Raw genomic sequence first — 57,671 nt, forward strand, 5'->3', positions numbered from 1 at the left:
TGGTTTACCTTGTAATGGTTTCATTATACGACAGTTTTGTGCATCCATTTGTAGTATTGTTTGCGATTCCGCTTTCGTTTATTGGCGCCATGTTAGCTTTAGCTTTAACAAATAATACATTGAATATTTTCACCATTTTGGGAATCATCATGCTAATTGGTCTGGTGTGTAAAAATGCTATTATGTTGGTGGATTATACGAACCAAAGACGTAAAGCTGGAGAAAGTATCAGAACAGCATTAATTCAAGCGAATCATGCAAGGTTACGTCCAATTTTAATGACCACGATTGCGATGGTATTTGGTATGTTCCCAATTGCATTAGCTTCTGGTGCTGGGGCAGAATGGAAAAACGGTTTGGCTTGGGTAATTATTGGTGGATTAATTTCATCATTATTCTTAACCTTAATTGTAGTTCCAGTAATCTATGAAATTATGGAAAAAATAATCGCTAAGTTCTCTAAAGGAGAAAAAACAGATTATGAAGCCGAAATGGTTGCCGATTATGAACACAAAGAATTAAGTGAAGACGGTTTTAACCCAAAACATACTTTATAAAAACAAAAAAGTCCCGATTTAATCGGGACTTTTTTTATACTTTAATTTGAATTAGTTTTTAACTAAAACATCTTTTGACCATTTTTTTACTTCAGCAATTCTACTATCAGAAAAATCAACTTCGCTTAATGAAGCATCACTCCAAAAAAACCATTTTCCAGTTTTAGCTCCGTTTACATATTCTCCAATAGATTGTTTTGAACCATCCTCGTTATAAGCCATCCATTTTCCATGTAATTTTCCATCCAAGTAATAACCTTCTTGTTTTACTTGTCCGTTATCATAATAATATGTTGCTTTCACCATTTGGTCAACCACTTCAAATTTTGGTTTTACTTCTTGTGCAAATGACAAACTCGAAACCAATAAAACTACTGCAATAACTACTTTTTTCATACTCTTTTCTTTTTTTAGGTTAACATTACAGTAACAAATATAAAATTTATTTTACAATAAAAAAACTTTTGCTTAACAATTTGGTAACATTAGATAAAAACTTAACATTGAAAAAGCCAATACGTAATGTATTGGCTTTAAATGAGGTATAAAAAATATTGAAATTACTTCACTAAACTATCTAATAATTCCGTTAATGATGCAGATGAAGGACGTGCAGCATCAGCTTTGATTACTTTCCCATCAGGTCCAATTAAAATAAATCTTGGAATTGAATTAATTCCAAAAGCTTTGATAAAATCTGAAGTCCAGTTTTTATCAGCAAATAATTGAATTCCACCCAATTCTTTAGAAACTACCATTTTTTTCCATTTCTCATAATCCTTTTCTGTATCAACAGAAATACTCACAAACTCGATATTCTTTCCGTGATATTTTGCTTCTACTTTCTTTAAATGAGGAATCTCAGCCAAACAAGGCCCACACCAAGTAGCCCAAACATCAATATATACATATTTTCCTCTTAAATCTTCTAACTTGGTTTTTCCTCCTTTGTGATTTTCATAATCAAATGATGGAGAAACAATGCCTTCCATTTTCTTAGCTGCTAGTTTTTGATTGTAATAATCTAACAAAAATTTTTCTTCTTGATCAAATGAAGGACGTAGCATTTTTACTAAAGTTTCATCAAAACCTTTCCCATCAATCATGCTAATATCATTCGCTTTCTTTTTAGCTAATGCCTCTTTAAAAGTAACTTCGTCAGCATCAAATAAAGCTTCTAACTCCATCTCAAACTTTTCATCAGATAATGCTTTTTTAGCTAAGTAGTTGTTTTCATTAGCACCATTTCCTTTGTAAACAATAGTCTCATCAAAATCTTTAGTATCTAATATTAACTTTAAATCGTAACCATTTTTCAAAAACATAGTAGTTCCTTCGTTACCATCGTTTAAACGATATAATCCTCCATCTTTTGAAGCTTCAAAAGTGGTTTGAAACTCACCTTTTTTATTAATCCCAACTTTTTGTTTGAAAGATCTTCCTGAAGAAATAGTAATCGTGTCCGAAAATCTATTCGCAATTTTTACGTTTAAAGAAACCGTATTAGTAGTATTTTGAGCAAATCCTGAAAGAATTGCGGCAAAAAACAAAATGAATGCTTTTTTCATGTTTTAAAAGTGTTATTTATTGAATCAAATCTATTAAAATTAAACGAATAAAATTAATATTTGTTACTACATTTGCAAAAAATTTCAAGAAATGTACAGAAGTCATAACTGTGGCGAATTAAACGCTTCACACATCAATACAGAAGTTACCCTTGCAGGTTGGGTTCAAAAATCGAGAGATAAAGGATTTATGATTTGGGTTGATTTACGTGACCGTTATGGTATCACGCAATTAATCTTTGACGAACAAAGAACCGACAAAGCAGTGATTGAAAAAGCAAAATCTTTAGGAAGAGAATTTGTTATTCAAATTAAAGGAACTGTAATTGAGCGCGTTTCTAAAAACCCAAATATGGCAACTGGTGATGTTGAAATTTTAGTTACTGAATTAACTATTTTAAACGAAGCTCAATTGCCTCCATTTACTATCGAAGACGAAACCGATGGTGGTGAAGATATTCGTATGAAATATCGTTACTTAGATATCAGAAGAAATCCGGTTAAAAACAACTTATTATTCCGTCATAAAGTATCAATGGAAGTTAGAAAATATCTTTCTGACCAAGGTTTTTGTGATGTGGAAACACCTTATTTAATTAAATCTACTCCAGAAGGTGCGCGTGATTTCGTAGTTCCAAGTAGAATGAATGAAGGTCAGTTTTATGCTTTACCACAATCGCCACAAACGTTTAAACAGTTATTGATGGTAGGTGGAATGGATAAATATTTCCAAATTGTGAAATGTTTCCGTGACGAAGATTTACGTGCCGACCGTCAACCAGAATTTACACAAATCGACTGCGAAATGGCATTCGTGGAGCAAGAAGATATTTTAGATATGTTCGAAGGCTTAACACGTCATTTACTTAAAGAAATCAAAGGAGTTGAAGTAGCTAAATTCCCAAGAATTACTTACGATTACGCAATGAAAACCTACGGTAATGACAAACCAGATATTCGTTTTGAAATGAAATTTGGAGAGTTAAACGCTGTAGCCCAACATAAAGATTTCCCAGTATTCAATTCAGCTGAATTAGTAGTCGGAATCGCTGCGCCAGGTTGCGCAAACTATACAAGAAAAGAAATTGATGCTTTAATTGATTGGGTAAAACGCCCTCAAGTTGGAGCATTAGGTATGGTATATGTAAAATGTGAAGAAGATGGAACTTTCAAATCGTCTGTAGATAAATTTTACGACCAAGAAGATTTGAAAAAATGGGCTGAAATTACCAATGCTAAACCAGGTGATTTAATTTTAGTATTATCAGGAAAAGCAGATAAGACAAGAACACAATTATCAGCTCTTCGTATGGAAGTGGCTACTCGTTTAGGTTTGAGAAAATCAGACGAATTTGCGCCATTATGGGTAGTAGATTTCCCATTATTAGAATGGGACGAAGAAAGCGGAAGATACCACGCAATGCACCACCCTTTTACATCGCCAAAACCAGAAGATATGGCATTAATTGAAACCGAACCTGGAAAAGTTCGCGCTAATGCTTATGATATGGTATTAAATGGAAACGAAATTGGTGGAGGTTCTATTCGTATTCATGACAGAGAATTACAAAGTAGAATGTTTGATTTGTTAGGATTTAGCAAAGAAGAAGCTTTAGCTCAGTTCGGATTTTTAATGAATGCCTTTGAATTTGGAGCTCCACCACACGGAGGTTTAGCTTTTGGATTGGATAGATTGGTTTCTATTTTAGGCGGACAAGAAACGATTCGTGATTTTATTGCTTTCCCTAAAAACAACTCAGGAAGAGATGTAATGATTGATGCGCCTTCAACTATTGATGAAGCACAATTACAAGAATTACATATTAAATTAAGATAAAGATGAAATCGCCATTAACAACAAGTTTGCGCAAGCAAACACCTATGATTAAAAAGGCGATACCATATGTTACCGCTAATAAATAAAATTTAAACATATGAAAAAGATTCTAATTGGCCTTATCGCAATCATTGCTTGCCTAATTTCTTTTGGATATTTCCAAAAAAACAACGGCTTAAATGGCGATAAATGGATTGGAATTGGAATTTTATTAGTTGCTTTCGTTTTAATGCCATTGTTTTTATATTCGAGATTTAAGAACAAAGAAACGAGAGAAAGAATGCTAAACTTAAGTTCAAAGAAAAAAGAAGACACTGATAATCAGTAATTTTGAAATATTTTTAACTTTTTCTTGTTCGTGTCGGAAATAAGTATATCTTTGACTATTATTAATTTTTTTATATTACAAAAATGCGCACAGGCAAAGTTAAATTCTTCAATGAATCAAAAGGTTACGGTTTTATTACAGATGATGAAACAGGAAAAGACATTTTCGTACACGCAAGCGGAATGAGAGTTGAATCTCTTAATGAAGGTGATGCAGTTAGCTACGAAGAAGAAGAAGGAAGAAAAGGTAAAGTAGCTGCTCAAGTAGTAGTTATCGAAGACTAATATATATTATTTTTTGATTACCTAGAAAGAACAAAGTCCCGATTAATCGGGACTTTTTTTATGCAAATAGGTGAAAGAAATACTTCAATAAAAAAAGGACTACATTTTTGTAGTCCTTTTTCATTCTCAACTAACCTTCTATTTAAACAAATATTTCATTCCAAATAAAACATTCCCTTTTGGCATAGGAACCATTCCTGCTTCTACATATTCTGTATTGAAAATATTATTAGCATATACCGAAAATTCTAAGGCTTTTAATTGATACGAAGCGCTTACATCCCAAATATTATAACTAACTCCTGAGGTTCTTTCTACGTATCGATATCCGATTGAATTGCTGAAATTTTTGAACCATTCCATTGCATAATTCCCAACAAACTGATGTTTCATCGAATTGATAGAATATCTTGAATATGCAGCACTACTTTGCTTAACATCATCTTCGATAAAAGTATAACCCATTTTAATTTTTTGTGGCAAAGTATTCAATGTAAAACGATATTCCACTTGTGTCTCAAAACCTTTAGTGTTTACATCCTGAATATTTTGAGGCGTATAAACAACGTCCGTTTCAGTTGGTCTAACGTAATCTATCAAATCATTTGAATCTCTGTTAAAGGCAGCAAAAGTAAAATCAAATCTAGAAGTTAACCATTTGATTCCTATTTCTTCTGAAAGTGCTTCTTCTGGTTGTAAATTTTCGTTACCAATAGCTTGTGGACCTATGTAATACAAATCAGTATATGTTGGAACTCTGTAGGTATATCCAATGTTTCCATACACTCTAAAATCGGAAGAAATTTGATAACCTAAGTCTAATCCTGGAAATGCTTTGCTATCAAAATCAGAAAAATAAGATACCGCAACTCCTGGTGTTATATCAAATTTATTGTCCAAAAACTGAAAACGATGTTCTAAAAACACAGAAGCCATTTCTCTTGAATTATCGCCCAACCTATTACTTGAAATGTAATATTTAGCCATTTCTACACCAAAACCGGTGATTCCAACTTTTGATTCATAAGAACCATTTAATTCAGCAGCAAACTTATTGGTAATATGTAAATTTCTATAAATAGAAGGATTACTTCTGATATAGTGATATTCATCTTGATTTCTTCTCCAATATACTCTTGGTTTCCAAGTAAAATTTCCATTTTTAATAACCGTTGAAAGTCCAACTAAACTCGCTTGTGTTTCTTCATATTGCTCTGTAGCCGATGGAATTCCGTAAAAACCATTTGCACCAAATTTTCTCTCTGAATAAGAAGTAAGTAAATTAATTGGTAATTTATTTTTGTTGAATTGACTTTTCAACACGTAATTGGTATTATCAAAATCAGTATTATGGCGATAACCTTCTGAGAAATTTTTAGAAAAATGTACAATATGACTACTTTCTTTTAAACTAACTGTACCTGTTGCTTCAGCAATAAATTGACCAAAAGAACCTCCTTGCACTTTAGCAATTAAAGAGTTTTCTTCAACATCTTTGGTTACAATGTTAACAGCTCCCGTAAAAGCATTTTGTCCAAAAATACGTGCGGCAGGTCCTTTAATTACTTCAATTCTTTTAATCACTTCAATTGGTAACGCTAAATTTAAAGTATGATGTCCAGTTTGTGGATCATCAACTTTAATACCGTCAATAAGCAATAATGTTTGATCAAAACCACCACCTCTAATGTATAAATCAGCTTGCATTCCGTTTACACCTTGACGTCTTACGTCAATTCCAGCAACCTGTTGTAAAGCATCTGCAACGTTGGTAACGCCAAGTTTTTTGATGTCTTCAGCAGTAACAATTTGAATAGTTCTTGAGTTTTCTTTAAAAGGTAAATCAATTCGAGAAGAAGTAACTACAACTTCTTTAAGAGAATCAGTTTTTAATTCTGTTTCTTGTGCATTTCCAAGTAAAGCACTTAAAAGCAAGGCAGATAAAAAGTATTTATTTTTCATTTGAAGTTTATTTTAAAACGGTGCAAAAGTCGTAACTTTCCGGACGATTAAAATAGTCCAGTTTTAAAATGAAAGATAGTCCGGTAAATTTATTATTGAAAGAGCTTATTCACTTTGATAAATCAAGTGCTACTTCCGTATATATTCAAATTTCGCAGCAAATTATAAATGCAATTCAAAGAAGGTATCTAAAAGAAGGAATGGCTTTACCGGGAACCCGAGTATTCAGCCAATTACTTAAAATTCATAGAAATACAGCTGTTGCGGTTTATGAAGAATTAGCTTCGCAAGGTTGGGTTGAAATTATTCCAAACAAAGGGACTTTTATCTTGGTCCCAAAACCAAAAACAGCTACTATCAAAGCTCGTACAAATAGAATAAACGATGCTTATAGTTATCCTAAAACGACAGGATTTCCTTTTCAAACATCCTTTCACTTGGTATCAACACAAGAATTTTCTGAAGCAAAATACATTTTAAACGACGGTCAACCCGATTTAAGATTACACCCTATTCACGAATTTTCAAAATGGTACGGCACATCAATGAAACGAAAATCGTTGATTTCAAAATGGAACAATACATCGAAAAACAGCTATTCTACATTTGAAAATCAATTATGCAACTTTTTGAATGCGACAAGAGGATTTCATATTAAACCTACAAACTTAATCAGTACACGAAGTACTGAAATGAGTTTGTATATTATTTCGCAACTTCTAATTCGCAAGAAAGATGTGGTATTGGTTGGTAATTTGAGTAACTATAATGCCAACATGATTTTTCAGGAAGCTGGAGCAAATATCAAAACCATTCCAATTGACGAAAATGGATTAGATATCAATTACATTGAAAAACATTTTACAAAAGGGAAGATTCGTTGTGTTTATGTGTGTTCCAATCGCGATTATCCCACAACAAATACTTTGTCTGCTGAGCGAAGATTACAACTTTTACAACTTGCCAAGAAGCATCAATTTGCCATAATTGAAGATGATTTTGATTACGATTTTCAACTCGAAGGTTCCGCTATGTTACCCATGGCAAGTTCAGACGGAAACGGAATGGTAATTTATCTTGGAAAGTTAGGACAATCATTATTTCCTAGCTTTCAAACCGGATTTGTGGTAGCTCCAGAAAATTTGATTTCGGAAGCCAAAAACTATTTGCAAATGTTAGACAAACAAGGCGATTTAATTCAAGAACAAGTACTTTCTGAATTAATTTATGAAGGGGAAATTCATCGTTTACTGAAAAAGAATTCAATAATTTACAAACAAAGAAGAGATTATACTTGCGAATGTTTCAAGCGTTATTTCAAAGAAGCAATCCAATTTAAAAAACCTTCAGGTGGATTAGCACTTTGGACTGAATTTAATCCTTCCATATCGTTAATTCAACTTGCTGAAGAAGTAGCTAAAATAGATGTACTTCTTCCGAAAACGATTCTTTATCAAGATAAAAACACTTGTGCTATCCGTTTTGGTTTTGGACATTTGAATGAAGAAGAAATTGAAATTGTGATAAGTAAATTAAAATTAGCATACGATACAATCACAAAGTCATAAAACAAAAAAAGTCCTGCAAATTGCAGGACTTTTTACTATAAATCTATTGTCTTAGTCAGCTAAAACAATAATCTTGTTTTCATTCATTTCGATGGTACCTGAATTAATAGGTAACCAATACGTTTGCTCATTTACTTTATTGAATTTAGAAACAAATTCTTTTTCAATTTTAATGTTTTGAGCATTGATTTTCACATTTCCTTTTGCTAATAAAGAAACAATAGGTGCGTGATTATTTAGCATTTGAAACTCACCGTTAATCCCAGGAACTGCTACCGAAGTAACTTCTCCTTTAAACAATGTAGCTTCTGGTGATACTATTTCTAAAATCATTTTTTTATGCTTTAGGCTTTAAGCTTTAGGCTTTAAGCTATTAAAAATTATGCCTCTGCTAACATTTTTTGTCCAGCTTCGATAGCTTCTTCGATAGTACCTTTAAGGTTGAACGCTGCTTCTGGTAAGTGATCTAATTCACCATCCATAATCATGTTAAATCCTTTGATAGTTTCTTTGATATCAACCAATACTCCAGGAATACCTGTAAATTGCTCCGCTACGTGGAAAGGTTGAGATAAGAAACGTTGTACACGACGTGCACGAGATACTGATAATTTATCTTCTTCAGATAACTCTTCCATACCTAAGATGGCGATGATATCTTGTAATTGTTTGTATTTTTGAAGAATCTCTTTTACTCTTTGAGCACAGTCATAATGTTCAGCACCTAAGATTTCTGGAGTTAAGATACGAGAAGTAGAATCTAATGGATCTACCGCTGGATAAATACCTAACTCAGCAATTTTACGAGACAATACAGTTGTTGCATCTAAGTGAGCAAACGTTGTTGCTGGTGCTGGGTCAGTTAAGTCATCCGCAGGTACGTAAACCGCTTGTACAGAAGTAATAGATCCTTTTTTAGTTGAAGTAATACGCTCTTGCATTGCACCCATTTCAGTTGCTAATGTAGGTTGGTAACCTACTGCAGATGGCATACGACCTAATAAAGCCGATACTTCAGAACCTGCTTGTGTAAAACGGAAGATATTATCAACGAAGAATAATACATCTTTACCTTGGTCAGATCCAGCTCCATCACGGAAATATTCAGCGATAGATAATCCTGAAAGTGCTACACGAGCACGAGCTCCAGGTGGCTCATTCATTTGTCCGAAAACGAAAGTAGCTTTAGACTCTCTCATTCCTGGCATATCTACTTTAGACAAATCCCATCCTCCATTTTCCATAGAGTGCATGAAATCGTCACCATATTTAATAATTCCTGACTCTAACATCTCACGAAGTAAGTCATTTCCTTCACGTGTTCTTTCACCTACTCCTGCGAATACTGAAAGTCCACCGTGACCTTTTGCAATATTGTTAATCAACTCCTGAATTAATACTGTTTTACCTACTCCAGCACCACCAAACAATCCAATTTTTCCTCCTTTTGCATAAGGCTCAATAAGGTCGATTACTTTAATACCTGTAAATAAAACTTCAGAAGAAGTTGATAAGTCTTCAAATTTTGGAGCTGTTCTGTGGATTGGTAAACCATTTGCACCAGCTTTAGGTAAATCTCCTAAACCGTCGATTGCATCACCAATTACATTAAATAAACGACCAAAAACGTCTGCTCCAATTGGCATTTGAATTGGTGCACCAGTAGCAACTACTTCAACACCTCTTGCTAAACCATCTGTAGAGTCCATAGAAATGGTACGAACAGTGTTTTCACCAATGTGAGATTGAACTTCAAGTACTAATAAAGTACCATCTTTTTTAGTGATTTCTAATGAATCGTAAATTTTAGGTAATTCGTTATTTGAGTCATTAAAAACGACGTCAACAACTGGCCCGATAATTTGTGCAACTTTTCCTGTGATTCTAGACATTGCTTATGTATTTATTTAATAGCTAATTAATGTTGAAAAAATGATGTATTTTTCCGAGTGCAAAGATAGTTTTTTCTAAAACAATTTTGCAATTTATTTTTTGAATTATTTACAATAAAAAAGCGAAATCTTCCAATTTCGCTTTTAAAATGTTATTCTACAGTAACGGATTTTGCTAAATTCCTAGGTTGATCGACATTACAACCTCTCAGAACTGCAATATGATACGATAATAATTGTAACGGAATTGTAGTTAATAACGGTGTAAACGGTTCGTTTGTTTCTGGAATTTCAATTACGTGGTCAGCTAAAGCTTTTACTTGCGTATCTCCTTTAGTAACTACGGCAATAATTTTTCCGCTTCTTGATTTTATTTCTTGAATATTACTTACCACTTTATCATAATGTCCTTTGTTAGGAGCAATTACAATTACTGGCATGTGTTCGTCAATCAATGCGATTGGTCCGTGCTTCATTTCTGCGGCCGGATACCCTTCTGCATGTATATATGAAATTTCTTTTAATTTTAATGCACCTTCTAAAGCTACTGGGAAGTTATATCCTCTTCCTAAATATAAACAATTAGTTGCATCTTTGTAAATTTCGGCAATTTGTTTTGCTACATCATTTGTTAATAAAGCTTCTTGAACTTTTTCTGGCATTAATTCCAATTCCAACAAATAACGTTGGTACTCAGAATTATTCATTGTTCCTTTTGCTTTTGCTAAACGAAGTGCAATTAACGTAAGAATAGTAATTTGCGTTGTAAATGCTTTTGTGGAAGCTACTCCGATTTCTGGACCTGCATGAGTATAAGCACCTGCATGAGTTTCACGAGAAATAGATGAACCAACCACATTACAAACTCCAAATACAAACGCTCCATTTTCTTTAGCTAATTTGATTGCAGCTAAGGTGTCTGCTGTTTCACCTGATTGTGAAATTGCGATAACTACATCATCTTTATTAATGATTGGATTTCTGTATCTGAATTCAGATGCGTATTCTACTTCTACAGGAATTCTTGAAAATTCTTCAATAATATATTCTGCAACTAATCCTGCATGCCATGAAGTTCCACAAGCAACTATAAGGATACGTTTTGCATTTAAGAACTTTTCTAAATTATCTTCAACACCTGACATTTGAATAATTCCTTTGTTAGCCAAAAGTCTTCCTCTATAAGTATCTTTGATTACGCTTGGCTGTTCGTAGATTTCTTTCATCATGAAATGATCATAACCTCCTTTTTCAATTTGCTCCAAGTTTAATTGAAGTTCTTGAATGTAAGGATCAACCATTGAATCATCTTTAATTTTTCTAACTTTTAATGGCTTGTGTAAACGAACAATTGCCATTTCTTCATCTTCTAAATAAATAGCATTTGAAGTATATTCAATAAAAGGAGTTGCATCAGATGCGATAAAAAACTCATCTTCACCAATTCCAATTGCTAACGGACTTCCTAAACGAGCAACAATAATCTCGTCTGGATTTTCAACATCAATTACTGCAATCGCGTAAGCACCTATAACTTGATTTAATGCAATTTGAACTGCTTTTCCAAGTTTACAATTTTCTTTTTTCTTAACTTCTTCAATCAAGTTGATTAATACTTCTGTATCTGTATCAGACTTGAATATATATCCTCTTTTGATTAATTCTTGTTTTAATGGCTCATAATTTTCGATGATTCCATTATGAATAATCACTAATTTTCCAGAATTTGAAAAATGTGGATGTGAATTTATATCATTAGGAACTCCATGAGTTGCCCAACGTGTGTGACCCATTCCTATTTTACCAATAGTTGTTTTCTCGCTTTCAGCTTTTGCCTCTAAGTCAGAAACTTTTCCTTTGGTTTTTGATAATTTTAAATCTTTTCCGTCATATAAAACAATACCAGCACTATCGTAACCTCTGTATTCCAAACGATGTAATCCTTTAATAATAACCGGATAAGCATCTCTATGACCAATATAACCTACAATTCCACACATATACTATTCGTTATTAGGTTTAGTGAAATAAATACTTAATTTAAGTTTTTTAGCTTCATCTTCTGGAGCTACATTATTTCCATATAAAACAGTTCCTAATGGATTTAAGATTGACGCCAAAGGAATGTCGCTAATTTGTACACCATTAGCAGAAATCGGAGCTTTAAGTTTTGCACTTGAAACCAGATTTATTGACTCAGTTACAGAAACACCTATTTTGATATTGTCTTGATACTCGCCATTACTATCTGCTTTCAAAATTCTTTTTATGTGCTCTGTTAATCTTATCGTGTATTTGATTCCTTTTTTAGGGCTAGTAGTTTCTCTTTGTATCATCCCTCCAAAAACAACTTTACTGTTTTTTAGGTTAGCACTTGATGAACTATCAAATGTGTAATCAACTAATACTAAATTATTAGTAGCATCGTAAATATAAATTCTTTCCGGCTCACTAGTCTTCGGTACATTTGTCATAGCCGTTTTATCAACATAAAATGTTAGACGAGCATCATTAACTAACCAATTTTTTGTTGCTACATTATTTCTTAATGTTTCAAGTTCTGTTGGAGCAAACAAATCAATAAATGCAACAGAGCCATTTCCTCCTTTAACATATAATCTATCGCTTCCTAGAACTTCATTAGAACCAGCTAATCCAGCATCATATTCCGTTGAATTATTGTATTCTAACAAATTAATACTGTTATTTCTTAAAGTTGTAGAAGCATTGTAACCCATTTTTAAAGAAAAGGTCCTTCTAGTCCTAGTTGGAGTAGGATTTTCAACACTAATGGCTTCCGAGGCCGCTTTGTATAAAATTTTTAATTCTGCTTTAGAAAAATCCAATACTGCCAATGCTCCTTGATCAGGATTAATTTCCTCCACTTCAAACAACAATCCTCTAAAATAATTCTTAAAAGCATTATTACTAAACAAATTAGCAGTTGAAGCTGCATCTAAAATTTTTTGTTGAAAGAAACTATTTTTCAAATCCAACCACATTCCTGGTGTTTTTCTCTCTTTAATAACTCTCAAAGTCACATTGTTTTGATCTGACAAAACAGCTCCATTACTATCTACATATAATCCAGCACCATTTGTTTTGTAAATATAAAGCTCCTTTTTACTAAAATAAAACTCATTGTTTTGAGCAATATTAGAACTATTATTAAGAAGCTCGGAACCTTTGAATGGATCTATTTTTGTTGCTTTATCATCATTAAAATATCTTTGAGAAGATTGTAAATTATCCGCTGGATCAAGATCTCTTAAATAATAACCATTCTCTAAAACTTTCAATCTAAACTTTCCTGTTTCTGCATTACCATAGATAGAATCTAATTCATAAACACGTTCCCCACTTGTTTCAGTTGATTTAAGTTCGGTAAAATAAGGCACGTACAAATAAACCGAATCAATTATTGGGTTAAAACCAAAAGAAGGATTTTCCGAACCTAATTCTACTTGTGTAACAAAATGAGCTTTTGTCGTTCCAAAAAAATCATTTTTATAAATCCCTAAAGCATTTAAAGGTAAATTATTAGTCTGCACTACTCCTGTTGCTTTTGAATAAGCTACAAGTGAAGCTTCATCATATACTAAATCAAAATGATCATCGCCGATTACTTCTGAATCTAAGGAATTAAAATCCTTATCGCACGAAATTAGTAGAACAAACAGAAATAATAGAGAGGATATTTTTAAAAAACTTTTTTTCATAATGGCAGAACCCTTTTATAATACGTGATTTTTAATAAACGAAGTATACACTTCTTTAATTGTGTCTTTAGAGGCGAAAGGTAAAAAAGGTTTGTTTGAACTTTCTATAAATTTTGTTAAAGTTGGAGACAAGACTTCAGAGCCTACCACAACTGCATCAGAATGCATAATTGAAACCTTCATTAAGTTTTCATATGTAGGTGATGCTAAATCTAAAACTGCTTCTTTACCAATGTTATCAAACAATACTTTATTGATAAATTCTTTATCTAATTCACCTTCAAATCCTTGCTCATAAACCGAAGAAATGATTTTTGTTTCAGCAAAAATACCTTCATCTTTATAATAATGTTTTAAGTAAACTGGCAACATCGCTGCCATCCAACCGTGAACATGAATTACATCTGGAACCCAATTTAATTTCTTAACTGTTTCTACTACTCCTTTTGCGAAGAAAATAGCTCTTTCGTCATTATCTGGATATAAAACACCTTCTTCGTCTGAAAAAGTTGCTTTTCTTTTGAAATATTCGTCGTTATCGATAAAATATACTTGAATTCGCTCTTTAGGAATTGAAGCTACTTTAATAATTAGAGGCATATCCATATCATTCACCACCAAATTCATTCCTGATAAACGGATAACTTCATGCAATTGATGTCTTCTCTCGTTAATATTACCATATCTAGGCATAAAAATTCGTATTTGTCCTCCCAAATCATTAATCATTTTTGGCATTTCATACGATTGTAACGATACTTCGTTTTCAGCTAAATAAGGCACCACTTCAGATGATACATACAATATCCTCTTGTCTTCCATAATGTATTCTAGTTAATTATTGTTTTAAAAAACCTTGCAAAATTACAAAATTTTATGGATTTATCCACTAAAATAGTAAGTTTGCACCTGAAATAACAAAGTAGAAAATGCTCATTTTTAATAAAAAGTCCGATTTAAGTGCTTTTTTAAGCCCATTAATCAAACAAAATAAATCCATTGGATTTGTTCCTACAATGGGAGCGCTGCATCAAGGACACTTGTCGTTACTGAAAAATTCGCTTTCTGAAAACGATGTAACAGTGATGAGTATTTTTGTAAATCCTACCCAATTTAACAACGCCGAAGATTTAGATAAATACCCAAGAACTTTAGAACGCGATGTGCAAATCATGCAAGATTTAAGCAATAACATCATCGTTTATGCGCCTGAAGTGGCCGATATCTACGAAGGAAATACTATTTCTGAAAGTTTTAATTACGATGGTTTAGAAAATCAAATGGAAGGCAAACACCGTCCAGGACATTTTGACGGTGTGGGAACCATTGTAAAACGTCTTTTCGAAATTGTTCAACCAAACAAAGCATACTTCGGAGAAAAAGATTTTCAACAACTTCAAATTGTAAAGAAATTAGTTTCAAAATACAACATTCCGGTTGACGTTATTGGTTGCCCAATTCACAGAGAAGCAAACGGATTAGCAATGAGTTCTAGAAACGAACGTCTTTCAGAAACTGCAAGAGAAAAAGCAGCTATTATTTATCAAATACTGAATTCGGCAAAAGAAATTTTTCAAACGAATTCAGCCGAACAAACGATAAAATTTGTAGAAAACGAATTCAAAAAACTTCCAGAATTTGAATTAGAATATTTTGAAATCGCCGATGAAGCAACACTTTTACCTGTTTCTGAAAAAGAATTCGACAAAAAATATCGCGGATTTATCGCCATTTTCATTGAGAATATCAGATTAATTGATAATATTTCACTAAATTAATTACCTTTGCATCATGCAAATTCAAGTAGTAAAATCAAAAATTCATAGAGTAACCGTAACAGGTGCCGATTTGAATTATATAGGAAGTATCACCATCGACGAAGCTCTTTTGGAGGCTTCTAATATTATTGAAGGTGAAAAAGTACAAATCGTTAACATTAATAATGGAGAGCGATTAGAAACGTATGCCATCAAAGGACCTAGAAACACAGGTGAAATCACTTTGAACGGACCTGCAGCTCGTAAAGTACACCGAGGAGATATTATCATTATTATTTCTTACGGAATTATGGACTTTGAAGAAGCTAAAAAGTTCAAACCTACTTTAGTTTTCCCTAACGAGAAAGATAATTCTTTAACCTAGTTTGAAAGCTAGTATTCGAAAATTTTTAAGCCTTACTATCCCACTTTTTATTGGGTTAGGCATTATTTATTATCAATACACCACACTTACAACAGAAGAATTAGAAAAAATTAAAATCAGTTTTATAAAAGCTGATTATTTTTATATTTTTCTATCACTTTTTATTGCCCTTTTTGGATTTTGGTCAAGAGCCTATCGCTGGAAATTTGCTTTACAACACTTAGGTTATCAAACTAAATTTCGCAATGATTTAATGACAGTTTGTGTATCTTATTTGGTTAATTTAACCATTCCGCGTTCTGGTGAAGTATCAAGAGCAATGCTGTTGAAAAAATACGAAGACGTACCATTTGACAAAGGTTTTGGAACCATAGTTGCCGAACGAATTGTCGATATGTTGATTTTTTTACTTTTTGTCACCATTGGATTTATATCACAATTTGAGACTATTTACCAATACCTAGTAAATAATGGAGTGAAATTTGAGACTTTAATTTGGGCTGGAATTTTAGTATTTGTTGTATTTGTCATTTTTGTTTTGGTTTGGATTTATGCCGAGTGGAAAATCATTTTAAAACTAAAACAAAAACTTTCGGGATTAATTGAAGGCATGCAAAGTATCTTAAAAATGAAAGACAAATGGAAATACATTTTTCATTCATTCTTTATTTGGTTTTCTTACTTAGTTATGTTTTATGTAACCATTTTTGCCTTACCTGAGACAGCTGATATTAGTTTTGACGTTGTAGTTATGGGATTTATTTTTGGCACACTAGCTGTTGGATTTACGAATGGTGGCTTAGGCGCTTATCCTTTGGCTGTAGCTTCAATTTTAAGCTTATACGGTATTTCCGAAGGAATTGGAACCGCCTTTGGTTATTTAATCTGGGTTTCACAAACACTTTTAACCATTTTCTTGGGATTATTATCTTATTTGCTTTTACCTATTTTAAATAAAAAATAAATTAGTAAATTGCTAATCTATTTTAACCAAACTATTTAAAATGAAAACCAAACTTTTCCTTTTTGCTTTACTGTTATCGTCATGCATATTTGCACAACGCACGCCAGAAACTATCGAATCTAAAAAATTAGGCAAACGAACTTTTACGGTCGTAACACCTCCATCATATGCTACTAGTCCAGAAAAAAGTTATCCAACTTTATTAGTTTTAGACGGCGAATATTTGCTAGATCCTTTTGAAGGAATTTTAAAATATGGTGCTTATTGGGACGATTTACCTGAAATGATTATCATCGCTGTAAATCAAAATTATGGAGAAACAAGGTTTGCAGATAGCGAATTTGACGAAGCAGGATTCCCATCAGGTTCAGGAGCAAATTTCTTCGAATTCATAGGGCAAGAATTGTATCCATACATAGACAAAACGTATCGCACCATTCCTTTCCGAATGATTGCTGGACATGACACAACTGCTGGTTTCTTAAATTTTTATTTATACAAAGACAACCCAATTTTCAACGCATATATTTCGTTAGCTCCAGAAATGGCTCCAGAAATGGAAAAACGTATAGCAGAACGTTTGTCAAAAATAACCAAACCAGTTTTCTATTATCAAGCAACTGGCGAAGGTGATTTAAAAGAAATCAACGAGAAAGCAGCAGAATTAGATACAAATATTAAAGCCATTCCAAATGCTACTTTTAAATATCAAAACGACACATTCAAAGGTGCTTCGCATTATTCTTTAGTAGCAAAAGCAATCCCAAGTGCTATTTATTTTATTTTTGATGGCTACCAACCCATCTCAATGGTTGAGTTTCAAGATAAAATTTTAAAATTAGATGCAGGTTATACTGATTATTTGGTAGCGAAATACGACGAATTAGAAAAACGTTTTGGTTTTAAAATGAAACCAAGATTATCAGATTTTAAAGCTATCGAAGCGGCAATAATGAAAAATAAAGGCTATAATGACTTATTAACTTTAAGTGATTATGCTAACAAACATTATCCAAAAACTACTTTAGGAACGTATCACGAGGCTTTATATTACGAAAAAACTGGTAATTACAAAAGAGCTATTAAGACGTATCAAAAGTCATTTACACAAGAAGCTATTCGTGAAATCACTAAAGATTTCATGTTGAACCGTGCAGAAGCTTTAAAAGGAAAACCAGACAAACCAACCGAAGAAGTTCCAGCAGAAACTCCTACAGAAGAACCAACTGAAAAAAAGGAATAAAACAAAATGAGTAAAGTAAAAACGGCTTTCTTTTGCCAAAATTGTGGTACCCAATATTCAAAATGGCAAGGACAATGTAACGCTTGTAAAGAATGGAATACCATTGTAGAAGAATTGGTTCAAAAAGAAGAAAAAGTAGCTTGGAAAACCACCAGTGCTACTTCAAAAGCCGCAACTAAACCTTTACTAATTAAAGAAATAGATACCGCACAAGAAATCCGATTGAACACAACAGATAACGAGTTGAATCGGGTTTTGGGTGGCGGATTGGTTCCGGGTTCCTTAACTTTATTAGGTGGCGAACCAGGAATTGGAAAAAGTACGTTGCTCTTGCAAATTGCTTTAAAATTACCTTACAAAACGCTTTATGTTTCGGGTGAAGAAAGCCAAAAACAGATAAAAATGCGTGCTGAACGCATTACTTCTAATGGCGATAATTGCTACATTTTAACCGAAACCAAAACCCAAAATATCTTCCGTCAAATATTAGAAATTGAACCCGATATTGTCATTATCGATTCAATTCAAACTTTACATACCGATTATATCGAATCGTCTGCGGGAAGTATTTCTCAAATTAGAGAATGTACGGCGGAGTTGATTAAATATGCCAAAGAATCGAATGTGCCGGTTTTATTAATCGGACACATTACGAAAGACGGAACCATCGCCGGACCAAAGATTTTGGAACACATGGTGGATACCGTTTTACAATTTGAAGGCGATAGAAATCACGTGTATCGAATTTTACGTTCGTTGAAAAACCGTTTTGGTTCTACTGCCGAATTAGGTATTTACGAAATGCAAGGTTCTGGCTTACGCGAAGTAGATAATCCATCTGAAATTTTGATTTCGCATAAAGACGAACAACTTTCAGGAACGGCAATTGCTACTACTTTAGAAGGCATGCGTCCGCTGATGCTAGAAATTCAAGCTTTAGTTAGTACAGCAGTTTATGGAACGCCACAACGAAGCACCACAGGTTACAACGCCAAACGACTAAACATGATTTTAGCCGTTTTAGAAAAACGTGCTGGCTTTCGATTAGGCACCAAAGACGTTTTCTTAAATGTAACGGGAGGAATTTCTGTAGAAGACACCGCAATTGATTTAGCCGTTGTTGCCGCTATTTTATCCTCAAACGAAGACATTGCCATTGCTGAAGGTTTTTGCTTTGCTGGAGAAGTAGGCCTTTCAGGAGAAATTAGACCGGTTAACCGCATTGAACAACGCATTCAAGAAGCAGAAAAATTAGGTTTCACCACCATTTTCGTTTCCAAACACAATAAAATTTCCTTGAAAAACACGGGAATCAAAATTGTTTTAGTTGCGAAGATTGAAGATGTGGTGAGTGAGTTGTTTGGGTAGATATAATATTCAAAAGTTAAATTTACACATCATAGTCGATAGCGCGGATTTATAAACCGTGCACACAATCTACTTCAAAAAACAAATTCACTTTATTTATAATACGTCGATAGCGCGGAATTGCATTCCGTGCCCACTATCCACTTCAAAACAAATCTAACAAAACAATTTCCAATTCATTTTCTAAACCAGCATAATTTCTGGCTGAGCTAAAATAATAATCTTCGGGTAGCGTAACTATTTTATCTTTCACAGGATTATTGTGAATATATTCTATCTTTTGTTTTATAAAGGAATTGCTATAAATATGTTCGGCATGATAACCATCTTGCCAAACTTTATATTCTTGTTCCCGTTTCAAATGTTCACAAGCTTTTTGAAAATATGCCAACAACCATTCTCTTCTGCTTTCAGGTCCATCGATTATGGTTTGAATAATTTTTTTGGAAGTAAATTTTTTGAAATCTCTTATCACATCCGACAAAACAAAACCATTTGTTGCTTTGCAAAATAAATGAATGTGACTGCTCATGATACAATACGCATAAATTTCTAATCCTTTGTTTTGTTGACAATGCTTTAAAGAATCGGTAATGATATATTTTTGATTTAATCGTGTGAAAACATCTACCCAACCTACAGTTGTTATGGTAATAAAGTAAGCGTCATCAGTTGTGGTGGCTTTGTATTTTGTTGACATGGCGTGTAATTTATATTCAAATATAAAAAAACTTCGTCAATTATAATGTTGTGTTTTTTATTTACTTTGTGGGCACGGAATGCAATTCAGCGCTATCGTTGAGGTGAGATATCCGAGCGGTCAGGTTCAAGACAAGAAAAAACTAAAGAAATTAAAAGAAAAACGAGATTTGAATGATTTGTTTAGGAGTTAAAAATATCTTTAATAATTTGAAGTACATCTATTTTTCCTATAAATCCCATAATTGCTAAATATACAAAACCAAAACCAGCAATGTATCCTTTCAAATCGGTACTCTTTAAAGGAGATGGCTTTTTATAAGTATCATATATAAAATAGACACCTATAAAGAGAAAGCATAAAGCGATTAAAAAATTCATAAGAGATAAATCAATGTTGCTAATTATAATCAAGTTAATAACAAATCTAACAAAAATTTAAATTTTCTCCAATAACTCAACACCTTACTCACCGAGAAATCATTAAAAATATTGAGGAATAACTTGATCAGAAAATATAGGTTTTCCAATTCTAGACACTCCTTTTTTCAATTTCAAATAATCTGTGGCAAGTTGCCAAATATATTCATAACCTTTATCACCAATTTCATTTTTTCTTTTTTCAATTTTAGTTGCATCACTTGAAACTAAGTCAGCAATTATTGGATGAACTAATGTCCACATTCCTGAGTTATTTTTTCCTGGAATTAAATCAGATTGTAACTGGGAGATTTCTGCAAATGTATTAACGCAAACTAATCTATCTTGAATTTTAAAATTATATTTATTTTGAATTTTGTCTTCAAATACCAGCATGACAATACAATCAATATCTTCATTATAAGCTGCAATTAACAATGGATTTGTTTTTACAACTATTGCACCTTGACTATCTCCATATTTTACATGCTCAGAAATAACTTCAATATGGGTTGAAAAACCCCATTTCTTGAATTTATATTTGATTTCTTGAATAGGGCTAAATATTTCTGGAATTAGAAACTTTAATTTTTTTAAATCGATATCAATTCCAATTGAATCAGACGCGAAAGAAGTATTATCGTGATATTTCATAGTATTTTAAAAATAATTGGAAAAGGTAATTATAAATTTCTACTTAAACTAAATCCCCTCCAACAACTCCAATGCCTTATTCACTGATTTCACATTATCAAAAGTCAGTAATAAACGTAAGCCGTTTTTGGTTTCTTTTTCTTTTATTTTACAAACATTGCCGTTGCGTTGGGCAAATTGTAGCACTTTCATGAAACGGTTACTTTGGTAAAAATCACTTTGTTGGTCGCCAATGAAATAACCAATCATTTTGCCTTGTTTCATCATCAAACGTTCAATTCCCATTGCGGTTGCTTTCCATTTGATACGCACGCTATTTAGTAAGGCAACAGCTGGTTTTGGCAACGCACCAAATCGGTCAATTAATTTTTGTTCAAATTGTTGTAAGGTGGCTTCGTCTTTAATTTGGCTCAACTCATTGTATAAATTCAAACGTTCGGTGATGTTGTTGATGTACTCATCTGGGAACAGCAATTCAAAATCAGTATCAATTTGAATGTCTTTGACAAACTCTTTGGTTTCGATGTCGTTTTCTTCCTGGTACAAGTCTTTGAATTCGTTTTCTTTCAACTCGTCAATGGCTTCGTTCATGATTTTTTGGTAGGTATCAAAACCAATTTCGTTGATAAAACCACTTTGTTCACCACCTAATAAATCTCCAGCACCACGAATTTCCAAATCCTTCATCGCAATATTGAAACCGCTTCCTAATTCGCTAAATTGTTCCAAAGCCGTAATACGTTTTTGCGCTTCACCCGTCATCATCGAATACGGTGGCGTAATGAAATAACAAAACGCTTTTTTATTACTTCTTCCCACACGACCACGCATTTGGTGTAAGTCTGATAATCCAAAATTATTGGCATTATTGATAAAAATCGTGTTCGCATTTGGTACATCTAAACCACTTTCGATAATAGTGGTTGCGACCAAAACGTCAAATTCGCCTTCCATGAAAGCTAACATCAATTCTTCCAATTTTTTCCCATCCATTTGACCGTGACCGATTCCTACTTTTGCTCCTGGCACCAAGCGTTGAATCATTCCGGCAACTTCTTTGATGTTTTCAATTCGGTTATTGATGAAAAACACTTGCCCACCACGCTGAATTTCATACGATATGGCATCACGAATGGCTTCTTCGTTAAAACGAATCACGTGCGTTTCAATCGGATAACGATTTGGCGGAGGCGTTGTAATTACCGATAAATCGCGCGCTGCCATCAACGAAAACTGCAACGTTCTCGGAATCGGCGTTGCGGTTAACGTCAAGGTATCAACATTCGTAGCAATCGTTTTCAATTTATCTTTTACGTTTACTCCGAATTTTTGTTCTTCGTCAATAATCAACAAGCCTAAATCTTTAAAAACGACATTTTTATTTACCAATTGATGTGTTCCAATCAAAATATCGACTTTTCCTTCTTGTAATTTTTGAAGTGTATCGGCTTTTTGTTTCGCCGTTCTAAATCGGTTCACATAACTTACGGTAACTGGCATATCTTTTAAACGTTCTGAAAACGTGCGGTAATGTTGATACGCTAAAATGGTTGTTGGGACTAAAACCGCGACTTGTTTTCCATTGTCCACCGCTTTAAATGCCGCACGAATAGCTACTTCTGTCTTTCCGAAACCAACATCACCACAAACCAATCTGTCCATCGGACGCTCGTTTTCCATGTCAGCTTTTACATCAGCTGTAGCCGTAATTTGGTCGGGCGTATCTTCGTAAATGAACGAACTTTCTAATTCTTTTTGCAAATAACTATCGGGTGCAAACTGAAAACCTTTGTCTAATCTTCGCTTTGCATACAACTGAATTAAGTTGAACGCAATGTGTTTTACTCGTGCTTTTGTCTTTTGTTTTAAGGTTTTCCAGGCATTGCTTCCTAATTTGTAAATCTTAGGTGGAGCACCATCTTTCCCATTGTATTTTGAGATTTTATGTAGCGAATGAATGCTCACATACACAATATCGTTATCGGCATAGACCAATTTTATTGCTTCTTGCGTTTTGCCTTCGACCTGAATTTTTTGCAAGCCACCAAACTTTCCAATTCCGTGATCGATGTGCGTTACATAATCACCCACCGACAAAGAAGTCAATTCTTTTAACGTAATGGTTTGCTTTTTCGAATAACCATTTTTGATGGAAAACTTATGGTAACGCTCAAAAATTTGATGGTCGGTATAACATGCAATTTGATTTTCTTCATCGATAAAACCTTCAAACAAAGGCAACACCATGGTTTTATATTGCTTGCGAATGCTTTCGTGATTGGCTTCATCAATATCTTCAAAAATATCATGAAAACGACTCGCCTGATTTTCATTAGAACAACACAAATAATTTTTGTATCCGTTGAAATGATTTTCGCTCAAATTGTTCAACAACAAATCGAATTGTTTATTGAACGAAGGCTGTGGCTGAATATGAAATTCGACTTTTTTATCGGTTTTAAAAACAGCGTTAGCATGCAATTCGATTACCGAAAAATCCAGAGCACGTTTTAAAAATTGCTTTTGATTTAGGAATAATTCTTCGGGTGGCGCGTGCTGAATATCCTTAGATAATTTTTCGAAAGCTTCATTGGCTTTATCGAATAATTTATCCAATTGTTGTCCTAATAATTCTGTATTTTGAATCACTAAAACCGTTTTCTCGTTGATATAATCCAAAAAACTTTCGTGGTTTTCTTGCAGTAATTTATTTTCAACATTTGGAATGATTGAAATCTTTTTCAGTTTTTCAATTGACAATTGCGTTTCGACATCAAAACTTCGGATGCTATCAATTTCGTTTCCAAAAAATTCAATTCGGTACGGATTATCATTGGAAAAAGAAAACACATCGATGATTCCACCACGAACGGAAAATTCGCCTGGTTCGGTAACAAAATCAACACGTTTGAAATTGTATTCAAACAAGGTTTCGTTAATGAAGTCGATGGAAAGTTTGTCTTCCACGGACAATTTTAACGTGTTTTTCTCTAATTCTTTTCGGGTAACTACTTTTTCAAAAATGGCTTCGGCATACGAAACAATTATCGCTGGTTTTTTTCGCGAATTGATTCGGTTTAAAACCTCAGCACGAAGCAGCACATTTGCGTTGTCGGTTTCTTCAATTTGATAAGGTCTTCGGTACGAACTTGGGTAAAAAAGTACGTCTTCGGCATTAATTAATTGCTCCAAATCGTTTAAATAATACGCCGCTTCTTCTTTATTACTGAATAAAATCAGGAAAGGAAGTTCGGATTTTTTAAACAGTGAATGTGCCACAAAAGACAACGACGACCCAACCAAACCAGTCATTTGAGACTTTTGGCGCGCTGCGAATGTACTTTCTAAAACGGCAATCTTTGGTGACTTATCGTAAATGGATATAATGTCGGTCTTGCTCAAAACTTACTCTATTTTTTTATCTGAAAACTCCATTTTCTTTCGCATTTCATCTGGATTTGCGTTTCGTGTTGTATCCAAAGCTTGCAACATTAATTCTTCTCCAATTTCTTTTGGGATGGCTTTTTTAATGATGATTTCATCCCATTGTTTGTATAATCCTTTAATTTCTTCATTAATTTCTGGAATCAATTTAGCAATTCTTTGTTCTGGAATTACTCTTAAATTCATGAAAGTTTCAAGCGATTTTAATTTGGTATTTAAAGTCGTAATTCTACTTAAAATTTGAGGCTTATTGTATTCCAAAGGAATTGTAATCGCCAAAGTATCTGCTTTTGAAGACAAATTCTTAGTTTTCATTTGAAAAGCCGACAAAGTAGATTGTGGTTTTTGAAGCATCTCAATTTCAAACTGGCGCCATTCGTTCCATTTATTCAAAGTAACATTTACTTCTGGTCTTGCAGTAGGAAAATTGAATTGCCACATTTTCGAAATGTTCTTAAAAACAGCTTCGTTTTTTTGAGCTACTTTTTGGGCTTCTAATTGATGATTTTCACTTTCACATGAAATTAATGTCAAAACTAAAAGCGATAAACTATATAAGAAAACTTTCATTCGGATAAATTAAAAAGCAAAGGTACAAATGTTTACTTAACGTAGTTACTTTTCTAATAATATCTTAACACTGGTTTTACATCTAAAATGTTAATCCATTAAGAAAAGTCTTTGAAAGAATGTTAATTTATTAAATATATAAATTAAGCAGGTTATTTGTAAAAATATCACAAAAAATCATCTGAAAAATTACTTCTAAATGTTATATTTGTTACCACTTTTACACAACCAAATGGATACGAAAATTTTAATAATTGGTGCTTGTGGTCAAATTGGCACCGAACTTACAGCAAAACTTAGAGCAACTTACGGCGTAAATAATGTAGTAGCTTCTGATATTAGAAAATTAGAAAATGATGTGGTAAACAACGGTGTTTTTGAAGTTGTTAATGCTTTAGATTACAACCAAATTGAGCATTTACTTGAAAAATATCAAATTACTGATGTGTATTTGATGGCGGCTTTACTTTCGGCTACGGCTGAAAAAAACCCAGCCTTTGCATGGGATTTGAATATGAATTCATTATTTCATGTTTTGAATTTAGCCAAAGCAGGAAAAATTAAAAAGATTTTTTGGCCTTCGAGTATTGCGGTTTTCGGACCAACAACTCCAAGACAAAACACACCACAATATACCGTTATGGAACCTTCAACAGTTTACGGAATTTCGAAACAAACCGGGGAAAGATGGTGTGAGTATTATCACAAACAATATGGTGTAGATGTAAGAAGTATTCGCTATCCTGGTTTAATTAGTTGGAGCACCGAAGCTGGTGGAGGAACCACAGATTATGCAGTAGATATTTATCACAAAGCGATTACCGATGGAAAATTCACGAGTTTCTTATCTGAAAATTCAGAATTACCAATGATGTACATGGATGATGCAATTAAAGCTACCATTGGAATTATGCAAGCTCCAGCAGAACAAGTTAAAATTCGTTCTGCTTATAATTTAGCAGCGATGAGTTTTACACCTAAACAAATTGGTGAAGAAATTAAAAAACACTATCCAAACTTCGAATTAAGCTACGAACCTGATTTCCGTCAGAAAATCGCTGATAGCTGGCCTGCAAGTATTGATGACAGTTCAGCTAGAGAAGATTGGGGTTGGAAAAACGATTTTGATTTAGAAAACATGACCGTAGATATGTTCAAAAACTTAAACGAACATACCTATAAAAAATAAAAAAACGTCCCGAAATATCGGGACGTTTTCCATTAAAACAAAAAACAAACTTACTCCTGAACGATAGGAGCTCTCAATGATTCTAACACAGCAACAACTTCTCCGATTAAAACAGGGTCTGTAACTCCGTTTAATCCAGCAGCTGCTCCTACGTATCCTATAAATTTATCATATTCAGCATCATTTGATTTTTTCCCCATACGAGGATTTTGAGCTGGATCATGAGCTGTAACCATATCTAATCCTGTGTAAACATTTGTTGCCCCTCCACCAGTATTTGCTGAAAAGAAATCGGTCAAATTATCACTTAATATAGCAACATTAGTTGCGTTACCACTTAAAGCTTCTGAAATTACTGGTGCAAAATGCTCACCTAAATTACCTTCAGCTCCAACCACAATGTCAGAAACGATTAAAGTAATTGTAGAATCTACCACAGAACGATAGCTCAATCTCCCTTGTTCAATCATTTGACCCGGATTGTTTGGATCAGCAACCATAGTAGTTCCTCCTAATTTTGCATATAAAGATGCTGGCTCAGCTGCTTTGTCATCGTCACTACAAGAAGTAACAAACGCTCCCGATGCAATAAATAAAGCCAATAAGGCTAGTTTTGAAAAATTTTTCATAGTAATAGTATTTAGAAATTAATTAAAAATTCGTTGAATTCCTCTAGAAAACTTATAGCTAAAGCTATCTTCATTCATTACTGGGCAAGCCGTTTTGTTTTCTAACTCTTTTGGTAATGTAAAACGTTCTGCCTTGTAATTTCCCATGGCTATTAATTTGTCATAAATAGTTTTCGAATCGGCTATTTTTATATCGTGAAAGAAAACCAAAACTCCAGTTTCTCTATTTAATCTATCGGTTTTTACACCTGGAATGGATTTTAAATTTCGATGGATTTCTTTCGCTTTTAGTGAATCTATTGGTTCTTTGAAATCTATTCGACTAATTTGTAGCGATGCATTATCAATTACTAAAGGTTTAGCCGTGGCGATATGAACCACTAAAACCACAAAAAGTATCAGGAAAATTCCGAAGATGCTTCCCAAAGCAATTTTGACTTTTTTATTAATCTTCATTTTATTTGAGATATTTGTTTAGTTGATTTACGTAAACAATTTCTCCTTGGTTTTCTGGAAATGAAAAAAAAGCGAATTTTAACATTTAGACATAAAAAATCCCAAGATAATTTGTCTTGGGATTGAATTTTATTTCGGTTTATTCTTATTTCTTTTCAGAAAGTATTTTGTCTTCTATTACTGATTTTATTTTTACTACTTCATCTACATTGTCATTTGGAACTGTCATGGAAAGCACATAATGTTTAATTTTCCATTGTCCGTTTTCTTGCACTAAAACACCAGAACCGCGACAAATTTTCATTTGTGTACTCAATAATTCGTCAAACCAAACCATTTTTCCGTTTTCGCTAAAATAGATATTACGTTCTATTGCTTTAAAGTTCCAAGCTTTTCCTTTATCGAAATACGGTTTTGCAAAAGCTTGAAATTGCTTTTTATTCCAATTTTCAGTTGCGTCCGTTCCAATAAAAATAGATTCGTCAGACATGGCTCCAAAATACGCTTCATAGTCTGCAGCCGCAGCTGCTTTGTGCCAATTGTCTAAAACGGTAGTGATGTTTTGTTTCTCTGATTGGAGTTTTTCCTCACAAGGTTTACAGGAAAATCCTAGAGTTGCTAGGACTAGTATTGATAGTTTTTTCATATTAAAAAGTATTAATTACAACTGTTTTTACATTTACAAATTCTTTGATGCCGTCTTCGGCTAATTCTCTTCCGTAACCTGATTTTTTTATACCACCGAAAGGTAATCTTGGATCGGATTTTACCATTTCGTTGACGAAAACGGCACCTTCATTAAATGATGGGATTTTAGTCTTGATAAAATCAATGTCTTGAGTAAAGATAGAAACTCCCAAACCAAATTCCGATTGATTACTTAATTCAATTGCTTCTTCAATGTTTTTGAAAGTAATGATTGCTGCTACAGGTCCAAAGGTTTCTTCATTGAAAACAGGCATTTCTGTTGTTACGTTTGTTAAAATTGTGGGTTCATAAAACGCTTCTTTTCGGGTTCCTCCAATGATTAATTTGGCTCCCATTTGAATGGATTTTTGAACTTGAGCTTCTAATTCTTCGGCTAAATCAACTCGCGCTAACGAACCGATTTGAGTTTCTTTATCTAACGGATTTCCAGTTTTTAAATTTTGAATAGCAACTTTGAATTTAGCGACAAACTCTTCTGCGATATTTTCATGAACTAAAAAGCGTTTCGCAGCAATACAACTTTGACCTGCATTTTGCATTCGGGCATTGACGGCTGTTGCTACTGCTTTTTCAAGATTGGCATCTTCTAAAATGATGAAGGCGTTGCTTCCGCCTAATTCTAGCACACATTTTTTTAAGTGTTTTCCAGCTTCGGTAGCGACTGCGATTCCAGCTTGTTCACTTCCTGTCAAGGAAACCGCTTTTATGATTGGATTTGCAATGATGTTTGCGACTTCGCTACTTGGAATTGGTAAATCTTGATAACAACCTTTTGGAAAACCAGCTTGCTCAAATATTTCTTGAATTAATTTGGCTGACTTTGGAACATTACTCGCATGTTTTACCACAACAGTATTCCCTGCTATAATTGTTGGAACCGCGAATCGGAATACTTGCCAAAACGGAAAATTCCAAGGCATTACGCCTAAAATAACTCCTAAAGGTTCGTAGGTGACAAAACTTTCAGAAGCTTCGGTTTTTATGTTTTTTGTAGTTAAAAATGATTCGGCATTTTCGTAATAGTAATTACACAAAAGAGCACATTTTTCAACCTCAGCGATAGATTGTGAAATAGGTTTGTGCATTTCAGTAGTGATACAAGTTGCATATGCTTCTTTGTTTTCTAAAAGTATTTTAGCTAATTGTGGCAGAAAAGAAATTCGATTTTGAATACTTAAATTACGCCAAGAAAGCTGTGTGTTTTCTGAAACTTTTAAAAGATTTTGCATGCTGAAAGGTTTTTGTAAAAATACTAATTTTAATTGAAAACGAGGTTCGTGTTAGGGATTACCTCACCCAGTTTTAGTTGAGTTCGGTGAATTTCATTTGTAGTGGAAATCCTTTATTTGTAAAATTGCCAAATTTTATAAATAAAGATTGTAACGGAAAGCCCGACCCTTGTGGTAACGCCCAAATTAAAAAAGGAAATGATATCTTTGTAAGGTATTTTACAACTTAAATAAAATGGAAGATTGTTTTGAAACCTTAATTTCGAGTTATTTGGATTCGAAAGTGGGAATTGTGGAACATTTTGTATCGGAAGAATTAGCGCAACATTTGATAAACAGATTGTTTGAATTAAAAGAACAAAATTTATTAAAAGCCGCTGGAATAGGAAATGCCGCAAAATTGACTCAAAATTCGGCGATAAGAAGTGATACTATTTATTGGTTAGACCGAGCGAACAATAATGAATATGAAAATGCATTTTTAGATCAAGTAGATGCTTTTGTGTCGTATTTGAACCGAAGTTGTTATACTGGAATTACAGGTTATGAATTTCATTTTGCGTTGTTTGATAAAGGCAGTTTTTATAGAAAACATTTAGATCAATTTCAAGATAATTCGAGCCGACAGTTTTCGATGATTACCTATTTGAACGAAAATTGGCAACCAGAAGATGGTGGCGAATTGTGCATTTATGATGGTGATATGGCTCAAAAAATAGCGCCAACAAACAGAAAAACGGTTTTTTTTAAGAGCAATGAATTGGTTCATGAGGTATTAGAAAGTCACAAACCTCGATTGAGCGTTACGGGTTGGTTGAGAAGAGATTAAAAATTAAAAAAGAGGTTATCAAAAACATGACAACCTCTTTTTTAAATTAAAAGACTTCAAATTATTTATAATAAGGACTTTCGTAATTTAGGAGTTTAGAAAAATAGTCTTTTATAAAAGCATGTTGTTGATTGTGACTCATTTTTTCTGCTGATTTCGTTTCAATTTTAATTTTATCAAAACGATGATCTTCGCGAATCATATTGGATAATTCTGTTTTAGCAGCTGTAGGACCGTAAAGCAAAACAACATCATACTCTTTGATAATATCCATTAATTCTTTGTAATATATTTTTAAGGACTGATTCTCCTTATTATGCATACTATTTTCACTGTGTAACAATTTACTCTGATGTACAGGTTCTGTAAATTTAGAAGCTATAGTATTTACTTCATAATCTTCACTTGAATACTCCATTAAGTGAGCTGTAGAATGATCCATCCAAATGCCAACTCTTTTTGCAACTTTCATCATGGTACTTAATTTTACTAATTAGGCAACTATTTGCTGTATTAAAGTTACAAAAAATATCTAAGTTAGGCAAGAATTAAAATGTAATTCGTGAAATGAAAAAAAAGAGGTATAAAAACAAAAAAGCCAGTCGAATGACTGACTTTCTCGATGAAAAAAACTACTTAACAACCAACTTTTTTGTAATTCCTTCTGAGGTTTTAACTAAATAAACTCCTGTTTGTAATTTTGATGTATTTATGCTTAGTGCTTCTTTTTCCGTAAGGATTAATTTTCCAGTTACATCATACACTTCAATATCTGCCACTCTATTGAAATAAACGATTTCCGAATTTGAAGCTGGATTTGGGAAAATTACAAATGTTTTAGGCTCAGCATTAAAATCAGGATTTGATAATGTATTTTCATCCACTTCATAAATAGTAATAGTTCCACTAATTTCATTGGCTACTAAAACATAACCTTTAGCTGTTGCGCTATTTGCTGGAGCGATATAAGTAATTCCTTCTGGACCATGATCGCCTGAATAAGCTGAAGTACTTCTTGAATTTTTATAATCTACAAAAACTGGGTTATTTGGATTGGTAATATTATAAACTATTACACCGCCCACTCGTTCTAAAGAAACAAAAGCAAAAGTTTCAGTTGCAATCTGCGCGATAGTTACGCCTTCTGGCTCTGGTCCTTTTGCACGACTTCTTCCTTTTGGCGTATTGTTTTCGTGATCTGCATTAAAAAGGGTTGGTAAATTTGCTGCTGTGTAACGTTCAAAATCATCTCCACTATCAAAAACTATCTGTTTGGTTGAAGTATTGAAAATAGAAAACGAACGTGTTCCTACACAATGAATAGTTTCAAATTGAGCATCTACATCGGTATTTCCGTTAAGATTAGTTACTCTGAATCTTCCCAAATTATGATTTTGTTTTAAAACTGAAGCATTTGGGAAGATTGTAGCATCTAAACCAAAAGCTCCTGAACCAACAGCAACTCTTTCGGTAAAAGCGCTATATTCTTTTTCATCCCCTTCGTTTGCAGTAACTAAATAAGTGGTTCCACCAACGGTATAACTTGCAACACCATCTGGAATAAAGTAGGCTTGAATAGGCCAATTAGCAATTAAAACCTGACCATTGTTATCAGAAACATCAAATCCGTTTCCAGGCAGACTGATGTCTTTTGTTCCCAATGCCCAAATGTCTGAAATAGTATTGTTTGTTAGGTTAATTTCAACAATGGCATTATTTTCTTGTAAGGTTACCCAAGCTTTTTGAGAATCAGTACTTATGGTAATATATTCTGGTTCGAAATCTTGAGATAAAGTACTTGTAGATTTTAATTTTCTAACTCCCGAAGCAATTAAAGTAGCTTCTTGGGCGTTATAAGCCGTGAATAACAACGTTGTTACATTTGATTGAGATAACGATGCAATTCCACCAGAAATATCAATAATACTTACCGAACCTTCAGGATCAATTGAATAATCAAGATTTGGCTGTCCTTCGTTTGCTGTCATTACTTTTGTACCGTCTGGAGAAAAAGTAATCATATCGGGAAGTGCTCCTACGGTTACTTGTTTTAAAAATGTTCCATTCGTATCGAAAAACACAACCGAACCGTTCAATGTTTCATCTGCATTTGGTGAAGCTACTGCTACAATTCCGTTTTTAACTGCAACGCTTGTTACTCCTCCATAGGGATTGATATTTACAGAATTAATTACAGAAGGACTTGTTGGATTAGAAAAATCGATAATATCTAAATATCCTGCTACTGCGCTTGTGGTAAACAAACGTTGCGAAGCAACATCGTGTACAACAATTTCGCAAGTACTGGTACTAGCTCCTGAAGGGTCAAAACTTCCGATATAATTCAATTCGATTTGGTTGCTTGGAGTTGGCGCTTGACTATCGTTATCAACAATGTAAATAGTAGTAGTTGGAGTTCCAGAAATTGTAATTCCGGATGCGCTTTCCAAACTTAACACAAAATATTCGGAATGTTGTTCTTCTAAAATGTCATCAATAATAGGAATATTTACAGTTAATGTTGCTGGTGATGATTCTGTAATGAAGATAGTTTGTGACGCTAATGTAAAATCAGCATTATCTGCTGTACTGAATGGTGCTGATTTTACTACTAAATCTACCAAACTAGTTGCAGGATTTGCAATGTTCAAAACCAACGACAATGCTCCTTGATTTTCGTTTACTGTAATGAAATTTGAAGCAAAAGAAATACTAGGATTTGCTGTTGTAAAAATTCCAGATTGTATAGTAGTTATTCCATTATCGTTTAAATCTTCAACTGTATTTGGCAATAAAGCTATGTAATACGTTTGGTTAACCGTTAAACTTGAAAGCGGCGTAATTGAAATTACATTTCCTGAAATTGTAGCATCAAAAGGAACGATTGCTCCAGTTGCATTATTCAAGCGCAATTCAACAATAGCGTCAACATTATTATTGTCGATTACACTATTATCTGCTAATCGAATGGCTTCGTTAAAAGAAATAGTCGGAACTACATCCGTTGCCACATTTGTAGCATTATTTAAAGGAAATAAAGTTGCTAAAGGCGCAATAACATCTGGACCACCAAAAGTTGTACCTTCTAAAGTGAAGTTATCAAATCGATTGTTTCCAACAGTTCCACCTGAACCTTGTTGAAATTCGACTTTCAATTTAAAATTTGGATTGTTATCGGTAGCGTCGATTCCTGAAAAATCTAAAGTCGCTAATGCTGGATCTCCGTTGTTTGGAATCACATTTGTAAAAGGAAGATAATTTGTCCCATCAATAGAATATGACCAAACTTGCGTTCCTGCACCAGAACTTGAACGACGAGTTGCAAATTTTACGATACAATTTTCATAACCAGTTGTTGGTAATGTAAATTCTAAAGCACCACCAATAGGATCATTAAATCGTAAATGTGTTCCAGAAACATCTCCATTTCTGGCATTTAAATTTAGTACGTTAAAATTTTGTCCTGTTCCATTTGCAAAATCAATTGCACTGATTCCGCCTGGAATGGCATTTAAAGTTGCGCCTCCAAGTGTTAGACTTGGTGCTGTAATGGTAGCAATTGATGTACTGTTGTTAAAGTTCCAATAATGTACTAATGTTTGTCCGTAAGTTGTAGAAACAAACAAAACTAAAAGTAGTGATAAGAATCTGCTGCTCTTTTTAGTAGTGTAATTTTTATTCATTTTTGTGTTGATTAATGTTGCACAAAATTGAATTTCAAAAGTTATAAGGAAGTGAATTAAAAAATAAGAAAGTATTAAATTGCTACTAGCTATTATTTTCTAAAGGTTAAGCGATAATGTTTTAATAATATTATGGAAAAGATTCGATTTCATTTTGATAACATAAAAAAGAGCAACACTTTCGTATTGCTCTTTTTGCTCCCCCTCTTGGGCTCGAACCAATCCCGATAGCTATCGGGACTCTGATTAACAGTCAGATGCTCATTTATATTTTTCTAGTAATTTAAATTTCATCTCAGGGTATTGAAGCAAATTTTGAATATATATTCTGCTCTTCATTGATTTTATATGCTTCTCAATTGATAACCCTTGATGTTTAGTTTCACATTCAATAGTGAAAATCAATTCCCAATCATCTGATTTATATGTAAACTTTCTTTTTTGAGATTCATTTAAATGAAATTCTAATCTTTAAATAAGATTTTCGGTAAAACCAATGTAATGTTTGTCCAATTTTTTGGAGTAGAGAATGTAAACCGTGTTGTTCATTTGATATAAATAAAAAAACCGATACAAGTTGTATCGGTTTTTTGTTGCTCCCCCTCTTGGGCTCGAACCAAGGACCCTCTGATTAACAGTCAGATGCTCTAACCAACTGAGCTAAGGAGGAATCACCTCAAAGGTTTATATTGTGCTTAAAAGTTTGCTCCCCCTCTTGGGCTCGAACCAAGGACCCTCTGATTAACAGTCAGATGCTCTAACCAACTGAGCTAAGGAGGAAGTTGTATATCTTTTAAGCGAGTGCAAATATAAACTGATTTTTTGTTATCGCAAATTATTTTATTGAAAAAATTATAAAAGTTTGTCTACTACTAATTGATAAATATCTTTTCCGAAAGTTAAAGCCATTAACGTCAATAAGATAATCATTCCAAAGGTTTGAACATACCCAGCTGCTTTGTCTGATAATTTTTTCCCAGTTATCATTTCAACAATCGTAAATAATGCATGTCCACCATCTAAACCAGGAATTGGCAATAAGTTCATAAATGCCAAACCGATTGAGAATAATGCAGTGAAATTCCAAATAAATTCCCAATTCCAAGTATCAGGTAAACGACGTGCAATTCCTATTGGACTTTGAACGTGTTTGTAAGCTTCTGTTTTTGGGCGTAAAATTAATTTGAATTGTTTTACATTATAAACTAACAGTGACCATGATTCTTTTACCGCTGCAGGAACCGCTTGTCCGAATGATAATTGATTGTTTACTTCGTAATCTAATTTATCTAATGCTTTGTTGATGAAACCTAATTTTCCTTCCTTATCAACCTTCGCTTTCAATTCAACCATTTGAGTTCCTCTCAAAACTGACAAAGAAATGCTATCATTTTTATGTTTTGAAATTCGTTCTTTAAACTCATCATAATAAGTAAAAGCTGTTCCGTTTAACGCTTTAATTTTATCACCTTTTTTTAAACCTGCTACATCTGCTGCCGATTTTGGAACAACAGAATCTACTACGGTATTTGAAAATCGAGGTCCAACAAATTCTTTCCCTTCTTTACTTATGATTTCACCTTTCATTTCATCGGTTAAAATCACATCAACTTTAGCACCATTACGTTCTACCTCAACTTTATCACCTAATAAAACATCTAATGTCATACGGTTAAAACTTGGTTGGTGTTTTCCGTCTACTGAAAGAATTTTATCTCCATTTCTAAAACCTGCTTTTTGACCTACTTCGCCAAAAGCCAATCCGTTTTCTTGAATTTTAGCTGTTGAAATAAATTTTTGCCCTACAGTCGAATACATAATGGTAAAAATCAACCAAGCCAAAATTACATTTACAATGATTCCGCCTAACATAATAATCAAACGTTGCCAAGCTGGTTTTGAACGGAATTCCCATGGCTGAGCTTCCTCGCTCATTTGTTCCGTATCCATACTTTCATCAATCATTCCCGAAAGTTTTACATAACCTCCTAGTGGCAACCATCCGATTCCCCATTCTGTTTCACCAATTTTCTTTTTCACTAATGAAAAACCAGCATCCATAAACAAGTAAAATTTCTCTACTCGTACTTTAAACATCTTGGCTGTAATGTAGTGACCAAATTCGTGAAGAATTACTAAAACTGATAATATGAATAATATTTGTGCTACTTGAATCATTTTTACGCTTTTATTTAAACGACAAAAGTAAGGTTTTCACCTTACTTTTCATCATTATTTTATATGCTAACTATTTTTTTATAAAATTTTTATGAATTGCACCTTCCGAAGTAGTAATTTTCATCACATGCATTCCCGAACTTAAGTTATCAATTCTAAAATCTGCTATTTGATGTGTTGCTAATAGTTGCCCTAACGTATTGTAAATTTCTACTTTTTCTAATTGAGTAGTAGTTGGCATCATGATATGCAATTCGTCATTTGCAGGATTTGGGTAAACTGAAATTGCTTCTTCTAGTTCAAAACTATTGTTTGATAATGTTGTTGAATTACTGCTTGAAATAATGTGTTTGTTTGGGTCAAAAATAACACCTGTTACTAAAAACGGAACTGGCACCAGGAATTGTTGATTATTAACCGTATTATTCACTACCACATCATGCGTTAATCCTCCTGCTCCTGTTAATCTAATTTCTAAAGGCATTTCAAAGAAAGCAACACTTGAATGTGACTGGGTTTGATTAACCGTAATTCTTGCTTGCCCTGTACCTAAGGTTTGAACAGCTAATGCGTACGATGGATATCCTTGCATATACACCCAATCATTAAAAAATTCATCCAAATTACTACCGTGAACCGCCTCTAGATGTCCTTTTAAATCATTTGTTTGCGCATACGCATACGCTAGATTTGTATCGTTTAAATAATTACGAAGTGCCAAGAAAAAATTAGCATCACCCATAACCCATCGCAACATATGAGTTACCATAGAGCCTTTGTTATATGACAATCTACTACTAAAAATGCGCCCAACATTTAAAGCTTCAGCATCTGTTAGATAAAGTGCACCTCCTGCTTGTGTTGTAATATTTGAAATTTTTCCGTTTTTCCAAGAAACAAAAGACGCATCGCCATCCAATTCTTCCACCATAATTCCTGCAGTATATTCTGTTAAACCTTCATTTAACCAAATATCTTTCCAAGAACCACAAGTAACTTTATTTCCAAACCATTGGTGACCCAACTCATGAGCAATTAAACTTCTCCCCCAGCTTCCCATTGAAGACATTGTTGCATGTTCCATTCCACCACCCCATCCAAATTGCACATGACCATATTGCTCATTTCTGTAAGGATAAGGTCCGAATTTTTCTTCAAAAACATTCATTATTTGAACAGTTACATCAAGCGCATTTCTATTTGTAGCAGTATTACTTTCAGGATACAAGTAATTATTTATTGGGAAAAACGGGCTCTCAACTGTTCCTAAACCTGCCTGAATATTATACGTTGTATAATTTGTTACATTTAACGAAATTAAATAGGCAGGAATTGGGTAATTATGTCTAAAATGACGCGTTGTATTTCCTCCTGAAGTTACAGAACTCTGCAACAAACCGTTTGAAACCCCAATGTAGGTATTTGGACAAGTGATATAAATATCAAAACTTGCTATCTTATCGTTCAAATCTTGCTTGCACGGCCACCAATCTCTTGCGCCAAAAGGCTCCGAAAGCGTATATATTACTGGTGTTCCACTATGAGTACTTCGTGTAAAACCTCCTTCTGCTTGAGGCGGAGAACCTGCATAAGTAATTTCTACTGTTGCACTATTTCCAGTTGTTAATGTTGATGGTAAATTAATGTTTAACTCATAGTTGCTTTGGTTAAAAGTAAGACTTGTACTATTCATTGTTACAGAACTTACCGCCAATGCAGTTGCCATATCAAAAGTAACTACATTCATATTAGAGAGCGCAGTAAAAGTAGTTTTAACAACACCACTAATGTATGGCGTTGTATTGTTTGGATTTACTGTAAAACGCAATTCATGATAGGTAACATCATAATTCAGAGTATTGGGATTCACTCTGAGATTTTGAATCGAAGAAGCCGATTTCATTTCTGCTTCTACCATTCTATCAAATTCAGAATTATCTGTTTGGGCAAAACCGATAACACCGAATAAGAACAATAGACTTAAGATAATTTTTTTCATTTTGTGTAGGTTATAAAATTTTGGGAGCAACTTTTAAGCAATTTAACATTATTAAAACCCAACAGAATTAAGCTTAAAATTATTAATTTACATAAAAATCAAGCGAATATACAATAATATCTTTATTTTAATACAGCTTTTTGTAAGAATTTCATCAATTCACAAAAACACGTAAGTGAAATCGTTTTTTGTATATTATCTGAATCCAATTTCTTAAATTTGCATCCTTAAAATCCTATATATTATGTTACAGATAGCGTACATTAGAGAAAACAAAGACGAAGTAGTAAAACGATTAGCTAAGAAAAACTTAGATGCTAAAAATGCAATCGAGGAAGTTATTGCATTAGACGAAAAAAGAAGAGCAACTCAAGTTGAATTAGATACTATCAAATCCGAGTCAAATAAGCTATCCAAAGATATTGGGGATTTAATGAAAAGTGGCGAAAAAGCAAAAGCCGAAATCTTGAAAGAAAAATCAGTTCAACTTCGTGAAAAAGACAAAGAATTGACCGAAGTATTGAATACATATGCCGCTAAACTACAAGAAGAATTATACAAACTACCTAATTTACCAGCTGAAATCGTTCCGGAAGGAAAAACACCTGAAGAAAACTTAAACGTGTATCAAGAGGGTGAAATTCCAAAATTACACGAAGGTGCTTTGCCTCACTGGGAATTAGCAAAAAAATACGATTTAATTGATTTCGAATTAGGTGTTAAAATCACCGGAGCAGGTTTTCCTGTTTACAAAGGAAAAGGAGCCAAATTACAACGTGCATTAATCACGTATTTCTTAGATAAAAATACCGATGCTGGTTACTTAGAATACCAAGTTCCGCACATGGTAAACGAAGCTTCTGGTTTTGGAACAGGACAATTACCAGACAAAGAAGGTCAAATGTACCATGTAGGTGTGGATGACTTATATTTAATTCCTACAGCAGAAGTTCCGGTGACGAATATCTTTAGAGATGTTTTATTAAACGAAAATGATTTACCAGTTCTTTGTACAGGATACACACCATGTTTCCGTCGCGAAGCAGGTTCGTATGGTGCTCACGTAAGAGGTTTAAATCGTTTGCACCAATTTGATAAAGTAGAAATTGTTCGTATTGAACATCCTGACAAATCGTATGAAGCTTTAGACGGAATGGTAGAACACGTAAAAGGAATTTTACAAGAACTAAAATTACCTTATAGAATTCTTAGATTATGTGGTGGGGACATGAGTTTTGCTTCTGCTTTAACGTATGATTTTGAAGTATATTCAACAGCGCAAGAGCGTTGGTTAGAAATTAGTTCGGTATCTAATTTTGAAACCTTCCAAGCGAATCGTTTAAAATTACGTTTCAAAGACAAAGAAGGCAAAAACCAATTGGCACACACTTTGAACGGAAGTTCTTTAGCGTTACCAAGAGTATTAGCTGGAATTTTAGAGAACTACCAAACACCAGAAGGTATCGTAGTTCCTGAAGTTTTAAGAAAATATACTGGATTTGACATCATTAACTAAACGTTAATCTTTATAAAATAATGTACTAATTTGACGCTAAAAAGTGTTACTTTAGTACATTATTTGTTTTATTTATGTTGCGAAAAATAGCTTTTTTCATACTCGTTTTGTCCTCGTTTTGGGTTTCGGCACAGAATGAGCAATTGGCTATGGACTATTTTGAAAAAGGCGAATTTCAAAAAGCACTGACTTTATTTGAGGAAATTTCGACCAAGCAACCTTCCAATTATTTTTTCTTTCAAAAAGTAGTGGAATGTTACCAGCAATTGCAACAATACGATAAAGCGGAAAACGCCATTACCAAACGAAAAGACAAATACAACCAACTTTTGTTGTACATTGAATTGGGTTACAACTACCAACTTCAAAAAAATACTGATAAGGCAGATAAAAATTACGAATTAGCCATTCAAGAAGTTGAAAAAGAGCCGAATTACGCATATCAAGTTGCTAATTCCTTTGAGAAAAAAGTATTGTTGCCTTGGGCGTTAAAAACGTATGAAACCGCGCAAAAGAAAAACCCAAATCTAAACTTTGATTATCAGACCGCCATGATTCAAGGGCAATTAGGTAATTTGGAAGTCATGCTAAACAAATTATTAGATTACGGTTTCAATACGCCTGACGGAACTCCAATGGTTCAAAATCAGTTGACTCGCTATTTAAAGGACGATTCCGATGGTTCTTTCGCAGCTACTATTCGAAAAAACTTATTACTTAGAACACAAAAATCGCAAGATGTGTATTGGAATCAATTTTTGAGTTGGTTTTTTGTGCAGCAAAAAGAATACGGAAAAGCCTTTATTCAAGAGAAAGCAGTTTATAAAAGAAATCCTGAAAGTTTTTATAACATTGTCACTTTGGGAAGTATGGCAGTAGAAGAAAAACAATTTGATGACGCAAAACTTATTTTAGAATTTGTTTTAGAAAACACTCAGGATTTGGAATTACAAATGAAAGCGCATCATTTTCTAATTTCGATGGAAATGGAATCGGCAACTTCAAAAGAATATCCTGCTATCGATTTGAAACTTCAAGAATTACTGAAAAAATACGGCATTAGTCCGTATTCATTAGACTTGCAAATTCTTTCAGCCCATTTTAAAACGTTTTATCTGAATCAATCAAAATCAGGAATTGAACTTTTACAAAACACATTAAAATTACCATTAAACTTGCGAGATCAATCAAAAGTAAAAATGGAATTGGCTGATATTATGGTGTATGATGAAAAATTCAATCAAGCCATTTTATATTATGCACAAGTAGAAGACAATTTGAAAAATGATGTTTTAGCTCACGAAGCCAGCCTAAAATTAGCCAAAGCAAACTTCTACAAAAAAGATTTCGACTGGACGTTGCAACAAGTAAAAGTCTTAAAACAATCGCCAAGTTTGCTAATTGCAAATGATGCTATCGAAATGTTTTTACTTATCCAAGACAATTCTGCCGAAGACAGTTTAAGAGTTGCTCTTCAAGCTTATGCTAAAGCAGATTTACAATTGTATCAAAACAAAAAAGAAGAAGCGTTACAATCTTTCTTAACCATTTTGCAAAAACACAAAGGCGAAAGTATCGAAGAAAGCACCTTATTTAAAGTTGGCAAAATTTACGAAGAGAAGAAAGATTATCTAAATGCTTTAAGTTATTACCAAAACATTTTAGACAATTTCAAAGACGGAATTTACAAAGACGAAGCCTTGTTTTTTTCGGCAGAAATTTACCGCCTATATCTTTTAGACAATGAAAAAGCAAAACCTTTGTATGAAAAAATGGTTTTAGAACATCCAGACAGTTTGTATTACACTGAAAGCAGAAAACAATACCGAACGTTGCGAGGTGATACCACTATTTAGAGACTAGAAAAAAATAAGATAAATGATATTTTAGTTAAACAACTAAGCAGTTAAACGATTAAACAAAAGCAATGATTATATATAACGTAACAGTAAACGTAGACGAAAGCATTCACCACGATTGGTTAAAATGGATGCAAAACAAACATATTAACGATGTTTTAGCAACAGGTTTGTTTACCAATGCTAAAATGGTTCGAGTAGTGGTGGAAGAAGAAATGGGTGGCACAACCTATGCCGTACAATATTTCACGGATTCGAGAGCAAAACTAGAAGATTATTACCAAAACCACGCACCGAGATTACGTCAAGAAGGGCTACACCTTTTTGCAGATAAAATGCTAGCTTTTAGAACGGAGTTAGAAGTAATGGGAGAATTCTACGGAGAAACAAATTAAAATGGAAAAAGTAAGCGCAAAAAAACACTTAGGACAACATTTCCTAAAAGACGAAAGTATTGCAAAAGATATTGCTGATACACTTTCGTTAGAAGGCTATTCAAAAATTTTGGAAATTGGTCCAGGAATGGGTGTTTTAACCAAATATTTATTAGACAAACCAACCGAAACCTTTGTAATTGAAATCGACAAAGAATCGGTTGAATATTTGGGTGTTCACTTTCCAAAATTAGAAAATCATATCATTTCGAAAGATTTTTTAAAATACAATTTAAACGAAGTTTTCAATGACGAACCTTTTGCAATCATTGGAAATTTCCCTTACAATATTTCAACTCAAATTGTGTTCAAAACCTTAGAAATGCGCGACCAAATTCCAGAATTTGCTGGCATGTTTCAAAAAGAAGTTGCCCAACGAATTTGCGAGAAAAAAGGAAGTAAAGTCTACGGAATTTTATCGGTTTTAACACAAGCATTTTATGACGCGGAATACCTATTTACGGTTCCGCCTAATGTTTTTAATCCACCACCAAAAGTAGATTCTGGTGTGTTACGATTAAGAAGAAAAGCAGATTACTCATTACCATGTGATGAAAAAATGTTCTTTAGAGTAGTAAAAACCGCTTTTCAACAAAGAAGAAAAACATTGCGAAATAGCTTAAAAACATTCAATTTTTCTGATAATTTAAAATTAGACACTATCTTTGACCTCCGTCCGGAACAACTAACGGTGGAACAATTTATATCAATTACCCAAAAAATAACAGCCGATGGAGTTTAAAATCAGCAGAGAGTTTCTATCTGAAATAGAACAACTTATAAGTGAAAACAAGTCGCAAGAATTACTTTTGCTTCTTGAAGATATTCACTTTGCTGATATTGCCGAAATCATGGAAGAACTCGATGATTATGGCGCTGGTTATATTTTTAACACCTTAGATTCTGAAAAAACAGCCGAAATTCTTCTGGAATTAGATGAAGAAGTTCGTGAAAAAATCTTACGCAATCTTTCACCAAAAGAAATCGCAGAAGAGCTTGACGAATTAAGCACAGACGACGCTGCTGATATTATTGCCGAATTACCTCAACACAAAAAAGAACAAGTAATTTCGGAATTAGAAGACGTTGAACACGCCAAAGACATTGTAGATTTATTGCGCTACGATGAAGATTCTGCTGGCGGTTTGATGGGGAAAGAATTGGTAAAAGTTAATGAAAATTGGAACGTTTTAACTTGCGTAAAAGAAATGCGCGCTCAGGCCGAAAATGTTTCAAGAGTACATTCAATATATGTGGTGGATGATGAAGATCGATTAAAAGGCCGATTATCCTTAAAAGATTTATTAACCACCTCAACAAAAACCCATATTAGTGAAGTTTATATCAAAAAAGTAGACTACGTAAAAGTAGACACTAAAGATGTGGAAGTTGCGCGAATTATGCAAAAATATGACTTGGAAGCCATTCCGGTTGTAGATGAATTAGGACGTTTAGTTGGTCGTATTACCATTGATGATATTATTGATGTCATCAAAGAAGAAGCCGACAAAGATTACCAGTTAGCTGCTGGTATTTCGCAAGACGTTGAAGCCGATGACAGTATTTTAGAACTAACAAAAGCACGCTTGCCTTGGTTAGTTTTAGCATTATTTGGTGGATTTATTTCGGTACACGTTTTGGGAATTTTTGAACCAGTCATGAAATTTCATCCCGAATTATTTTTCTTTACACCCCTAATTGCCGCAATGGCTGGAAACGTTGGAGTTCAATCTTCTGCAATTATTGTACAAGGTTTGGCAAACAACACCATTATTGGTCCAGTTGTCGAACGTTTATTAAAAGAACTTTCTTTGAGTTTATTAAACGGAGTGATTCTTTCTGTAATTTTATTGGCTGGTAGTTATTTCTTATTAGGTTACGAAATCCATGTAGGTTATACAGTTTCAATTGCTCTACTTTCAGTAATTATTATGGCATCGTTAATTGGAACTTTTATCCCAATTATCTTAAACAAATACGGAGTTGACCCTGCATTAGCAACAGGTCCGTTTATTACCACAAGTAACGATATCTTAGGGATTTTGACTTATTTTACTATTGCTAAGATTATTTTAGGAATTTAATTTCACTTACTCCCCAACCTTTTCCATTTTATTTCACTCTATACAATAAACACTAAAGTTTATAGAGATGAAAAAAATACTTGTATTTGCATTATTATGTTTTTCGGCAATAGGATTTGCTCAAAAACCAATTTTTACTTCCGCTAAAATTAAAAGCGCGACAGTTTATAGTAATTCAGCTGAATTGTTACAATCGGCAGCCGTAACACTTCCTTCCGGAACTAGTGAAATTGTTATTAAAAACGTTGCCGATTATGTCAATGAGAATACAATTCAAATTGGTGCTCCGTCTAATGTTACCGTTTTATCGGTTCAGTTTACACGCAATTTTATTTCGGAATATGAAATTGATGAAAGCAATCCGATGATTAAAAGAGTTCGTGATAGTATTATGCTTATCGAAAAAGAAATGGGAAAAATTGCCAATGAAAAAGTATCCTATTCCAAAACGATTGATTTATTAGATAAAAATCAAAATGTTGCTGGGCAAAATTCAGGTTTAAATGTATCTGAGTTAATCAAATTAGTGGATTATTACAGAGCTAAACGAAACGAGTTAAGTAATTTGGTAGATACATTAATCGAGAAAGAAAATAAGTTAAAAGACAAACTATCAAAACTGAATTCTAAATTAGAATTGAATACTCAAAAACAAGAAAAATCTTCGCAAGGAAAATTGGTTTTACAAGTCATGACCGATGTTGCAAGTTCAGTTAATTTAGAGATTAATTACCTTACTAATAATGCTTCATGGTCGCCATTTTACGATTTACGTGCTGACAATATCAACTCACCAATCAACCTAATGTATAAAGCAAAAGTGGTACAAAATACAGGAATCGATTGGAAAAAAGTAAAACTTACCCTTTCAAGCGGTAATCCAAATCAAAACAATACGGCTCCTATTTTACAAGCTTGGTTTTTACGATTTGGATATCAAAGAGTTTACAATAATAGTAATGCAGCATATAATACTCTTCAAGGACAAGTTGCAGGGGTTGCGTATGACAAAAAAATGGAAATGGACGAATCTTCCATCTCAAACTACACAACAATCAACGAAAACCAATTAAACATTTCATTTGACATTGATATTCCTTATGATATATTATCCAACGGAAAAGCACATAGTGTTGCCTTGAAAGATTTAAAATTACCAGCAACTTACAAATATTATGCGGTTCCAAAAGTAGAAAAAGAAGCCTTTTTATTAGCTGAAATTAGTGAATATTCGAAATTCAATTTGTTACCTGGAGAAGCCAATATTATTTTCGAAGGTATGTATGTAGGCAAAACCATGATTAACCCAAATCAAACTTCAGACACCTTGAATTTAAGTATGGGAAGAGACAAAAAAATCGCCATCAAACGAGAAAAAATTGCGGATAAATCGGGAACTAAATTCTTGTCGGGATATAAAGAACAAACTTTTACTTACGATATCACCGTAAAAAACAACAAAAAAGAAGCAATTGAAATGTTGTTGAAAGATCAATATCCAATAAGTACCGATAAAGAAATCACCATCGAATTATTAGACAACGGAAAAGCAAAAGTAAATGCCGAAACCGGAATTCTAACTTGGGATGTGAAACTTAACGCTGGAGAAACTAAGAAATTCAGAATCAGTTATAAGGTCAAATATCCGAAGGATAAGTTTATAGATAATTTGTAATTTATAAACCTGTCAGGTTTTTTAAAAAGAAAAACTAATAAAAATTAAATATGAAAACCAATCCAATGAAAACGATTTTTACAATTTTAATCTTAATATCCAATTTGACGTTATTCTCTCAAGTAGATAAAGTTATTGGTGATTATCAAAGTTCAGTTAGAACTAAAAAAGGTGATTTGATAGAATGGAAACTAACTTTAAACGAAAATGGAACATTTTTCTTCCAATATTATTCAAACGATAAATTTCAAGTTCCATCAGAAAAAAACATTTATGGTAAAGGGACATGGACTATGGAAAATAATGTGATATCATTCTTTTCTGATAAACAAAAAGATATTGATGAGAAAAACACTTTGGACTTTACTAATTCCAAGGCAAGATTTATAACAAAACCAACCAAAAACAAAACTGATCAAATAATTATAACAAGACTCCAATTCTTAAAATCAGATATTTTCTGGATGGCAAAAACTGAAATATTAAAGATATAAAATTCATTAATATAGTTAGTTATAACATTAAACCTATTTTTTATCAAACCCAATAAGTTTTAGTACTAGTTGGGTTTTTTATTGTTTTTGAATAAAATCAAATTCAATGAACCAACCTTCTATTATTCTAACAATAACCACAAACAAAAACGTAATTTCTATTTTTTCAGAAATCGATTTTTCTGTAGCACAACGTGACGGTTTATTTTTACGGAACAAATCGGAACCAAAAATTTCAGAATAAGAAAAAGTGATATAGGTTATACAACCAATATCCTATTAGCACCGATAAAGAAATTACCATAGAATTATTAGAAAACGGAAAAGCAAAAGTAAACGCAGAAACCGGAATTTTAACTTGGGATGTTAAACTCAGCACAGGAGATACCAAGAAATTCAGAATCAGTTATAAGATTAAATATCCGAAGGATAAGTTTATAGATAATTTGTAATTTATAAACCTGACAGGTTTCAGAAACCTGTCAGGTTTTTTACTTTTTTTTAAGGAGCTGGATTCGGAATTAATTCCTGAATTTTCTCTATTTCAGCTACGATTTCGTCTGATAAAACAGTGTCAAAAGCAGTTATGTTTTCTTGCAATTGTTCCATAGTGGTAGCACCAATAATAGTTGACGTTACAAATTTTTGACGATGTACAAAAGCAATTGCCATTTGGGTTAATGTCAAACCGTTAGCTTCTGCTAATTCTTTGTATAATTTGGTTGCCCTGAAGCAGTTTTCATTGGTATAACGAACAAAATTTGGAAACAATTTCATGCGAGAGTTTTCGGGATAACCATTCAAATATTTTCCAGATAAAAATCCGAAACCAAGTGGAGAATACGCCAGTAATCCAACATTTTCTCGCATTCCAATTTCTGACAAACCAACTTCATACAATCGGTTCAATAACGAAAACGGATTTTGAATCGTTGCAATTCTTGGTAAACCGTGTTTCTCGCTTTCCATTAAAAAACGCATTACACCCCACGGATTTTCATTTGAAAGTCCAATGTGTTTGATTTTCCCTTCTTTGATTAATCCGTCGTAAACTGTTAATACATCAAAAATATTGTCTTGCCATTTTGTATCCAATTCCTGAACACCGCGTTTTTGAAACATATTCATGATGCGTTCTGGCCAATGCATTTGATATAAATCGATGTAATCGGTTTGAAGGTTTTTTAAACTTAATTCTACCGCTTCGTGAATACTTTTCTTTGAAAAATCTAATGGCTGACGAATGTACTCCATTCCACGATTTGGTCCCGCAATTTTAGTAGCTAAAACCAGTTTTTCTCTTTCTGAAGCACCAATTTTCTTTATCCAAGTTCCAATGTGACGTTCTGTACTTCCAAAGATTTGAGCGTTGCCACCAATTGGATACATTTCGGCGGTATCAATAAAATTAATTCCTTTTTCAAGAGCATAATCTAATTGACTGTGCGATTCACTTTCGGTATTTTGATTCCCAAAAGTCATCGTTCCTAAACAGATTTTGCTGACTTTTAGTTCGGTATTGGGTAGTGTTGTGTAGTTCATTTCAGGATTTGAAAATTTAAAGTTCAAAGTTACAAAGTTTAACCCAAAGAAAAAGGCTTGAATTTTAAACTCAAGCCTTTTTTATCAATCTTTTATGAAATGTTATAGATCATTCAACATTTTAGAAATCTCATCTAACTTAGGTGTTAGGATGATTTCGATTCTTCTGTTTTTTGCTTTTCCTTCAGCCGTTTCGTTGCTCATTAAAGGCGCATATTCACCACGACCCGCAGCTGTTAAGTTTTCTTTTTTCACTTTGGCGTTTGCTGATAAAATATTTACGATTGCTGTGGCACGTTTTGTAGATAAATCCCAATTGTTCTCTACTCCACCACCAATAGTTCCTGTGATTTTATCATTATCAGTATGCCCTTCAATTAAAACAGAAATGTCTGGATTATCTCCTAAAACTTTCCCAACTAAATCCACCGCTTTTTTACCTTCTGAACCAACAGTCCAACTACCTGATTCGAAAAGTAATTTGTTTTCCATAGAAACGTATACTTTTCCATCTCTTTCAGTTACAGTCAGACCTTTACCTTCAAATGCTTTTAAGGATTTAGATAAAGTTTCTTTCAGTTTTTTCATAGCCGCTTCTTTGTCAGCCATCATTTTTTCTAATTCGGCTAAACGAGTTGACGAAGCTTCTAAATCTTTTTTCAATTTGTTTAAACGATCTTGTTCCGCTGCTAAAGCTTTTTGTTTTGCTTCTAACTCGGCTAACAATTGTCTGTTTTTGTTAATATTCGCTTCTAAAGCATCGTTGCTGTCTTTTTCAAGAGCTGCATAAGACGCTTTCAAATTATCTAAACTCTTTTTGGTAGCAGCGTAATCTGCCGCTAATTTATCGCGTTCCGCTTTTGTTTTATCTAATTCCGTTTGAAGATTGTTTTTATCTAATTCCAACTGATTTTTATCGGTTTTTAGTAATCCATTTTCGTCAGATAAAGCGTTGTGTTCTTTCTTTAAATCTGCATATTTGTTTTCTAAATCTTGATAGATTTTTTTAGAAACACATGAAGTAGTTAAACTTAAAACTACACAAGCAAGGGCAATTTTTCTAATCATTTTGTATTATCGTTTTTGATTAATTGATTCTTATTTAATTTCTACTAAAACAGGGCAATGGTCGGAATGTTTGGCTTCTGGCAAAATTAGTGCTCTTTGAATTTTATCTTTCAAAGGTTCGGCTGCCAAACAATAATCGATTCTCCAACCCTTGTTATTATTTCGAGCATTGGCTCTGTAACTCCACCAACTGTAATTGTCTGGTTCTTTGTTTAAATGACGAAAGGTATCTATAAATCCGCTTTTCATGAAACCATCTAACCAAGCGCGTTCTTCAGGTAAAAATCCCGAAATCTTTGCATTTCTTATTGGATCATGAATATCGATTGCTTCGTGACAAATGTTGTAATCACCACAAATTACCAAGTTTGGAACTTCTTTTTTCAACTCATTAACATAGTTTTGAAAATCGTCCATGAACATGAACTTATGATCTAATCTATCAATATTTGTGCCAGATGGAAGATACAAACTCATAATAGAAACGTCTTCAAAATCTACTCGTAAATTTCTTCCTTCAAAATCCATGTGCTGAATTCCAGTTCCGAAAACTACATTTTTAGGTTCGATTTTTGACAAAACTGCCACACCACTATACCCTTTTTTTTCAGCTGGAAAATAATATTGGTAAGGATAACCTGCTGCTTCAATTTCTATTTTTGGGATTTGGTCTTCTGTAGCTTTAATTTCTTGAAGACAAATAACATCGGGATTTGCTTGTTGCAACCATTCTAAAAAACCTTTGGTAATGGCTGCTCGAATTCCGTTAACGTTGTATGATATGATTTTCATTTACTACTATAGCTTTTGACCAAATATAAGAAAAAGGTTTTTAAAAATAAAGATTAGATTTCATCGATTTCATAATTCACTAACTATCAAGCTACTAAAAAATATAACAAAATCGTCTTTTTTATTAGCAAATGAAAAGTGCTGAAAATTCATCAAAATTCTTATCTTTGTTTCTTGCTCAATAAACAAATTATAAATGGGTTTAGTTACTGCTAAAGAAGTTGCAAAGGCAATTAATGCTGACAAATATGGGGTTTTCGGGACTTTCTCGGGCTGGTTGCTCATGAAAGTGCTTAAGATTTCTTCGCTGAACAAAATTTATGACCGAAACAAACATTTGAGTGAATTGGAATTTTTGAATGCTATTTTAGATGAATTCCAAATCAAGTTCGAAATCCCAGAAGAAGATTTAAAACGTTTACCAAAAGACGGCGCTTATATTACTATTTCTAATCATCCACTTGGCGGAATTGACGGTATTTTACTTTTGAAATTAATGCTTGAAAGAGAACCGAATTTCAAAATTATTGCCAACTTTCTATTGCATCGCATCGAACCGATGAAACCGTACATTATGCCGGTTAATCCGTTTGAGAATCATAAAGATGCAAAATCAAGCGTTGTTGGAATTAAAGAAACGTTACGTCATTTAAGCGATGGAAAACCTTTAGGAATGTTTCCTGCTGGAGAAGTTTCTACTTATAAAGATGGTAAGTTAGTCGTAGATAAACCTTGGGAAGAAGGTGCAATAAAAGTCATTCGTAAAGCGCAAGTTCCGGTTATTCCTATTTATTTTCATGCTAAGAATAGTAGATTATTTTACTTCTTATCTAAAATAAATGACACACTTAGAACTGCAAAATTACCAAGTGAATTACTAACGCAAAAAGATAGAGTAATTAAAGTTCGTATTGGAAAACCTATTTCGGTAGCAGAACAAAACGAATACCAAGATATTGAAGCGTATGGTGATTTCTTACGTAAAAAAACCTATATGCTTTCGAATGCTTTTGAAGAGGAAAGTAAAATTAATTTACCAAAATTAAGCATTCCAAAACCTCCAAAGCAAATTGCGAAACCAGCAAATCATGATCAAATTTTAGAAGAGATGGCTTTTCTAAAAAATGGTGATTACCGATTATTACAAAGTAAAAATTATGAAGTTTACTTCGTAACCGCTGATAAAATTCCGAATATCTTACACGAAATTGGTCGTTTGCGCGAAATTACGTTTAGAGAAGTAGGTGAAGGAACAAACGAATCATTAGATTTAGATGCTTACGACAAATACTATCATCACATGTTTTTGTGGGATGAAGAAGCACAGTGTATTGCTGGTGCTTATCGTATGGGATTAGGTTCGCATATTTATCCAAAACACGGAATTGATGGTTTTTATTTGCATGAATTGTTCCGTTTTGAACCTGAATTGTATGATATGATGAGTAAATCTATCGAAATGGGTAGAGCGTTCATTATTAAAGAATACCAACAAAAACCAATGCCTTTGTTCTTGTTATGGAAAGGAATCGTTCACACGACTTTACATTATCCTGAACACAAATATTTAATTGGTGGTGTAAGTATTAGCAATCAGTTTTCTGAGTTTTCAAAATCGTTGATGATTGAATTCATGAAATCGCATTACTACGATCCATACATTGCGCAATATGTGCATCCGAAAAAAGAATTCAAGGTAAAACTGAAAGACGCTGATAAAGATTTTGTTTTTAACGAAACCGAATCGGACTTAAATAAATTTGACAAGATTATCGACGAACTAGAACCAGGAACTTTACGCTTACCGGTTTTAATTAAGAAATACATCAAACAAAACGCAAGAGTGGTTGCATTTAATGTAGATCCACTATTTAATAATGCGGTTGACGGATTAATGTATATTCGAATATCTGATATTCCTGAAAGCACTATGAAACCCGTAATGGAAGAGTTTCAAGCGGAATTGGAAAGAAAAGAGAAAGGCTAATCAATAGATTAGCCTTTTGTTTTTTTGTTGAAAATTATAAACTTTTCAAAAAATAAAATGGTTTATAAATCTACTTTAGTTTTCCATTTTCATAAAAGTTTTCAATAATCAATCCGTTTTCTTTAACACAAACTTCCTTACCATTTTTTTTACCATTTAAAAATTCACAATAGTATTTTAAAACTTCATTTTCATGTTCTTCCTCAAGAATTTTTGTCTCATTTAAATCATAATGTACTGTCCAAGTATATGTTCTATCAAAAGAATATTTTAATTTTTTATAAATTTTACCGTCTTCCAAATAAAATTTTATTTCAGCTATTCTCTTTTCTTTCCCTTTATAATATTGAGTAGTAGTTTTCAAAATCCCTTTTTCAAATTCCATCTCAAAAGATAAATGGTTACTCTTTTTAAATCCTTGAGCTATTCCAGAAAACAATTTTTTTGTCAGTGAATTATACACAAGGTTATTCTCCTTGTAAATATTCTCATAAGAAATCGTTTCTTGGCTGTAAATACAAAAATGTATAAAAAATAATATAATTGCTATTTTTTTCATAATACTGAAAACTACTCAATAACCTCAACTTTTTCCTTAAAATCTTCCCAAGCTTCTTTAGTTAAAATAGGTTTCGATTCTATCTTTTTACCTTTTAAATAATTCAAAATGGTTTTGGCTCTCGCTTCTGATTCGGGATGTGTGGAAACCCAATACGTATATTTGTGCAACTCATTATCAACGGATAATTCGTAAAGAAAATCAGCAAATGGTCTTGGATCGATATTCGCGTTAAGCAAATATTTTACGCTTTGAATGTCGGCTTCGGTTTCTAAACTTCTGTCGTAGGCTGATGATGAAAGTGTTTTTAAAATCTCACTTAAAACCGCACCATTTGAACCAGTCGTAATCGATAACAAAACGGAAAGACCAATTTCTTTCGACAATTTTTTCATTACGTGATTGCCTTCAATATGCGCAATTTCGTGACCTAAAACACCTAATAACGCTTGTTCGTTTTTACAAGCTTTTATTAAACCAGTGTAAACGACTAAATGATTATCCGGCATTGCAAAAGCATTTACTTCATCTTTGTCAATGATGTGTACTTTTAAACTGTCTCTTTCGATGCCGTTTTCTTTGCAAATGGGTAATAACAAGGAATCCAAAGTATTCACAATCGAATCATCAAAAATGATAGTTTCGGTATCTTCGATTTCGTTCCAAATGATATCACCAAGTGTTTTTTCGGTTCCAGTTTTAGCTTCTTTCACTTTAAAATGTTTCACAAAATCAATTTGCGATAACAACATCCAAACACCAAAAAATAGTGCTACAATTACTAATCCTTTACTTATTGTCTTCATTCGTTTTGCAAATTAAATTAGTAACATCTCCAAAAAAGAAGAATTCAGTGTGTTGTCCTTTTCTTACTTTAGTTGCGATAATTAAGGTAGAGAAAAACTCAATTAAGTTAAAAACCACTAACGTAATAATGTAAGCAAAGTAATAATTGGTTGCCTCTCCATCTTGAAAAAGAATAGACATAGTCCACCAAAAACCAGCACTATTAAAGAAAAACAAACCCAATTGAGAAACCAAAGCTTGTGTACAATGCCATTTTACAAACGTTGTACTTTTTCGGTTTCCTAAATAAAAGAAGATACTCGCCATTAAATTTAAAATAGGCAATGGCAAACCACCAATTACGGCTACTAATGACATCAAATAGCTATTCGACGCACGTTCTAGTTCCGATTCGTGGGGTTGATAATTAAATTTTGCTGTTGTAATCATAGATTTTTTTTAATGTTCCAAATCCAATTGGCTATTACCAGAATGATAAGTACAATTGCGACTTTTCGTTTTCTGAGTATAGTTTCAATTTTTAAATAAGTGGTGTAAAACGTTTCCTTTTTTTGAATGAAATCATAGCTAATCCAAACGGGAGCTATAATCATAATTAATCCAACAATTATACCAAAAGGATTGATTAAAATTGCTGAAAGAAAATTTCCGTGTGAAAGTTGCATTACAGAACGTGTAGTTCCGCAAGAAGGACAAGGAATAGTGGTTACTTTTTTAAACAGACAAACGGTAAATTCTTGACTTTGAATTTCGTGTTCGTGTTGCAACGAAAAAAGCAACCAACTATACCCTACAAAACAAGCGAATAAAAGAAATAGATATAGCTTGTTTTTATGCATTATTAGAACATAAAAGTTCTGTTGAATAACTCCATGTTTTTCTCTTTGGTAGCTCCTTGAATTAAAAACCAATCCACGATAGCCCAAACTCCTAAACCACCACAAGTAAGTAGTTTTCCAACTCCCATTCCAGTATCACCAATATAGAAACGGTCGATTCCGTAAGCTCCAGCAAAAATTGAAATTAATAAAGAAGTTGTTGGGTCTTTGAATTGAAGAGTTTGTACCATTGGCCATTTATCATCATCCATTTGTAATAAACGTTCTCTGATTGCGTTTAATTGATGACCTTCGAAAAATTTCGCATTCGTCATCATGAACATGTCTACTTTTTGTGATTCCATTGTAAAATTGTTTGTTTTAGTTGTCTCCTACTCGTAAGGCTTTTCGGACGCGCCATAAAATGCTAATATAAAAATATTTTCTTTATTAGTCTACAACCTAACAAATTGTTACAAACATTATTAATAAATCTTACAAATCTTGTCTACAATGGTTTGCGCTAATTTTTGATGACTTTCAAATGTCCAACCTGCAATATGTGGCGTTAACAATACGTTTTCAGCTTGTAAAAGATATTCAAAAGCAGTTGGTTTTTTGCCTTCAAACAAAGTTTCGAAAGATAGTTTTTCGTATTCTAAAACATCTAAACCAGCGCCTAAAATTTTTCCAGATTTTAAAGCTTGAACTAAATCTTCTGTTACAACTGAATTTCCTCTTGCCGTATTTATAAACCAAAACGGTTTTTTGAATTGATTAATGAAATCCGAATTTATCATTTTATCGGTTTCGGGTGTCCAAGGTGTGTGCAAACTTAAAACATCGGCTCTTTCTTGAAGTTCGGATAGTGAAACTTGAGATGCATTTTCATTTCCCATATTCGGTAAAATATCATGACATAAAACGGTTACATCAAATCCGCGTAATTTTTTAGCGAATGATTTTCCCATGTTGCCATAACCGATAATTCCGATGGTTTTACCTTCTAATTCATGTCCGCGATTGGGTTCACGCTTCCATTGACCCGATTTTACTTCGTTATTGGCTTTGTTTAGATTATTAAAAAGCGATAATAACATTCCGATAGCGTGTTCTCCAACAGCATTAGCATTTCCTTCTGGAGCAGCAATTAAATGAATTCCTTTCGCTGTAGCGTAATCACAATCGATACTTTCTAAACCAGCACCAACGCGCGCGATGAATTGCAAATTTGTAGCTTTATCTAAAAAGGTTTTATCAATTTTAAAACGACTTCGGATAACAATTCCGTGGTAGTTTTCAATTTTGGCTTCTACTTCTTGTTTGGATGAAGTAAAATCGGCTTCGTTATGAAAACCAGCTTGTTGCAATTGTTCCCAAAGTAACGGATGGTTGCTATCGATATGTAGTATTTTGATATTGGCTAAATTCATGTTTTGCAAATAAGATATAAAAGTACAAATAAAATGGAATCCAAAAAAAATGAGGCCATTACGACCTCATTCTTATTTTATAAGTTTAACCAAGATTCTGGATTTAGTGTTGTTGTATTTTGTAATACTAAAAACTTAATTACCGCACTTCCAGAAGAATCGGTGTGAATTTTTCCAATATTTTGTTTGATTGTTACCTTTTGACCTTTACTCACACTAACAGAAGATAAATTCAAATAAACAGTAATAAAATCTCCATGCTGAATATAAACCGCTTTATTGTTTGCCGAAATTACCTGAACTTGCAACACTTCGCCACCAAAAACAGCTCTTGCCGAAGCACCTGGTTTTGTTGAAATTTCAACACCACTATTATGAATGGTCAAATTTTTATGAACTGGATGCGGTTGATCGCCATGTTTTAACGAAATATAACCATCAACTACTGGCCATGGTAACTTACCTCTATTCGCTTTGAAATTATCTGAAACTACTTTACCTTCAGCAGATAAAACGAATTTTGTTGCGGCAGTTGTTCCTGCCTTTGGAGCAGTCGTTCCTGTTTTAGCAGCATTTCTCTTATTAGCTTCTGCAATTTCTGCGGCAATTAATTTTTTGATTTTTGCATCAATATCTTTTGCTTCTTTTTGCTTCTTACTAATTTCAGCCGATATTTTCTTTTTATCTTTTTGAATCAGTTTAGCTAAACGTTCTTGTTCTTGCTTTTCTTTTTCTAATTCTTGTTTTTCTTTTTCGGTTTGCGCTAAAACAACTTCTTTTTCTTTTTTACTTTCTGACAATCGTTTTTCTGCAACTACTAATTTATTTTGTTTGTCTTTGATTTCTTCTCCTTGCATTTTTCTAAATCCGGCATATTGTTTCATATATTGGATTCTTTTATAAGCTTGAAGAAAATTTTCTGCTGAAAGAATAAACATAATTCTGCTTTGCTCGTTTCTACTCTTGTATGATTTTACAATCATTTTTTCGTAGTCTTCTTTTAGCACTTTTAATTCTCTATTTAACTTGTTCATTTCTAACTGCGTTAAATAGATTTCGTCGCTCAATAAACGTGTTTGCTTTGCTGTTGTATTGAGTAATTTTTGTCGCAATTGAATTAGCCCTTTTTGTTCATTAATTTGTTTTAAAACCGATTTTTCTTTCTTTTTCTCTGCTTCTAAACGCGATTTGTTTTCTGAAATTTCTTTCAGAATTTGTGCTTTACGCTCTTCTAACTTTTGCTGTTCAGAAGGTTGAGCAAAACATAGTGTTGTGATGAAAAAGAAAAATAGGATTTTAATGAATTGGTTCATGCAATAAGGATTTTTACAAAGGTAGTTTTTTTACTTAAATAAAAAATTAATTGATTTCAACAGCGGTGTAACCACTAGGTATTGAAAAAGGATAACTCAAATTTTCATTAAATGTTGTGTTCTTATACTCAATATCGATAGTCACTTTGTCTTTCTGTTCCGCTTTTATGTTGATTTCATTTGGTAAAAACATTCCTTTTTCTTCTTTGAACGAAGGATAACGAATTTCTAAATTTCGGTTTTGACTTGCTTGAGTTATCGTTTCTTTTTTCAATAAATAATTAGCACCTTCAAAATAAAATTCTTTGGCAATATCAGAACCATTTGGCAACGACAACTTAAACATTTTCTCTACTACTTCAGAAACCCATTTATCTTTTGTTAAATCGTCAATTGCTTTTCCAAGAAATAAATTCTGTACTTTTTGAAAATCCAAATCAGTTCCTAACCAATTGCTTAACATACTGAAATCGCCTTCAAAATAAGTATTATTTATCTTTTCATAATAGCTCACTTTTGTTGGAGTTATCATTGCTTTTGCCATAGGAATTCCTAAAAACTTAATGTTAATCCAAATGATTTCGTTTTTTTTGATGCGAATATCGGCATTCATAGAATGAGACTGTTTCTCATCTTCGTATTTAGCGTTTGCTCTAATATTTAGCGTTGAAAAATCGTGCTCGTTTTTATAATGACCATTAATAATCTTCGTTACTTCGATATTATCATTTGCTGCAGCTGTTGCAACGGCTTGCTTTGATTTGCATCCGATTAAAAAAACGATTAAAAAGGCTGATAGTATTGACTTCATTTATTTTTGTAATTGCTTTAATTTGTTGGTGTACACTTCTTTTTTAACCTTGTCATTCAAATTTTCGCAACTGATAATTAATTGTTTATAAAAATTAACATTGAAACGATTGTTGTAAATCCCCGATTCTGAAGGATTAAACTCAACTACAAAATCCAAGCCGTTTTCTAAAATGTTCTTTGCTTTTTTATATTCTTTAAGTTGATTGTATCCTAAACCTGCATAAAAATAAAACCCAACTTGTGTTGGAAATGACTCCAAATACTCTTCTGCTTTTTTACTAACCAACTGAAAATCTTGCTTCTGAATTAATACTTCTAAGTACAATTCCATAGCTTCAACATCATCAGAATTCTTTTT

The 57,671-nt window shown here is 33.1% G+C and carries 54 protein-coding genes, 2 tRNA genes and 1 pseudogene (2 of these 57 cut by a window edge); 22 read left to right on the top strand and 35 right to left on the bottom strand.

The genetic code is table 11. The features are described from left to right. A protein-coding gene (locus tag AAEO58_RS01905; protein ID WP_341681457.1) for an efflux RND transporter permease subunit crosses the window boundary here: on the top strand, window positions 1–557 show its 3' portion. It extends 2,620 nt beyond the left edge of the window; only the last 557 of its 3,177 coding nucleotides appear in the window; the start codon falls outside the window, past its left edge; the stop codon is at window positions 555–557. A 51-nt stretch (window positions 558–608) separates the two neighbouring features. Here AAEO58_RS01905 and AAEO58_RS01910 read toward each other — a convergent pair whose 3' ends face one another. Both AAEO58_RS01910 and AAEO58_RS01915 read right to left on the bottom strand, forming a co-directional pair. Continuing rightward, window positions 609–953 (bottom strand): toxin-antitoxin system YwqK family antitoxin, encoded by a 345-nt coding sequence (locus AAEO58_RS01910; RefSeq protein ID WP_290820823.1) that lies wholly within the window; start codon window positions 951–953, stop codon window positions 609–611. A 164-nt stretch (window positions 954–1,117) separates the two neighbouring features. After that, window positions 1,118–2,125 (bottom strand): TlpA family protein disulfide reductase, encoded by a 1,008-nt coding sequence (locus tag AAEO58_RS01915; RefSeq protein ID WP_341681460.1) that lies wholly within the window; start codon window positions 2,123–2,125, stop codon window positions 1,118–1,120. A gap of 91 nt (window positions 2,126–2,216) precedes the next feature. Here AAEO58_RS01915 and aspS point away from each other — a divergent pair, with 91 nt between their 5' ends. The 3 genes from aspS (at window position 2,217) to AAEO58_RS01930 (ending at window position 4,574) form a co-directional block, all read left to right on the top strand. Next, the gene (gene aspS / locus AAEO58_RS01920) at window positions 2,217–3,962 is read left to right on the top strand and encodes an aspartate--tRNA ligase (RefSeq protein WP_341681461.1); all 1,746 of its coding nucleotides are present in this window, start codon (window positions 2,217–2,219) and stop codon (window positions 3,960–3,962) included. Window positions 3,963–4,059: 97 nt separating this feature from the next. After that, window positions 4,060–4,290, top strand: a complete 231-nt coding sequence (locus AAEO58_RS01925; RefSeq protein WP_262317119.1) for a hypothetical protein — start codon at window positions 4,060–4,062, stop codon at window positions 4,288–4,290. Between the two features lie 83 nt (window positions 4,291–4,373). Further along, entirely contained in the window at window positions 4,374–4,574 is a 201-nt protein-coding gene (locus tag AAEO58_RS01930; protein ID WP_008255794.1) for a cold-shock protein, read from the top strand. Between the two features lie 138 nt (window positions 4,575–4,712). On the opposite strand, the gene AAEO58_RS01935 is transcribed toward AAEO58_RS01930, so the two are convergent. Further along, the gene (locus AAEO58_RS01935; RefSeq protein ID WP_341681464.1) at window positions 4,713–6,536 is read right to left on the bottom strand and encodes a TonB-dependent receptor plug domain-containing protein; all 1,824 of its coding nucleotides are present in this window, start codon (window positions 6,534–6,536) and stop codon (window positions 4,713–4,715) included. A 68-nt stretch (window positions 6,537–6,604) separates the two neighbouring features. Here AAEO58_RS01935 and AAEO58_RS01940 point away from each other — a divergent pair, with 68 nt between their 5' ends. Next, window positions 6,605–8,104, top strand: coding sequence for an aminotransferase-like domain-containing protein (locus tag AAEO58_RS01940; protein WP_341681467.1), 1,500 nt, complete (start codon window positions 6,605–6,607; stop codon window positions 8,102–8,104). 51 nt (window positions 8,105–8,155) lie between these two features. Here the strand turns inward: AAEO58_RS01940 and AAEO58_RS01945 are convergent, their stop codons facing one another. The 5 genes from AAEO58_RS01945 to AAEO58_RS01965 all read right to left on the bottom strand — a co-directional run bounded on the left by AAEO58_RS01945 (window position 8,156) and on the right by AAEO58_RS01965 (window position 14,537). Continuing rightward, window positions 8,156–8,437 (bottom strand): F0F1 ATP synthase subunit delta/epsilon, encoded by a 282-nt coding sequence (locus AAEO58_RS01945; protein ID WP_026725933.1) that lies wholly within the window; start codon window positions 8,435–8,437, stop codon window positions 8,156–8,158. A 47-nt stretch (window positions 8,438–8,484) separates the two neighbouring features. Then, complete coding sequence (gene atpD / locus AAEO58_RS01950) at window positions 8,485–9,996, bottom strand: F0F1 ATP synthase subunit beta (RefSeq protein ID WP_133608716.1); 1,512 nt, start codon at window positions 9,994–9,996, stop codon at window positions 8,485–8,487. A 152-nt stretch (window positions 9,997–10,148) separates the two neighbouring features. After that, window positions 10,149–11,996, bottom strand: coding sequence for a glutamine--fructose-6-phosphate transaminase (isomerizing) (gene glmS / locus AAEO58_RS01955; protein WP_341681473.1), 1,848 nt, complete (start codon window positions 11,994–11,996; stop codon window positions 10,149–10,151). 3 nt (window positions 11,997–11,999) lie between these two features. Next, window positions 12,000–13,715 carry a BamH family beta-barrel-assembly machinery protein gene (gene bamH, locus AAEO58_RS01960; protein WP_341681474.1) on the bottom strand — a complete coding sequence of 572 codons (1,716 nt, stop codon included), beginning with the start codon at window positions 13,713–13,715 and terminating at the stop codon, window positions 12,000–12,002. Window positions 13,716–13,730: 15 nt separating this feature from the next. Next, window positions 13,731–14,537, bottom strand: coding sequence for a glycogen/starch synthase (locus AAEO58_RS01965; protein ID WP_341681475.1), 807 nt, complete (start codon window positions 14,535–14,537; stop codon window positions 13,731–13,733). Between the two features lie 107 nt (window positions 14,538–14,644). Here AAEO58_RS01965 and panC point away from each other — a divergent pair, with 107 nt between their 5' ends. From panC to radA, 5 genes are read left to right on the top strand one after another with little or no spacing between them, the layout of a single operon-like run. Then, window positions 14,645–15,493 (top strand): pantoate--beta-alanine ligase, encoded by an 849-nt coding sequence (gene panC / locus AAEO58_RS01970; protein ID WP_341681477.1) that lies wholly within the window; start codon window positions 14,645–14,647, stop codon window positions 15,491–15,493. A 13-nt stretch (window positions 15,494–15,506) separates the two neighbouring features. Beyond that, window positions 15,507–15,857: an aspartate 1-decarboxylase gene (gene panD, locus AAEO58_RS01975; RefSeq protein WP_133608734.1), complete on the top strand. Its 351-nt coding sequence runs from the start codon at window positions 15,507–15,509 to the stop codon at window positions 15,855–15,857. Window position 15,858: 1 nt separating this feature from the next. Next, window positions 15,859–16,821 (top strand): lysylphosphatidylglycerol synthase transmembrane domain-containing protein, encoded by a 963-nt coding sequence (locus tag AAEO58_RS01980; RefSeq protein WP_341681479.1) that lies wholly within the window; start codon window positions 15,859–15,861, stop codon window positions 16,819–16,821. A 40-nt stretch (window positions 16,822–16,861) separates the two neighbouring features. Then, window positions 16,862–18,064 (top strand): alpha/beta hydrolase, encoded by a 1,203-nt coding sequence (locus AAEO58_RS01985; RefSeq protein WP_341681481.1) that lies wholly within the window; start codon window positions 16,862–16,864, stop codon window positions 18,062–18,064. Between the two features lie 6 nt (window positions 18,065–18,070). Next, complete coding sequence (radA, locus tag AAEO58_RS01990; protein ID WP_133608740.1) at window positions 18,071–19,432, top strand: DNA repair protein RadA; 1,362 nt, start codon at window positions 18,071–18,073, stop codon at window positions 19,430–19,432. 145 nt (window positions 19,433–19,577) lie between these two features. On the opposite strand, the gene AAEO58_RS01995 is transcribed toward radA, so the two are convergent. The 5 genes from AAEO58_RS01995 to AAEO58_RS02015 all read right to left on the bottom strand — a co-directional run bounded on the left by AAEO58_RS01995 (window position 19,578) and on the right by AAEO58_RS02015 (window position 25,219). Further along, a complete protein-coding gene (locus AAEO58_RS01995) occupies window positions 19,578–20,132 on the bottom strand; it encodes an REP-associated tyrosine transposase (protein ID WP_341681484.1) in 555 nt (184 codons plus the stop codon). A gap of 182 nt (window positions 20,133–20,314) precedes the next feature. Further along, the gene (locus AAEO58_RS02000; RefSeq protein WP_341681485.1) at window positions 20,315–20,512 is read right to left on the bottom strand and encodes a hypothetical protein; all 198 of its coding nucleotides are present in this window, start codon (window positions 20,510–20,512) and stop codon (window positions 20,315–20,317) included. Window positions 20,513–20,614: 102 nt separating this feature from the next. Beyond that, entirely contained in the window at window positions 20,615–21,205 is a 591-nt protein-coding gene (locus AAEO58_RS02005; protein WP_341681486.1) for a hypothetical protein, read from the bottom strand. 48 nt (window positions 21,206–21,253) lie between these two features. Further along, entirely contained in the window at window positions 21,254–24,517 is a 3,264-nt protein-coding gene (mfd, locus tag AAEO58_RS02010; protein WP_423972053.1) for a transcription-repair coupling factor, read from the bottom strand. Window positions 24,518–24,610: 93 nt separating this feature from the next. Continuing rightward, the gene (locus AAEO58_RS02015; protein ID WP_341681490.1) at window positions 24,611–25,219 is read right to left on the bottom strand and encodes a hypothetical protein; all 609 of its coding nucleotides are present in this window, start codon (window positions 25,217–25,219) and stop codon (window positions 24,611–24,613) included. Window positions 25,220–25,451: 232 nt separating this feature from the next. On the opposite strand from AAEO58_RS02015, the gene AAEO58_RS02020 reads away from it, so the two are divergent. Beyond that, the gene (locus AAEO58_RS02020; RefSeq protein ID WP_341681492.1) at window positions 25,452–26,408 is read left to right on the top strand and encodes an NAD-dependent epimerase/dehydratase family protein; all 957 of its coding nucleotides are present in this window, start codon (window positions 25,452–25,454) and stop codon (window positions 26,406–26,408) included. Window positions 26,409–26,458: 50 nt separating this feature from the next. Here AAEO58_RS02020 and AAEO58_RS02025 read toward each other — a convergent pair whose 3' ends face one another. From AAEO58_RS02025 to AAEO58_RS02040, 4 genes are all read right to left on the bottom strand, one after another. Beyond that, a complete protein-coding gene (locus AAEO58_RS02025) occupies window positions 26,459–27,037 on the bottom strand; it encodes a globin family protein (RefSeq protein ID WP_341681494.1) in 579 nt (192 codons plus the stop codon). Window positions 27,038–27,055: 18 nt separating this feature from the next. After that, complete coding sequence (locus AAEO58_RS02030; RefSeq protein ID WP_133608756.1) at window positions 27,056–27,493, bottom strand: hypothetical protein; 438 nt, start codon at window positions 27,491–27,493, stop codon at window positions 27,056–27,058. A gap of 145 nt (window positions 27,494–27,638) precedes the next feature. Beyond that, window positions 27,639–28,139, bottom strand: coding sequence for a nuclear transport factor 2 family protein (locus tag AAEO58_RS02035; RefSeq protein ID WP_341681495.1), 501 nt, complete (start codon window positions 28,137–28,139; stop codon window positions 27,639–27,641). Between the two features lies 1 nt (window position 28,140). After that, window positions 28,141–29,430, bottom strand: coding sequence for an NAD-dependent succinate-semialdehyde dehydrogenase (locus AAEO58_RS02040; protein WP_341681497.1), 1,290 nt, complete (start codon window positions 29,428–29,430; stop codon window positions 28,141–28,143). A gap of 235 nt (window positions 29,431–29,665) precedes the next feature. Here AAEO58_RS02040 and AAEO58_RS02045 point away from each other — a divergent pair, with 235 nt between their 5' ends. Next, window positions 29,666–30,259: a 2OG-Fe(II) oxygenase gene (locus AAEO58_RS02045; protein WP_264367696.1), complete on the top strand. Its 594-nt coding sequence runs from the start codon at window positions 29,666–29,668 to the stop codon at window positions 30,257–30,259. Between the two features lie 61 nt (window positions 30,260–30,320). Here AAEO58_RS02045 and AAEO58_RS02050 read toward each other — a convergent pair whose 3' ends face one another. The 6 genes from AAEO58_RS02050 to AAEO58_RS02075 form a co-directional block, all read right to left on the bottom strand. Next, window positions 30,321–30,734, bottom strand: a complete 414-nt coding sequence (locus AAEO58_RS02050) for a hypothetical protein (protein WP_162845045.1) — start codon at window positions 30,732–30,734, stop codon at window positions 30,321–30,323. Window positions 30,735–30,891: 157 nt separating this feature from the next. After that, the gene (locus tag AAEO58_RS02055) at window positions 30,892–33,942 is read right to left on the bottom strand and encodes a choice-of-anchor I family protein (protein ID WP_341681501.1); all 3,051 of its coding nucleotides are present in this window, start codon (window positions 33,940–33,942) and stop codon (window positions 30,892–30,894) included. A 596-nt stretch (window positions 33,943–34,538) separates the two neighbouring features. Next, a tRNA-Asn gene (locus tag AAEO58_RS02060) sits at window positions 34,539–34,612 on the bottom strand. A 36-nt stretch (window positions 34,613–34,648) separates the two neighbouring features. After that, a tRNA-Asn gene (locus AAEO58_RS02065) sits at window positions 34,649–34,722 on the bottom strand. A gap of 72 nt (window positions 34,723–34,794) precedes the next feature. Beyond that, window positions 34,795–36,120 (bottom strand): RIP metalloprotease RseP, encoded by a 1,326-nt coding sequence (rseP, locus tag AAEO58_RS02070; protein ID WP_341681503.1) that lies wholly within the window; start codon window positions 36,118–36,120, stop codon window positions 34,795–34,797. Window positions 36,121–36,190: 70 nt separating this feature from the next. Continuing rightward, a complete protein-coding gene (locus AAEO58_RS02075; protein ID WP_341681505.1) occupies window positions 36,191–38,119 on the bottom strand; it encodes a M1 family metallopeptidase in 1,929 nt (642 codons plus the stop codon). Window positions 38,120–38,363: 244 nt separating this feature from the next. On the opposite strand from AAEO58_RS02075, the gene serS reads away from it, so the two are divergent. From serS to AAEO58_RS02120, 9 genes and pseudogenes are all read left to right on the top strand, one after another. After that, window positions 38,364–39,635, top strand: a complete 1,272-nt coding sequence (gene serS, locus AAEO58_RS02080; protein WP_341681507.1) for a serine--tRNA ligase — start codon at window positions 38,364–38,366, stop codon at window positions 39,633–39,635. 149 nt (window positions 39,636–39,784) lie between these two features. Next, window positions 39,785–41,491, top strand: a complete 1,707-nt coding sequence (locus AAEO58_RS02085) for a tetratricopeptide repeat protein (RefSeq protein WP_341681508.1) — start codon at window positions 39,785–39,787, stop codon at window positions 41,489–41,491. A 71-nt stretch (window positions 41,492–41,562) separates the two neighbouring features. Then, window positions 41,563–41,889, top strand: a complete 327-nt coding sequence (locus tag AAEO58_RS02090; RefSeq protein WP_133608774.1) for a DUF4286 family protein — start codon at window positions 41,563–41,565, stop codon at window positions 41,887–41,889. A gap of 1 nt (window position 41,890) precedes the next feature. Continuing rightward, window positions 41,891–42,670, top strand: coding sequence for a 16S rRNA (adenine(1518)-N(6)/adenine(1519)-N(6))-dimethyltransferase RsmA (rsmA, locus tag AAEO58_RS02095; RefSeq protein ID WP_133608776.1), 780 nt, complete (start codon window positions 41,891–41,893; stop codon window positions 42,668–42,670). Beyond that, window positions 42,660–44,012: a magnesium transporter gene (gene mgtE, locus AAEO58_RS02100; protein WP_341681509.1), complete on the top strand. Its 1,353-nt coding sequence runs from the start codon at window positions 42,660–42,662 to the stop codon at window positions 44,010–44,012. The genes rsmA and mgtE overlap by 11 nt, the downstream gene beginning before the upstream one ends. Window positions 44,013–44,079: 67 nt before the next feature. Beyond that, window positions 44,080–45,687 (top strand): DUF4139 domain-containing protein, encoded by a 1,608-nt coding sequence (locus tag AAEO58_RS02105; RefSeq protein ID WP_341681511.1) that lies wholly within the window; start codon window positions 44,080–44,082, stop codon window positions 45,685–45,687. A 50-nt stretch (window positions 45,688–45,737) separates the two neighbouring features. After that, window positions 45,738–46,181 carry a hypothetical protein gene (locus AAEO58_RS02110; protein WP_341681512.1) on the top strand — a complete coding sequence of 148 codons (444 nt, stop codon included), beginning with the start codon at window positions 45,738–45,740 and terminating at the stop codon, window positions 46,179–46,181. 106 nt (window positions 46,182–46,287) lie between these two features. After that, window positions 46,288–46,425: a hypothetical protein gene (locus AAEO58_RS02115; protein ID WP_341681513.1), complete on the top strand. Its 138-nt coding sequence runs from the start codon at window positions 46,288–46,290 to the stop codon at window positions 46,423–46,425. 28 nt (window positions 46,426–46,453) lie between these two features. Then, window positions 46,454–46,633: pseudogene (locus AAEO58_RS02120) on the top strand (DUF4139 domain-containing protein); the annotation flags it as partial. Window positions 46,634–46,682: 49 nt separating this feature from the next. On the opposite strand, the gene AAEO58_RS02125 reads toward AAEO58_RS02120, so the two are convergent. The 3 genes from AAEO58_RS02125 to AAEO58_RS02135 all read right to left on the bottom strand — a co-directional run bounded on the left by AAEO58_RS02125 (window position 46,683) and on the right by AAEO58_RS02135 (window position 49,583). Then, complete coding sequence (locus tag AAEO58_RS02125) at window positions 46,683–47,723, bottom strand: aldo/keto reductase (RefSeq protein WP_133609450.1); 1,041 nt, start codon at window positions 47,721–47,723, stop codon at window positions 46,683–46,685. Window positions 47,724–47,825: 102 nt separating this feature from the next. Continuing rightward, the gene (locus AAEO58_RS02130) at window positions 47,826–48,791 is read right to left on the bottom strand and encodes an OmpA family protein (protein WP_133608784.1); all 966 of its coding nucleotides are present in this window, start codon (window positions 48,789–48,791) and stop codon (window positions 47,826–47,828) included. A gap of 30 nt (window positions 48,792–48,821) precedes the next feature. Continuing rightward, complete coding sequence (locus AAEO58_RS02135) at window positions 48,822–49,583, bottom strand: exodeoxyribonuclease III (protein ID WP_341681514.1); 762 nt, start codon at window positions 49,581–49,583, stop codon at window positions 48,822–48,824. A 196-nt stretch (window positions 49,584–49,779) separates the two neighbouring features. Between AAEO58_RS02135 and AAEO58_RS02140 the strand changes: the two genes are divergently transcribed. Continuing rightward, on the top strand, window positions 49,780–51,570 hold the full coding sequence (locus AAEO58_RS02140) for a GNAT family N-acyltransferase (RefSeq protein ID WP_133608788.1): 1,791 nt from the start codon (window positions 49,780–49,782) through the stop codon (window positions 51,568–51,570). A 70-nt stretch (window positions 51,571–51,640) separates the two neighbouring features. Here AAEO58_RS02140 and AAEO58_RS02145 read toward each other — a convergent pair whose 3' ends face one another. The 9 genes from AAEO58_RS02145 to AAEO58_RS02185 all read right to left on the bottom strand — a co-directional run. Then, window positions 51,641–52,129 (bottom strand): hypothetical protein, encoded by a 489-nt coding sequence (locus AAEO58_RS02145; protein ID WP_341681517.1) that lies wholly within the window; start codon window positions 52,127–52,129, stop codon window positions 51,641–51,643. An 11-nt stretch (window positions 52,130–52,140) separates the two neighbouring features. Then, window positions 52,141–52,935 carry a M48 family metallopeptidase gene (locus AAEO58_RS02150; protein WP_341681519.1) on the bottom strand — a complete coding sequence of 265 codons (795 nt, stop codon included), beginning with the start codon at window positions 52,933–52,935 and terminating at the stop codon, window positions 52,141–52,143. Next, the gene (locus AAEO58_RS02155) at window positions 52,919–53,365 is read right to left on the bottom strand and encodes a magnetosome magnetite crystal formation protein family (RefSeq protein WP_341681521.1); all 447 of its coding nucleotides are present in this window, start codon (window positions 53,363–53,365) and stop codon (window positions 52,919–52,921) included. The genes AAEO58_RS02150 and AAEO58_RS02155 overlap by 17 nt, the downstream gene beginning before the upstream one ends. Further along, window positions 53,362–53,775, bottom strand: coding sequence for a DUF2752 domain-containing protein (locus AAEO58_RS02160; RefSeq protein ID WP_133608796.1), 414 nt, complete (start codon window positions 53,773–53,775; stop codon window positions 53,362–53,364). Before AAEO58_RS02160 ends, AAEO58_RS02155 begins: the two co-directional genes overlap by 4 nt. A 2-nt stretch (window positions 53,776–53,777) precedes the next feature. Continuing rightward, window positions 53,778–54,119: a TM2 domain-containing protein gene (locus AAEO58_RS02165; RefSeq protein WP_111566344.1), complete on the bottom strand. Its 342-nt coding sequence runs from the start codon at window positions 54,117–54,119 to the stop codon at window positions 53,778–53,780. A gap of 120 nt (window positions 54,120–54,239) precedes the next feature. After that, window positions 54,240–55,187 (bottom strand): 2-hydroxyacid dehydrogenase, encoded by a 948-nt coding sequence (locus AAEO58_RS02170; protein WP_341681522.1) that lies wholly within the window; start codon window positions 55,185–55,187, stop codon window positions 54,240–54,242. A gap of 77 nt (window positions 55,188–55,264) precedes the next feature. After that, a complete protein-coding gene (locus AAEO58_RS02175; RefSeq protein ID WP_341681524.1) occupies window positions 55,265–56,500 on the bottom strand; it encodes a murein hydrolase activator EnvC family protein in 1,236 nt (411 codons plus the stop codon). Window positions 56,501–56,546: 46 nt separating this feature from the next. Beyond that, window positions 56,547–57,311: a lipoprotein insertase outer membrane protein LolB1 gene (lolB1, locus tag AAEO58_RS02180; protein ID WP_341681526.1), complete on the bottom strand. Its 765-nt coding sequence runs from the start codon at window positions 57,309–57,311 to the stop codon at window positions 56,547–56,549. Then, window positions 57,312–57,671, bottom strand: partial view of a tetratricopeptide repeat protein gene (locus AAEO58_RS02185; RefSeq protein ID WP_341681529.1) — the end only. It continues 1,008 nt past the right edge of the window; the window shows 360 of its 1,368 coding nt (coding positions 1,009–1,368); its start codon lies off the right edge, out of view; the stop codon is at window positions 57,312–57,314.

It is taken from the genome of Flavobacterium helocola, assembly GCF_038289885.1.
GTDB classification, from domain to species: Bacteria; Bacteroidota; Bacteroidia; order Flavobacteriales; family Flavobacteriaceae; genus Flavobacterium; species Flavobacterium cheniae.

Excerpts from the sequence above, each read along its gene's own strand:
- AAEO58_RS01995 (WP_341681484.1), bottom strand. The coding sequence starts at position 20,132 with ATGTCAACAAAATACAAAGCCACCACAACTGATGACGCTTACTTTATT.
- AAEO58_RS01940 (WP_341681467.1), top strand. The coding sequence starts at position 6,605 with ATGAAAGATAGTCCGGTAAATTTATTATTGAAAGAGCTTATTCACTTT.
- AAEO58_RS02170 (WP_341681522.1), bottom strand. The coding sequence starts at position 55,187 with ATGAATTTAGCCAATATCAAAATACTACATATCGATAGCAACCATCCG.
- AAEO58_RS02145 (WP_341681517.1), bottom strand. The coding sequence starts at position 52,129 with ATGAAAAAAATAGCAATTATATTATTTTTTATACATTTTTGTATTTAC.
- AAEO58_RS02160 (WP_133608796.1), bottom strand. The coding sequence starts at position 53,775 with ATGCATAAAAACAAGCTATATCTATTTCTTTTATTCGCTTGTTTTGTA.
- AAEO58_RS02035 (WP_341681495.1), bottom strand. The coding sequence starts at position 28,139 with ATGAAAAAACTATCAATACTAGTCCTAGCAACTCTAGGATTTTCCTGT.
- AAEO58_RS02155 (WP_341681521.1), bottom strand. The coding sequence starts at position 53,365 with ATGATTACAACAGCAAAATTTAATTATCAACCCCACGAATCGGAACTA.
- atpD (WP_133608716.1), bottom strand. The coding sequence starts at position 9,996 with ATGTCTAGAATCACAGGAAAAGTTGCACAAATTATCGGGCCAGTTGTT.
- AAEO58_RS02165 (WP_111566344.1), bottom strand. The coding sequence starts at position 54,119 with ATGGAATCACAAAAAGTAGACATGTTCATGATGACGAATGCGAAATTT.
- AAEO58_RS01965 (WP_341681475.1), bottom strand. The coding sequence starts at position 14,537 with ATGGAAGACAAGAGGATATTGTATGTATCATCTGAAGTGGTGCCTTAT.
- AAEO58_RS02015 (WP_341681490.1), bottom strand. The coding sequence starts at position 25,219 with ATGAAAGTTTTCTTATATAGTTTATCGCTTTTAGTTTTGACATTAATT.
- AAEO58_RS02135 (WP_341681514.1), bottom strand. The coding sequence starts at position 49,583 with ATGAAAATCATATCATACAACGTTAACGGAATTCGAGCAGCCATTACC.
- AAEO58_RS02140 (WP_133608788.1), top strand. The coding sequence starts at position 49,780 with ATGGGTTTAGTTACTGCTAAAGAAGTTGCAAAGGCAATTAATGCTGAC.
- AAEO58_RS02150 (WP_341681519.1), bottom strand. The coding sequence starts at position 52,935 with ATGAAGACAATAAGTAAAGGATTAGTAATTGTAGCACTATTTTTTGGT.
- rsmA (WP_133608776.1), top strand. The coding sequence starts at position 41,891 with ATGGAAAAAGTAAGCGCAAAAAAACACTTAGGACAACATTTCCTAAAA.
- AAEO58_RS02105 (WP_341681511.1), top strand. The coding sequence starts at position 44,080 with ATGAAAAAAATACTTGTATTTGCATTATTATGTTTTTCGGCAATAGGA.
- AAEO58_RS02055 (WP_341681501.1), bottom strand. The coding sequence starts at position 33,942 with ATGAATAAAAATTACACTACTAAAAAGAGCAGCAGATTCTTATCACTA.
- AAEO58_RS02125 (WP_133609450.1), bottom strand. The coding sequence starts at position 47,723 with ATGAACTACACAACACTACCCAATACCGAACTAAAAGTCAGCAAAATC.
- lolB1 (WP_341681526.1), bottom strand. The coding sequence starts at position 57,311 with ATGAAGTCAATACTATCAGCCTTTTTAATCGTTTTTTTAATCGGATGC.
- AAEO58_RS02085 (WP_341681508.1), top strand. The coding sequence starts at position 39,785 with ATGGACTATTTTGAAAAAGGCGAATTTCAAAAAGCACTGACTTTATTT.
- mgtE (WP_341681509.1), top strand. The coding sequence starts at position 42,660 with ATGGAGTTTAAAATCAGCAGAGAGTTTCTATCTGAAATAGAACAACTT.
- panC (WP_341681477.1), top strand. The coding sequence starts at position 14,645 with ATGCTCATTTTTAATAAAAAGTCCGATTTAAGTGCTTTTTTAAGCCCA.
- radA (WP_133608740.1), top strand. The coding sequence starts at position 18,071 with ATGAGTAAAGTAAAAACGGCTTTCTTTTGCCAAAATTGTGGTACCCAA.
- AAEO58_RS02000 (WP_341681485.1), bottom strand. The coding sequence starts at position 20,512 with ATGAATTTTTTAATCGCTTTATGCTTTCTCTTTATAGGTGTCTATTTT.
- rseP (WP_341681503.1), bottom strand. The coding sequence starts at position 36,120 with ATGATTCAAGTAGCACAAATATTATTCATATTATCAGTTTTAGTAATT.
- serS (WP_341681507.1), top strand. The coding sequence starts at position 38,364 with ATGTTACAGATAGCGTACATTAGAGAAAACAAAGACGAAGTAGTAAAA.
- aspS (WP_341681461.1), top strand. The coding sequence starts at position 2,217 with ATGTACAGAAGTCATAACTGTGGCGAATTAAACGCTTCACACATCAAT.
- AAEO58_RS02075 (WP_341681505.1), bottom strand. The coding sequence starts at position 38,119 with ATGAAAAAAATTATCTTAAGTCTATTGTTCTTATTCGGTGTTATCGGT.
- AAEO58_RS02020 (WP_341681492.1), top strand. The coding sequence starts at position 25,452 with ATGGATACGAAAATTTTAATAATTGGTGCTTGTGGTCAAATTGGCACC.
- AAEO58_RS02025 (WP_341681494.1), bottom strand. The coding sequence starts at position 27,037 with ATGAAAAATTTTTCAAAACTAGCCTTATTGGCTTTATTTATTGCATCG.
- panD (WP_133608734.1), top strand. The coding sequence starts at position 15,507 with ATGCAAATTCAAGTAGTAAAATCAAAAATTCATAGAGTAACCGTAACA.
- AAEO58_RS01930 (WP_008255794.1), top strand. The coding sequence starts at position 4,374 with ATGCGCACAGGCAAAGTTAAATTCTTCAATGAATCAAAAGGTTACGGT.
- bamH (WP_341681474.1), bottom strand. The coding sequence starts at position 13,715 with ATGAAAAAAAGTTTTTTAAAAATATCCTCTCTATTATTTCTGTTTGTT.
- AAEO58_RS02130 (WP_133608784.1), bottom strand. The coding sequence starts at position 48,791 with ATGATTAGAAAAATTGCCCTTGCTTGTGTAGTTTTAAGTTTAACTACT.
- glmS (WP_341681473.1), bottom strand. The coding sequence starts at position 11,996 with ATGTGTGGAATTGTAGGTTATATTGGTCATAGAGATGCTTATCCGGTT.
- AAEO58_RS01925 (WP_262317119.1), top strand. The coding sequence starts at position 4,060 with ATGAAAAAGATTCTAATTGGCCTTATCGCAATCATTGCTTGCCTAATT.
- AAEO58_RS02030 (WP_133608756.1), bottom strand. The coding sequence starts at position 27,493 with ATGAAGATTAATAAAAAAGTCAAAATTGCTTTGGGAAGCATCTTCGGA.
- AAEO58_RS02090 (WP_133608774.1), top strand. The coding sequence starts at position 41,563 with ATGATTATATATAACGTAACAGTAAACGTAGACGAAAGCATTCACCAC.
- AAEO58_RS01915 (WP_341681460.1), bottom strand. The coding sequence starts at position 2,125 with ATGAAAAAAGCATTCATTTTGTTTTTTGCCGCAATTCTTTCAGGATTT.
- AAEO58_RS02115 (WP_341681513.1), top strand. The coding sequence starts at position 46,288 with ATGAACCAACCTTCTATTATTCTAACAATAACCACAAACAAAAACGTA.
- AAEO58_RS02040 (WP_341681497.1), bottom strand. The coding sequence starts at position 29,430 with ATGCAAAATCTTTTAAAAGTTTCAGAAAACACACAGCTTTCTTGGCGT.
- AAEO58_RS02050 (WP_162845045.1), bottom strand. The coding sequence starts at position 30,734 with ATGATGAAAGTTGCAAAAAGAGTTGGCATTTGGATGGATCATTCTACA.
- AAEO58_RS01945 (WP_026725933.1), bottom strand. The coding sequence starts at position 8,437 with ATGATTTTAGAAATAGTATCACCAGAAGCTACATTGTTTAAAGGAGAA.
- AAEO58_RS02110 (WP_341681512.1), top strand. The coding sequence starts at position 45,738 with ATGAAAACCAATCCAATGAAAACGATTTTTACAATTTTAATCTTAATA.
- mfd (WP_423972053.1), bottom strand. The coding sequence starts at position 24,517 with ATGACTGGTTTGGTTGGGTCGTCGTTGTCTTTTGTGGCACATTCACTG.
- AAEO58_RS01910 (WP_290820823.1), bottom strand. The coding sequence starts at position 953 with ATGAAAAAAGTAGTTATTGCAGTAGTTTTATTGGTTTCGAGTTTGTCA.
- AAEO58_RS02175 (WP_341681524.1), bottom strand. The coding sequence starts at position 56,500 with ATGAACCAATTCATTAAAATCCTATTTTTCTTTTTCATCACAACACTA.
- AAEO58_RS02045 (WP_264367696.1), top strand. The coding sequence starts at position 29,666 with ATGGAAGATTGTTTTGAAACCTTAATTTCGAGTTATTTGGATTCGAAA.
- AAEO58_RS02005 (WP_341681486.1), bottom strand. The coding sequence starts at position 21,205 with ATGAAATATCACGATAATACTTCTTTCGCGTCTGATTCAATTGGAATT.
- AAEO58_RS01935 (WP_341681464.1), bottom strand. The coding sequence starts at position 6,536 with ATGAAAAATAAATACTTTTTATCTGCCTTGCTTTTAAGTGCTTTACTT.
- AAEO58_RS01985 (WP_341681481.1), top strand. The coding sequence starts at position 16,862 with ATGAAAACCAAACTTTTCCTTTTTGCTTTACTGTTATCGTCATGCATA.